The following is a 57671-nucleotide window of genomic DNA, read 5'->3' on the forward strand; positions in this document are numbered from 1 at the left end:
CATTTAGTCTATCTAAACTCCCTCATTAAAAACATTTTTTGCCTCGACCTTGAGATTTTTCGCAAGTCCTGACCTTATCAAACCTTTCAGAATTACTCATATTCCATTGCCCCCACGTTCCTTGATATCCCTTTAAACGCTGTTGCGCAAACTGATAAAAATGGGCAAGGAACAAAATTCTCTGCTCATAATAAGGAGTTAGGTAAGGCTCTGCTCGATTGACTTCAAACAAATTATAATAGGGAGGTATTGATGCGTGTCGTGCAATAATTTCTTCAAAACTCACTTTATCTGCATTTTTTAACATGTCGTACATCACAAAAAAACTCGTTGTCCGCCCTTTTCCTCCTCTACAATGTATGTGAAACCAAGTATCTTTAGGCGCATTTTTTATTATGGCTAAAAAGGCATCGACTTCTGAATCAGACGGTGCACAATGATCGGTAACGTATAATCGATGATATTCAAAACCTAATCTTGAAACTATGTCCGCTTCATTTTTTATCTTTTTTACCGGGATGCTTTTGCCGCTGGAAAACTCCTTGGCAGCGAACTGTTGCGAAGATAGAATTCCGCTTATTTTTTTCTGAGTTTTTAATGAACCGAGCCAATTTTCCTGATCTGCAAGACTTTGGGCATTTGTTTTTCCGCGATTTATCCAATCATATTCACTTACTAATGTAATCGCTCTGCCATTAAGATAGCCATGGCTTTCCTGGCGTAAATCCAACACCAGTACTGGCTTATCACGTAAATATCCATGCATGGCAATATAATCAGAAATATCTTTCCATCCCTTTTCACTCGGCTCTTCACTGCCAGACATGGTCAATTCGTTAATGCCCAATGTATTCCCTTCATACGCATTGGCAATCATAGAGGCATCACGTAACCATTTTAATGGAGAAGATGAACGCTCACTGTCTTGCACAATACAGGGATTATGGATACTGGCATCGCATATCCTTGTTTCTGTATTTGTTTTTGCGAAACTTAATCCCTGAACTAACAAGAGAGCATTAGAAATAACGGTAATGTGCTTCAAATAGGTCATCCATAACCCCTTAACAAGAAACATAAACCATTCTATGTTAATATTTTTTTCTACTGCAAGACCATTGGTTCAAAATTTATCAGATTTATTATCAATTAATCTGCAGATGTACCTTTTCGGCTCGGCAGGCTAAATGAGGATTATTTATCAAATAGTTGCTTGGAGTGAGTGCCACAATATACATTAATAAAATCAATAACTGCTTGCGCAAAATGAGCATTCCATAAGTTCTGATGCCCTTTATCAGAAAACTCAATCCATTCCTTAGGCTGGTTGGCTTGATTAAACAGAACCAAACCTTGATTGTAAGGAACAACATCATCCAGTTTCCCATGCAACATCAAGATGGGAACATGAATTTTTTGAATGCGTGATAAAGAATCATACTTATCAATCATGGGCATTGGTAACCAGGAATAATGAAAACGTGCCAGAGCCGTTAATGAGGTATATGGCGATTGCAGCACTAAAGCGCACACAGGAAATTCTGTCGCCATTTGTGTTGCAACTCCAGTTCCTAATGATTCTCCATAGAGCACGATATGATTTTCTTCAACCCCCTGTTGTTGTAAAAATTGTATTGCCGCTCGCGCATCCTGATATAATCCTGATTCAGTTGGCCTTCCCGGATTTCCTCCATACCCACGATATTCCAGTAATAACACACCAAACCCTTCTGAGAGAAGTTGACGAACAAGAGGCATACGATAGCCAATATGCCCTGCATTTCCATGCAAATAGAGAATTACTGGTTTCTTATCCACGGAGGGTTTATACCAAGAACTTAAAGTCAATCCATTCGCAACAGGGATTTTAATAATTTGCATGTCTTCAGCCTGAAAATCTTGCAAATTAGGTTGTTCAGAAGATGGGAAATAAATGAAATAACGTTGCCAAAAATACGCCACGGTAGCAAATAAAATAAAAAGAAAGAGAACCAGTAACCATTGCTTTTGCATCATTTTATTTCATCTACATCCATTGTTTTGATTGTAAAAATGGGTAATCTGTATATCCTTTTGCACTGCCCCCGTATAAAGTTGCACGATCTAATTCATTCAATGGCGCGTTTTTTCTAAACCGCATGACCAGATCGGGGTTGGAAATAAAATATCGTCCAAAAGCCACGAGATCGGCATAACCACTGGTGACTGCTTCGTCGGCCATTTCCAATGTATAACCGTTATTTACCATCCAGGGGCCATTAAATTCTTTGCGTAATGCGTTGAAATCAAAACCATAATATTCGCGTGCCCCTTGAGTTTCTCCTTCAATAACATGAACATAAGCCAACTCAAATCGACTCAGTTCTCGTACAAGTGGAAAAAAAACAGCAGCAGGTGCAGTATCTGTGACTCCATTGGCATGACTTACTGGAGCGAGACGGATTCCTGTTCGATGTGCGCCAATTTCATCAACAATGGTAGCAGTCACTTCCAGTGCAAAACGTAATCGGTTTGCAATTGAACCGCCATATTGATCCGTTCGATGATTTGTCCCATCACACAAAAATTGATGAATGAGATATCCATTGGCTGCATGAATTTCAACGCCATCAAACCCCGCTAAAATAGCATTTCTTGCAGCAATTCGATAATCTTCAATAAGGCGGGGAATTTCACTGAGCTTTAATGCACGTGGCACTCCAACTTCGACAAAAGTACCATTTTCAATAAATGTGCGCTGTCCTGATGCCGCAATGGCTGAGGGAGCAACAGGAGCAATGCCTCCTGGTTGCAGAGAAGGATGTGAAATTCGCCCTACATGCCAAAGTTGCAAATATATAGCCCCTCCTTTTGCGTGAACAGCATCCGTTACCAATTTCCATCCAGCAATTTGTTCTGAGGAATAGATTCCGGGGGTCCAAGCATATCCTTTTCCGGTCGGCGAAATTTGCGTTGCTTCGGCGATAATTAAGCCTGCATCCGCGCGTTGCGCATAATATTCTGCGTTAAGTTCTGAAGGAGTATCAATTCCATGGATTGAACGATTTCGCGTTAATGGAGCCATGACAATGCGATTTTTTAGCGTGAGCTCTCTTAAATTAAAAGGACTAAATAAAATTTCATGGTTCGTAGTCATAGTTGCCTCATGCAGTTATTCATACTCAAAATTAATTCATTTATTTCTTCTAAAATTAATTAAAACATTCTATCTATGTTTCATTCTAGATTATAGGGTAAGATATTGCTGAACAGTGGAACCCATTACTTTCATAAGGAAATAGAAATGTATCAGAATATTTTAGTTGCGATTGATGATAGCGATACATCAATGCAAGCCTTCCAGGAAGCGATTAAGCTCAGTAAAGTGCATCAGGCAAAATTACGAATTGTGCACATTACAAATGAGTTTTATGCTCCTTATCTTGGAACCGGGGTTGATTATGAGAAGCTTGAGGCTTCATTCAAAGAATATGGTCAACAATTTTTGAATAAGATGCAAACCATAGCACTTCAACAGCATGCCGACTGTGAAGCACAACTTCTTGAAATGAATCCCTCTACCGAAAAAGTTGCTGAAAAAATCATTGAAGCAGCAAAAAATTGGCCTGCTGATTTGATTGTCCTAGGAACTCATGGTCGTCGTGGCTATCAGCATTTATTGCTTGGTAGTGTCGCAGAAGGTGTTATTCGCAACGCGTCGATGCCGATTCTTCTAATTCGAGGCAAAAAGTCCTAAAGAAGCTGGTTGCAGTGATTTGGTTTTATCATTACTAGAAACCTAAGTAATTGCCCTAATCTATTTATAACAATAAATGATATGGTCTTTCAATTCAAAGGATGTCTGAAAATCTTGTGAAGATTTCGCAAGATTTTTCACCATCCATTGACAGGCATCGTTACTTGGATACTGCAATTTGAAATTTTTTCTTAGCATTGGAACCAACTCCAATTGTGACAACTGTAAATGGGCATCAAAAGAGAGAAAATACATCACCGACAAATCACTTTTGAACTCTTCCCAGCCACTTATGCCCTCATAATCATTAATCAAATCGCCACAACCATAAAAAATTAAACCTTGATGGTACCATTCAATACCAATGGGATGATGTGATGAGTGACCATGAAAGATCGGAAGAGTTGCTTGATGGAATCTTCTTGCAGATCAGGTAGCAACCATACTCCTGGCTGTTCCTGGGTAGCACCCCATTCTTTGAAAATACCACTGGAACTAAGCCCCATAGAGAACACGAGAACTCTACCCTTGAAACCCGGAATAAAATGAATTGCTGGTGCAGTTGCTTCCTGAATGTTTTTTCCAGCACCAGTATAACCTATTCGTGCCTTATCCAGAGTCAATAGTGTTTCTAAAAAACCTTCTCTACCCCAATCCAATACATGATTATTTGCCAAAGCACAAACATCAATATGTGCTGAAGTAATAGCATCTATATTCTCAGGATGCATGCGATAATTGATCCCCTTCGATGGCCATGGAGTATTGCTGCTGGTAATGCTTGTTTCCAAATTAATTAAACGAAAATCTGGTTTCCTTAGCTTTAATTCATTTAAGCCATCCCCCCACACATATGCTCCTTTGTTGCCAAGAGGAATCGTACCATTAGCTCTTTCGGCAAGGGAAACATAAATACGGGCATCTGTAACATAAGATTCATAGAGTTGTGGTTCACAAGGATGCGTTAAAATTTGATCAATTCCTCTCCCAGTCATGACATCGCCGCATAAAAAAATATGGAATGGAAGTAAGGCTGAGGACATGATGATTTATCCTATAACATGGAGTGATAAAATCAGCTCATTTTTTCTACTAAAAAAATAATAGTCTTAAATTGAAAGTGTAGTAGAAACCAACAGCAGTTTGCTGGTATTTTGATGATTTTTTATATTCGTTCCCTATATTAATTCAAAGATGATTTTTTGGCGGTATATTGCGCCCCCCTCAAATAATTCAGATTCAGATATCTCACTTTTTCTTTTCTTATTATCTTCTGGAATAGTTAGCACACCCAAATTTATCGATTTGCGACTTAAAAAATGAGCGCTAGTATTGCTCAATTAGGCATCATGGCATGACATCTACACGTAAAAAATATCAAATTTGGCTAATACTGATGACATGATCATTCATCGTTTGGTATATACTGTATAAAACCAGTTCGTTTTCTCTACTAAGTAAGATAAAAATCTTAAATCAGGGGGAGTGGTGGAAAATAAACAATGGCAGTTTTCGCTCTGGTATATTTTGATGATTTTCTGGATTATCCTCTTATTCCAGAACTATTTTTTCGCATCACATCCTGTAGATATTGCTTATAGCGATTTTATAAAACTTTTGAAAGCAGATAAGTTAGATAACGTCTTACTTACTCAAGACTATATTACCGCAAACTTAAAACCTGAAGGTTTAACAGAATTACTCCCAGAAGATAAACTCAAAGAAATAAAAGAATACGGTGGCAAAGAACCCCAGATTACTACAGTCCGTATTAATGATCCCTCTCTTGTATCCACTCTGGAAGCAGCAAAAGTACAATTTAATGGACAAGCTGAAAACAAATGGCTAACCATGATACTGTCTTGGATTATTCCTGCATTACTTTTTTTTGCTTTGTGGAGTTTTTTGATAAGGCGCATGGGTTCAGCTGCTGGCGGAGTTTTGGATGTTGGGAAAAGTAAAGCTAAAATCTACATGGAAAAAGAAACACATGTATCATTTCAAGATGTTGCAGGAGTAGATGAAGCAAAAGCTGAGCTTATGGAAGTCGTCGAGTTCCTCAAGAATCCGCAGCATTATACTCGTATCGGAGCCCATATACCTAAAGGAGTACTTTTAGTTGGTCCTCCTGGAACAGGTAAAACATTACTCGCACGAGCGGTGGCAGGAGAGGCAGGAGTACCATTTTTTTCAATTAATGGTTCAGAATTCGTAGAAATGTTTGTTGGTGTTGGGGCTGCACGCGTACGAGATCTCTTTATCCATGCACGGGAAACAGCTCCGGCAATTATTTTTATTGATGAGCTTGATGCTTTGGGGAGAGCACGTGGTGCATATCCTCTTGGCGGTGGACATGATGAGAAGGAACAGACTTTAAATCAGTTACTTTCTGAAATGGATGGCTTTGACCCCAGTGAGGGATTAATCTTACTCGCCGCGACGAATCGACCAGAAATTCTTGATCCGGCATTATTGCGTGCTGGACGTTTTGATCGCCATGTACTCGTCGATCGACCTGATAAAAAAGGCCGAGTAGAAATTCTAAATGTTCATCTGAAAAAAATAAAAAAAGCCTCCGATATTGATCCTGAAACAATTGCAGCCTTAACGCCGGGTTTTTCTGGTGCAGATTTGGCAAATCTCGTCAACGAGGCAGCTTTGCTTGCCACGCGTCATGATGCTGAATCTGTAAGCATGGATGACTTTACCAACGCTGTTGAACGAATTGTAGCGGGTTTGGAGAAAAAGAATCGCTTACTCAATCCTGAAGAGCGAAAAGCAGTGGCATATCACGAAATGGGGCACACTTTGATCGCGCTTTCTTTACCTAATGTAGATCAGGTGCACAAAGTTTCTATTATTCCACGCGGCATAGGGAGTTTGGGGTATACCATTCAACGCCCCACTGAAGACCGCTATCTGATGACTGAGGAAGAATTAAAAAATAAAATGATGGTATTGCTCGGAGGAAGAGCAGCAGAATTTGTTGTATTTGGTCGATTTTCAACGGGAGCAGCCGATGATCTTGCCAAGGCAACAGATATTGCACGAAGTATGGTCATGCGTTACGGCATGGACAAAGAACTCGGACCTGTAACCTACCAGAAAGAACACTCACCATTCCTGGAGTCTCCTATGACGCCTCACGATCGTGAGTTTAGTGAAGAAACTGCTTGTGAGATTGATGCAGCAGTCCGCAAAATTATCCAAACCGCATTTGATGATGCCGTAAATATTATAAAAAAGCATATTAAAATTTTAGAAAAAGGCGCGACTTTATTATTGAAAAAAGAAACTCTGAATGAAGAAGATTTAGCCACATTACATATCAAATAATAATCGTAGCCTGGGGACTCACAGCAAAACCCGGGTAATTGAAGTATTCCAGAATCGCGAGTTCCACTCTGCTACATCCAGTTTACATACATCAAAAGGTATCCTTTTTTGTTATCATTGATTGGTCATAAGCTGTTTTTGACTTAATGGCTTTAAAGCGCTCGTTTTATCAAAATGAATTAACCCATCGAATTGATAAGGAAGTCGCGTAAAAAAATAATGGCTGAAGCGTTCGCTTTCTGGAAGATAGACCACTCCTATAGCCCGCTGCAAGCGAGGAATATTTAAATAGTATTCCAATTTCTCATTATTGAGTAAATTTAAGAAAAAATTCTTGTATTTTAGCTGATGAAAGAGTTCTTCATAGCTTCCTGGCAAACCAGGTCTTATGTGCTTTTTCTCTCCTGCTCTTCCCCAATCAGATGCAGCCATAACAGTGCCCTCATAAGTTGAGAAACCAAGAGAATAAGAATTTATGCCATATTGCTCGCGTACCAACTGCCCCAGATTAAATTCATCACGTTCACCCATTTCAGTCGCACGCGAATCCCCAACATGTGAATTATGCGCCCAAATAATGATTTTAGCCGGCTTATTGAAGCGTGTTTCCAAATGATCAGCCAAGACATTAAGTGTTTCTGCCATATGAGTATCTCGGATATTCCATGTTGAAACCCTGCCTTCCAGCATGGAGCGATAATAATTTTCTGCATTTTTTACCAATCGAGCATTTTGAGTTGCAAAGAAATATTCATCTTCAACAGCAATTCCATCACGATGCAGGTATTCAAAAGCACGGTGTTGCAATTCAACTAATTGAGCCACTGCTTCATTAATACAGGATTTTTTAATTCCGGCACTAATTAGATAGCCGTACATTTGAGGATCTTGATTAAGATGATCAAAACACGCATATCGCTGTTTGGCACGTAGTGCCGCTTCAGGATCGATTTTATTTAGAAAATCAATTACTGCTTGCATCGATGAATTTAAGCTATATAAATCAAGACCATAAAATCCAATTTTTTTTGCTGCAGGCAAACTGTCATTATATAGACGTAACCAATTAAGAAATGGAGGAAGCGTCGTATTACGCCACATCCAAGTTGGAAATCGCTCAAAAGCATCCAAAGATTGCTCACTATGAGCTATAGTTCCTTCTCCCTGTAAATAACGATGGACACGATAAGCATCAGGCCAATCTCCTTCAATTGCAATTGCCATAAATCCGCACTCTTTAATAAGACGTTGGGATATTTGAATACGAGCCTGATAGAACTCATGGGTTCCATGGGACGCTTCACCAATCATTACAAAACGAGCATCGCCTATTTGCTCAAGCACTGCATCATAATCTTCATCTTGGGCGCCCAAAGGGACAATTGTATCATTCAGTTCATCGACCAGCTTTTGCAAAGCATCCTTATTCATAAAAGCCTCCTCGGACACAAACTTTATCCAATACAATATTGGTCAAACCATTTTTTGGCTAAGTTTGAAACCTCCTCCAATTTTCCAGGCTCCTCAAACAAATGAGTTGCTCCGGGAACCAGTTCCAATTGTGTGATGCAGCTCATTTGAGACATCGCCTGCTGATTAAGCCCAATAACTACCTCATCATCTCCACCAACAATAAGTAACGTAGGGCTCTTGACTTGAGGTAAATAGTTTCGGGCTAAATCTGGTCTACCACCACGTGATACAATCGCTTTGACTAAATCAGGGCCCTGTGCTGCTGCTACAAGTGCCGCACCACCTCCTGTGCTAGCCCCAAACAAACCAATTGGAAAATGATATGCTGCAAATTCTTTGGTACACCAATGAATTACATCAAGAAGTCGAGAGGCCAATAAATGAATATCAAAACGAAATTCACGAGTGACATTATCAATGACATCTTCTTGTGAGGTAAGTAGATCAAAAAGCAACGTTGCATATTTTCCTTCATTCAAGGTGCTTGCTACATATTGGTTGCGATTGCTGAATCGACTGCTTCCACTTCCATGTACAAAAATCACCATACCCTTCGCCTCCTCAGGGATGAATAAAAACCCGTTGAGATAAACATTTTTACTGGGAATGGTTACTGGATGTTGGATATCTACAGTATAAGCGTTCATAGGCATTCCTTTTCCTGAACCGATTATATTCCAAGTATAGACCTATTCTTGAGGTACGACGTTAAGCCTTAACTTATTCTAACAATTGAAGCAAGATGAATTTAGGATCAGGATTATTGCATAGTAAAAAAAGAGCCTATATGATTAAGTTGCCTTAGAATCATATCAATTTGATGTAATAAATAGAGATCTTGCATAACTGTAGGTTTTGCCTCAGTACAAGGCATTTTTGTTTCGAGGAGCCGATTTTACATGAAGTAAATGAGCAGTGCAGAAACAGAGATAACGCAGCAATAAATGAAAAAATGCACATGCAGAAGCTCTAATGAATAACTTAGGGATAAGGAATTATAATGGGCAAAAAGAATAAGCAGTCAACTTCATTTGCAGGAAAAAACAATTTTGATATTCCTCCAGGATTAGTTGCTCAAAGAAGGGCGCAATTAATTGCCGCCAGAGAACAATCTAGATTAACATCAGTGACATTCATTGATCCGGATACAAATAATACTCATACGAAACCACTTAGTCATCTTACCAAATCAAGACCCCAAATAAAGCATAAAAATCCTTCACGGACACGGCGCAAACTCAATGCATCATCGCACGATTTTTTAAAAAAAAATGAGCAAATAACAGGTTGTGCAACAGATATAAACTTAACTGTAGACTGGCTTAAAGAGTTGAAAAATACCATATCGGGTGCATGGATTGCTTATAGTAATTACTATAAACTGGGTATCAACACCCGCCAACCTAATGGATGGTTTAGTTGGTGGCGCCATACCGAGGATGGACAAATAAGAGCGGAAAAGATCAACAATGAAGCAGAAGCTAGCGATAATACTGATATAATTATGAAGCAGATGGAGCAATTTTTTGAGGACCCTTCTACCCGCTATGAAAACCACTCTTTTGCCACTTATTTATTTGAACAATTCAATCGTCTGTTAGAACGCCATGAATATAAACCACGGCAAGGAATAATTTATGATAAAAACTATTGGCACACAATTGCCGAACAATTGCACCGGTTAATGGCCAAAGAGGCGTATAACCATAGCTCAGAAACACCAGTTCTGTGAATCTCAATTTAAAAATAGGGGCAATTACATGCATCATCAGAATCCCTGGGCTATAAATACCCCCATTAATACTTTTTTCTTTGATTGTGATGGTACCCTATCCCTTATTGAGGGCATTAATGAATTAGCAACGATAAACGGGGTCGCAGAGCAAGTACATCAGATTACTGCACGCTGTATGGGCAAAACGGGTATGACTACCAGTGATTATCGCCAGCGCTTGGATTATGTCCAACCCACTCGAAAACAAATAGAAGAGTTATCGGAATGCTACAGACAACATATTGCTCCCGGAGCACAAGAACTCATTCAGCTATTACACAGTTTGAATAAAAAAATCTATATTATTTCTGCTGGGATTAAACTGGCAGTGGTTCAGTTTGCCCAAACTTTAGGAATTCCTGCAACTAATGTGCTCGCAGTAGATGTGTATTTTGATGAGCAAGGTAATTATCAAGGATTTGATGAACAAAGCAATATGACCCAAGGCAATGGTAAAACGATAGAAATTGCCTCAGTACTCAAACCCGATGAACGCTCTTTATTGATAGGTGATGGCGTAAGTGACTGGGAAGCTCGAGAAATAGTAACACGATTTATTGGTTTTGCAGGCCTAAATCCTAAGGAATGGGTGAAAAATCACTCTGATTTTTATATCAGCAATTCAAGTTTTTACCCGATAATCCCTTTAGGGCTAACTCAGAATGAGTTGAAAAAATTGCCTTCACAATATTATGCTTATTATGAACAGGGGCTTGCTGAAATTTATAACTCTGTTGTTCTGATCAAGGGAGATGACCATGTTTATCATTCAAGTTCTTGATAATATATCGCCACAGGGCTTGAGTTTGTTTCATCCTGACATTTATCAACTAGGCCTTAACCCAGTTGAGCCTGATGCCATTCTTGTGCGCTCCCATAAATTACATAATCATCAATTTTCAAAAAGATTAAAGGCGGTAGCACGAGCCGGAACCGGTATTGATAATATCCCTGTTGATGTACTTACGAATATGGGTATTCCGGTATTTTATGCTCCCGGAGCAAATGCCAATGCAGTAAAAGAATTGGTGATGGCTGCCATGATAATGGGTTATAGACATTTAGATGAAACCCGCTCCTTTATTACTGAACTGTCAAAAGAGGAGGAGCATTTATTCAATCAAGAAATCGAAACTAAAAAAAAGAAATTTATTGGCCATGAAATTTCAGGTAAAACTTTGGGGGTCATAGGCTTAGGTAATATAGGCGTCAAAGTAGCTAATGCTGGGCTGGCTTTAGGAATGAAGGTATTGGGTTTTGATACGAATATGACTTTGACTAATGCTCTGGCTTTGATGCCTGGAGTTGAAAAAGTTATGGAAATGAATGTATTACTTGCTCATGCAGATATTATTACCCTACATATCCCTTTAAATTCAGCTACAACTCATTTAATTAATGAAGAAAATATTACCTTGGTTAAACCCCATATGCTGTTACTCAATTTTTCGCGCGAACAAATAGTCAGTGAAGCTGCGATTTTGCAACAATTAAATAACCAGCAAATCATGGGATATATTACAGATTTCCCAACAGTTAATTTGGCCGGTCATCCCAATGTTTTGTCCTTCCCCCATTTGGGAGCAAGTACTCAGGAAGCAGAACAAAGCGCTGCAGAAATGGTCATTCGCAATATTTGTAATTATTTAGAACATGGCATCATCGAATATTCTGTTAATTTTCCTAATATATCCCTCTCAGCAACTCAAGTACCGAATTGTTACCGTATATTAATTATCAACAAAAATGCCCCAGGAGCGATGGGGAAAATCACCCAAAATATATCAAAACTAAACTACAACATTGAACAAATGGAAAATAAATCACGTGGGGCAATTGCTGTGAACCTGATTGATATATCGGGACCTAAAGAATCATTAACCCAACTTTGTGAACAATTAAGACACATTTCAAGTATAATAGATGTACGACTGGTTTCTAACGCCCATAAACAATAAAAAAAGCGTTTTTTTGAAAAATCCAGATTTCTTTACTACACTTCTATATGTTCTTCCCTTATTTATATTGTTTTTTTTATTTTAATCAGGATTGCTGTGCATAATATCGAGTTACTCGCCATTCGTGATCATAAAACAAATGGCATGGCGGTTTGTTTAAAGCCCAAAATTCCTTATATTATTACCCCATCTCTCGTTCATGAGATTCGTAAGTTGCAAAATAAAATAGCAGAGCAGTATTACGCACAACCATGGGATGGAGTTTACTACCTTCTTTGGTATTTACATTTCGATACAACACCATGGAAAGGACTCGACTTTCAATTTATTCACGAAGCATTAATAAATCATCATGAACATAAAATAGAAATCTACATTGAACGAGTATTTGAATTGCTTTTTATCAATTATGTAGGCCTGGGCCTCCCCTTAATTAACTGCTCTTTTATAAACAGAAAACTAAGCGGCATTTCGCAAGATTTTTTCTATTTAAATCGAATAAACTTCATAAAACGATATAAAGATCTGAATTGCTCCAACTATAATAAACTACCTTTTAGTAAATTGAATTTTAATCCTGAAATAAAGAAGGCATCATTTCCCCTTGAAATTTATACTCGCAATAATTTTTATGCTTTTGATGCTATTGATTTGAATTCAATGAAAAAAATTCTTCACTCGCATGAATATTTACCAATACCACAGTCCCAACAAAATGAAATAAGACTCACTTTCAATCAAATAAGCCAGCAAACAATTGAAAGAATTTATCAATTGGCCTCAGAAAACATCAATTTAATCAAACGATTTTCCTTGATCCAATCAGTAGCTAGCCAAAAGTAACCACGCAATACAACTATAAAATAAAAATAAATAGCAAGTGCTAACATTTTAAATGCAATGGAGTATAATATGTAAAAATTTTATACACGCCAGGGTAAATCAATGTTCGGCCTGAACGAAAAAGTAGGAAAATCCTTTTTTAAAACAGCAAATCCAGGTGAACTTTTTGTTACCAGTCGTTTTTTTACCATACAGGGAGAAGGGCCTTTTCGTGGTCATCCTGCCTATTTTATTCGTCTAGCCAAATGTAATTTAGCATGTTCTTTTTGTGATACTTACTTTGACGTTGGTGAATGGAGAAGTTTTTCCTCTTTATTGGAGGAAGCAGATAACCTAATTGATGCTTTTTTTCAGAATCGGAGTCTCTCTACCCCCTCCTGGGCCCAGGGTCTGGCAAAAAAAATAATTTTAGTCATTACTGGTGGGGAACCCTCATTACAACAAAATTTATCTGCCTTTTTAGAGGAAGCCCAACCGTATTTCCAATATACTCAAATTGAATCGAACGGTATTTCTATTTTATCTGACCTTCCAAAAAGCACGATATTAGTAGTTAGTCCCAAATGCCTGGAAAAAAATGGGCGAACGATTCGATACTTGGAACCCAATGCAAAAATGTTGGAACGAGCTGATTATTTGAAGTTTGTCATGTCAGCCCCCGAAGAAGATCAATACAAACCCTATAGCGAAGTACCGGCATGGGCACATGAATGGGCTGAAAAAACGAATAAACAGGTGTTTGTGAGTCCCATGAATAGATACCAAAAAGAACCGCAACGTGTTCGCGCCATTCGAGATAAAGGACAGGATTTGACTTTGGCAGAACGTTCTGAAATCAATGAAGTGGTCAGCTTTTGGGAGCCAGGTCTTTTAGATCTGGAAAAAAATCAACGTAATCACGAATATGCAGCAGAATATTGTATGAAATATGGATTTATTCTTAATTTACAAATCCATCTATTTGCAAGCTTGCCGTAAATAAGTTAATGAACATGTGTCTTGCTACATCCCATACCTTCTTGCTTGTGTTATCACTGAGATAACACAACTACAGGACTTACGAAAACCCCAAGGTCGAGGCAAAAAATGTTTTTAACGAAGAGATTGGGTTTTTCGTAAGTCCTGAACTATAAAAGGCAGCTTATTATTTAATAATAGATGTTCTACGTATTGCGCTTTAGGTCTGAGAGATGGTCACCAAAAGCGCCTCCCTCTCAGGGTCAGAACACGGGGCGTAGGCTAAGATTAATAACTTAATAGAAGGTAGCAGAACTCAGAAATTTTCTATATAAGTATGAATAAACCCGGTTTTTGCTACGCCCCACCCAGCCACAATTCATAGCCAATAATTAATCAGAACATACCATATCGTGACCACAACATGTTGGTGATTTAATTTGCCCACATCTATTAGGACATTTCGCTACTTGAACCATACCATCGTTCGTCTTGACAACATCGTTAACCAATGGTGAATTACATTTGCTGCACGTTAAGTTTTTCACGCCCATTCCACATTTATGACATTTGTATTCCATTACAACTCCTCCTTGAAAATAAATTTCTTTCAATATAGACACAAATTATGAACTTGTATTCCTGAGGTTTACCCTAATGCAGTTGCGACACGAAATGCCTCATCAATATGATTTTCATCAAATACCTGAACACCGTGTTCCATTAATAGCGCGGCAGTAACACCTGCACCTTTTATTAATGTGCGAGTAAAAGTTCCATCATAAATCTCACTTAACCCACAAGAAGGGCTTCTCGCCTTTAAAATAGCAACACGTATGTGATATTTTTTTACAAGCTCAAGTGCTTTTTGCGCCCCTTGAAGAAAAAAATCAGTCACATCCTGATTGCTATTTGTTTTGACTAAAGCATTTTTCTTTAATACATCAGCACCCGATTTTTTACCCTGAATCTCAGCAGGAGGTCTTGGTGTAGGTAGCCCACCAGCCATTTCCGGACAAATGGTAATTATGTTTCCTTCCTTAAACCATTGCTGCAAAAGTGGATGGCTTTGCAAGCAATCTCCCCCATCATAACGAACTTTTTGACCAAGAAGACAAGCGCTCATGAGTACTTTAGGCATAAAAATTTTTGTATCAATTAAATCACATCAATAACCAGACTATAGTTTATAGAATGTATTGAAACAAGGCTATTTTAAAGCATGGCTCTTCGTAATCTGAGGGCATTAATAATCACCGAAACAGAGCTTAATGCCATTGCAGTTGCAGCGATAATAGGATTGAGCAGCAATCCGGTTACTGGATACAATACTCCTGCAGCCAGCGGAACTCCTAATCCGTTATAAATAAAGGCAAAGAATAAATTCTGGCGTATGTTACTCATTGTTGCCCGAGACAGGTGGTAGGCTTTAACGATTCCATTCAAATCACCATGGAGTAGAGTAATACCCGCACTCTCAATTGCTACATCAGTACCTGTACCCATTGCAATACCAATATCCGCTATTGCCAAAGCTGGAGCATCATTCACCCCATCCCCTGCCATTGCCACAATAAAGCCTTTCTCTTTGAGCTCACTAACTACGCGACGCTTATCCTCGGGCATAATTTCAGCAATCACATTATTGATACCCAACCGACTCGCCACTGACTCTGCGGTTTTTTGACTGTCTCCAGTGAGCATATAGACCTCAATCCCATTTTTTTGCAACTCAAGTATGGCTTCAGGTGTGCTCGATTTAATAGGATCCTCAACTGACAGAAGCGCCACCGTTTCACCTGCGATAGCCAGAAACATCACGGTTGCTCCTTCGGCACGTAACTCATCTGCACGCTCAATAAGTGAGGGATTATTTGTCCCATATTCTCGCATCAATTGCAGATTCCCAAGCGCAATTTTTAAACCATCGATCTTGCCAATAACTCCTTTTCCCGAAACTGCTTCAAAATCTGATACTGCTGCAAGTGATAATTGTTTCTCTTTTGCTGCAGTCATAATTGCATTGGCAAGAGGATGTTCACTTTGCTGTTCTAGTGCAGCCGCTAGAGCGAGTATTTCATCAGCTTCAAACTCTTTTTCTGTGATAATTTGGGTTAATTTAGGGTGACCAAGGGTCAGAGTACCCGTTTTATCAACAACAAGAATTTTCACTTGCTCCATTTGTTCCAATGCCACTGCATTTTTAACTAATACACCATTCTGCGCACCTTTGCCGACAGCAACCATAATGGACATGGGGGTGGCTAATCCTAGAGCACAAGGACAGGCAATAATCAGCACTGAAACCGCTGCAAGTAAACCATAGCTGAACGCAGGTTGCGGGCCCAGGAAGAACCAAGCGATGAAAGCAACTACAGCAATCAAAATTACCGCAGGCACAAACCAACCAGAAACTGTATCGGCCAGTCGTTGAATAGGAGCTCGGCTGCGTTGCGCTTCACTGACCATATGTACAATGTGTGCTAGCATGGTATCGCTGCCAACATGCTCTGCCTTCATTATAAAACTGCCATTCTGGTTTATTGTGGCTCCAATCACTTTTGAGCCCACATTTTTACTGATTGGCATCGATTCCCCAGTAACCATAGACTCATCGACAGTGCTGCGTCCTTCAAACACCTCACCATCTACGGGTATTTTTTCTCCAGGTCGAACACGGAGCTTATCCCCAACCTGGACTTGATCCAAGGTTACTTCCTCCTCATTACCTTTTGGATCAATTCGACGCGCACTTTCAGGAACCAGGTTCAATAAAGCGCGAATAGCACCTCCTGTTTGTTCTCGTGCTTTTAATTCCAGCACTTGACCTAGCAGAACCAAAGTGGTGATGACTGCAGCTGCTTCAAAATAAACGTTGATCATACCTTGATTCTGTAAGGCAGCAGGAAATAAACCGGGTAATACTAAGGCGATGGTACTGTAAACCCATGCAACACCTATCCCCATAGCAATAAGGGTGAACATGTTCAGTTGACGTGTTTTCAGTGAAATGAACGCGCGTTGGATAAAAGGAAAACCACACCATAAAACTACGGGGGTTGCGAATACAAATTGAATCCAGGCAGAACTATTTGCCAAGATAAAATCATGAAACACATGTCCACCCATTTCTAATACAAATACAGGTATACTCAGAATAAGTGCTAACCAAAACCGATGCTTCATGCTCTTGTATTCTGGATTTTCTTGTTCTGCGGAAACGCTTTCCGGTTCTAGGGCCATGCCACAAATGGGACAATTTCCGGGCGCGGATTGACGAATTTCTGGATGCATAGGACAAGTGTAAATTCCGGTCACAGTCCGATAACTATCCGGATAATCTGGCTGTCTTTGCATCTGATGATGTCGGTGACAGCCCTGATGTGCATTCATTGGTTCTGATGTTTTTTTTTGATGATGTGTGTGATCACAATGTCCATGTTGCATCATTGACTTATCCCTATTTTTGTTAGGTGAAACTCAATACATCACTTCAATCAATCATGTTTTTTTAGCCAATTTTTCTTCCGTTTGCTGAACAATCTCCTCTAAAAAAAGATCAATAGAGGTTTTCTTGGTGTTGGCTAATTTTTCATACTTTACTGAACCCTCGACAAACTGAAATATTCTATCAAAATTCCCTTTCTTCGCTTGAAAAGCGAAAGGTCCTATAATTTTATCAGCATCTTCTTTGATAGATACCCCATAAATATTAACAAGATTATCTAAAAGTTCCTTGTAAGTAATTTTATAGAATTGGCATGGGCCAGTTAATGGAGCTGGAACATTAGGGTCCATCAAATAGACATAATCCGTTTCTTTTCCGCGCTCTGCCCCAACAATTAAAAGCGAATGGCTGCCTTCAATTGTTTTTTGAGGGCCTTGTTTCTTAGTATGAATTTGATATTTATCAGTACTGCTCTCAATGGTACATATTCCAGGAATAAATACGACACTAGGGGCTGTATAAATTACCATAGGACCGTACTCTTGAAGTATCTCCATGAGTCCATCAATCGGTTTTGAAGGATCCCACTCTGAACCCTCTAATTGATAGCATGATGCAGCCAGACGAACCACTGCCTGATGGTAGAAAGGAGCCATGAGCTCAGGGTTATCTTTATTTAATTGTATATTATCACAATAATTTTCATGAGATTTTACCACTGATTTAATACATAACTCTAAATGATTTTGTATTGCAATTTCGGCATCAAAACCCGTTATATGTTTTAAACGGTCAAGCGTTTTTTCTGCTAATGCGACACAATCAACGTATTCCCGTTTATTGAGGTATTCTTCAAAATCATCATATTGATTATACTTTTTGATATAATCATTACAAAATTCAATATAGGTTTCTATCTGTTGTTTTATTTTAGAAGTATCCATAGATAGGAACTTAAGGTCCTCCATATCCGCTTCCAACTTTTTAATGAAGTTTTTTATCACCTCTTGGGTAATATTCTTATCTTTTTGTTCTGCAATAAAGTCATCAAATTCTTCTGATAACAATTTGGCAGTGTTTTTATCGAATTCAATTTTATTTAATCCCCGACGATATTCTGAGAAAACTAACTCAATAAATCGTTCTTTTCCATGCTCTGGATCCCTATCATTTTTCCCAAAACGAAAGCGCAACGGATTTAGTGCATAGAGCGCACAAGTACCTCCTTTTTGAGCAGGTTGAGCTCTAAGTATATCAGGCTCACCTACATAACGTTTACCTCGAGGAACATCAAGTAATAAAGTATCGGCTGTTTTGATAAGAAAATTAGGCATAATAATTAACTCAAACAAAGATCTTATGTATAATTATTATACAGATTGATTGCATTGGTTTCAACTACTGTATCATCGAATTAAATCGTCAACTGTATACCCATCACTTTCTACTACCTTAGCAATCACCTGATTAAATTCATGGGCAATTAACTCTTTACATTGAGTAGTTATGGGCCCATTAAGTGAAATTAAGTACTCACCTTCCTGATTTTTTGAGAATAAAACCCACAAAGACCGATTAGTTACAGGGCGATCCTCACTTCCAAAATGGTTCGCATATTGATATTTAAGAATTGTATGACTCGATTCTGGAGCTGCTTTGCTAAAAAACGAAGGAGTAATATTCACCAGGATCCTTAATCGCTCTGGTTTTTGCAGGGTTATATTTAATTTAAATAATTTATTAACTTTTCTTTTAAGTGATGCATTAAAACCAATTACTTCGGCCCAACTTAAATACTTAAGATAAAAATCAACAATCATCGAATGAAGTTTACTGTTCTTAAATTGCTTGGTTAACCAGAGTTTGTTCCATCTATAAAATAAATAATGGCTTATTGTTAACCCAGAATCTTTAAATTCACTGTTTTTAATCACATGCGAGCATTTTTGAAAAGAAGCAGTTTTTAATTGTTGATCCTCAATCGACTTAATAAAATCAATGAACGTATATTGATCGTGTACCGCGATATTTAATCGTTTATATTCTGAAAACAAACCGACAACAGAATTATATTGACTGCCTTCCCTGCCGCTATGAATCTGGATAAATGGAATTTTCTTTTGCCGACTTAACTTGTAAAAAACAAGATGGCATGCAGCAATTAATCCCGTGCTGACATTCATATTTTTAGTTCGGTGCCACTCTATAAATTGTTCTGCCTGATGCGAATCAATAGGATAATGGAATAAATACTTTTTCTGGCTGCTTATAGGCATAAAGTATTTATGTCCAAGATACAGCATTTTGAACCCTTTATTATAATTCTGCCAAAAATTAATTTTATGTTTTAAATTCGTCTCATAAAGATGATTATTTTTTTTGACGAAATTAAGAAACGACTCCTTTTCTGGTTCCAGAATCAACGTCTGTCCTTGTACCAACATTTCATAGTATTTTTTAAATTGACCCAATACAAGATCACATGAAGGACCATCAACGATGATATGAGGGATCACCATGTGTAATTCATGCAGATCACTATTTATCTTATAAAGAAATACTCGAATCAGCGGTTGATGGGTTAGCGGAATATCACTCCTCATATTATTTTGGAATTCTTGATCGAGTAACGTCTCCTCATTGTCTAGAGAGATGTCTTTGTAGATTAATTCAAATTGTCCTTTCTTATTTAACACCTGGATTGGCACTTCAGTATTGAAATTCAGCCAAAAACTACTATTTTGTTTCACAACAGCATCAAATGCTTGAGCGACATAATCCTTATTCAGCCTGCCTTGAATCTGTAATTGCGTTCCAACATTATAAGAATAGCCTTGCCTGTTAAGTACCCAAAAAACGTATTGAAAATCACATAACGGTACTTCTTCGCCAATGATGTTTATAGCGGTATGGTCTGCCGCTCTATTATCAAAGTTAAATAAACTTTGTAATTCATTCGCAATATTTTTAGCAATCTTGCTAATACTTGGCTCATTAATAAAGTATTCAATAGATAAGTTCAGGGTTGGACTTTGCAATTTGTCATGAATACGATTGCGAATTTCTATAGCCATTAGCGAGTCTAAACCTAATGAGAACAAACCATCATCTACTTCAATTTGTTCGATATTGTCTAACCCTAACACATCCACCGTAATTTCGCGCAAAACTTGACTCAGTATGGCAATCGACTCTTCCTTGGTATGTTGGCGAAGAGAATTTAAGAAATTTCGATCGGCTGGATGAGTATGTTTCATAAGCTCAGCCAACCATGCTTGTTTCGGTGAATATTTAAAATAAATATCCCAGTTGATAGGACATACAGCAATTTGCGCCAATTGAGCACTTAATAAAACATCAAGAACATCGATACTGTCCTTATCCATAAGGGTAAAGCCACGTTGTTGGATAGCCTGGCTCAGGTTTGCAGTCATTCCGGTTGCGTGAAAAGGCCCCCAATTAATCGAGAGTGCAGGTAATCCTTGTTGTTGCCGTAAATAAGCCAATCCATCGAGAAATCCATTAGCCGCTACATAATTTGCTTGTCCTCTGGCACCTAATACAGAGGCTAAGGAGGAAAACAAAACAAATAGATCCAATGGAATATCTTTGGTTAACTGATGCAATATCAACGCACTATCCATTTTCGCACTTAATACATTTTGCATCTCATCGTCACTTAAATTAACCAATAAGCCATCTTGCACAATGCCGGCGAGATGAAATACGCCTTGCAGGGGTTTGGAACTTTGTTCAATATCAGTAATGATCTGTTCCATTTGCTGATAATTACTGGCATCTGCCTGATAATGCTTAATAAATACTTGCTTTTTGCGCGCACGCTCGATCAGCGTTTTGGTATCCTCAGAACACTCCGATCTACTGGTAATGACAATATAATGCGCCCCTCTGCGAATAAGGTACTCAATTAATGTTTTTGCCAAGCCTCCAGTCCCACCCGTAATCAGATAGGTTGCATCACTTTTAAACTCTTGTTGGACAAGATTTGCTGAGATCTGCGCTTTCTTTAATCTGGGAATATAAAATGTATCTCGGATTGCAAACTGATTTTCAACGCTGTTGGTAGCTAATAGATACTTTAATATCTCTGGCAAGGTACTCTTGGTATCCAAGTCGATTGAATAATTTTTAACAAGCTCAAGTTCGTTACTAAAGGTTTTCCAAAAAGCACATGCCATAGTATGGTAGGGATTTACCTTATCTGTATCATGAATCGCATATGCATTTTCTGTGACCAATATGAAGCGATGAGGCCGCAACTTAAACATTTTTTGACAACAATGAAATAGATCATTGAATTGGCTTTGATTATATAAGAACACTATATCTTTATTCTCAATAGGCCCCAATTCATTTAGACCATGTATTAATTGATAATCCAGATCACCCAATAGCTTTTTTGCCTTCTCCGGCTCATTTGATATCACAAACAACCTGGAAGTCTGCTTTTGGGTCGGCAAATTGAACTTGAAGGGACTCCATCGAGTTTGATACAGATTCTGAAGATAAGAATCATAAGGAATAAAATGACTTTGCGTCACTCTTCTTAGTTTAAACTTCTCAATTTCACCAATCAGAAAACCTGAATTATCATAAAATTTGACATCAAAACAAAGCTCATTATCATGCTCAGCAGCTCTTTGCGTTAATCGGGTCCACACACTTCGAGGTACTTCCTGAGTTGTAGTCATTCGCGCAAACGTATAAGGCACATAAGTGGAATGCTCAAATTCATTCATTCTGAGTAATAAAATACTTTGCATCACCCCATCAAGCAAAATAGGTGGATAATAATAGTTAAAGCCTTGGCTGCTTTTGGTCAGGAGTATTTTGGAAAAAATGCTGTCATGATGCAGGTAACTCTCGTGCAGAACCTGGAATTCATCTCGATAAGACAAAGCATGTTTTTTAAAATTCTCATAAATTTGCGATAAATCTAAGCGACGCTCAAAAGATGATTTTAACTCATTGATATCAACCGATTCAGAAAGCGACGGCGCTCGCGAATTGATTTCCATTTCAGAAAACAGTTGCCAATTATCATCTTGCTTCGCAAAAATATTGATTTTGTATTGTTCGTCGCTTTTTGGCTTGACTTGCAACTGAAACTCTTGAGCCTGCTTTGGGTATAATGGACGTTCAATATGAAATTGTTCAATAGAAAAAGCATTGCGTTGCAATACTAGTTTGGCGGCTGCCAAACCTGACTCAATAAAAGCGGTTGCGGGAAAAACAACTTTATCAAAAATAAAATTCTGATTGATGTATGTCAAATGTTCTAAGTCCAGCTTATTACTAAATAAAAACTCATTACCAGGCAGCGAAAACATTTGACCTAAAAGAGGATGCACAACATCCGCGGGGGATTGAGTCGAGATTTTTTTATCAACCCAAAATTCAGTCGCATCAAATACATAATGAGGTAAATTAACTTTGTTAAACTCATGACCACTGTTTTTATAGTATAGATTCCAGTCGAGTTGTTTCCCTTGCATGTAACTGGTCACAACAGAATTGAGTGCAGCCTCATTTTGCACATCAAGAACATTACTTGTTTCATGAGACATAACATACTGACCTAATTCCAACAATTGGCTCGCCTCTTGAGTTGTATGAGCAACTAAAGCCAATCGATAAGTATAATGCTCACGACAGGTCGCAGCTGTAAAACAAATATCGCTAAAATCATCTGATGTTTTTGCTAAATACCGTTGATAACTTCGGGCTAAATGCTTTAGAGCAGTTTGCGAATTCGCCGAGAAGACCAGTAATTGGGCTTTAGCGGTTTTAACAGATTGAGGTACTCCCTGCTCTGCAGTTTTAGGAAACTCTTGTAAAATAAGATGAGCATTAGTTCCACTAAAACCAAATGCACTGACCCCTGCGCTTCTTAACTTTGAGTCCGCCTCCCATTCGATGTGTTGCAAAGGGAGACGAATATCCCCAAGATGAATATGTGGATTTAATTTTTTAAAATGAAGCAACTTATAAATTTTCTTCTTTTGCAAACTGATCACTGTTTTAATAACACTCGCCACGCCAGCAGCACTTTCAAGGTGACCAATATTCGTTTTAACTGCACCAAGGTATAAGGGATTATTCTGAGTATGTCCTTTTCCATAAACCTGGTTGATTGCATGTACTTCTATGGGATCTCCTAATGGGGTGCCCGTCCCATGTGCTTCAATATAACTGATGTCACCACTGGATAAATCCGTTTGACTTAAAGCTTTTATCATGACTTCTTCCTGGCTTTTGCCATTAGGAACAGTCAATCCGGCAGAGCGTCCGTCACTATTTACTGCTGAAGCTTTAATAACCGCTAAAATGGTATCTTTATCGCGTAACGCATCAGGTAACCTTTTCAATAACAGTACGCCACAGCCTTCTGCTCTTGCATATCCATCTGCACGTTCATCAAAAGTTTTACATTGACCATCAGGAGCTAAAGCTTTGGCTTTGCATAAAGTAATGTTTGCTTCAGGCAATAGCAACACATTGACACCACCAGCAAGCGCATAATCAATTTCCCTGTTTTTTAAACTTTGACATGCATAATGAATCGCTACTAATGATGAAGAACAGGCCGTATCCACACTGATTGATGGGCCTTTCAAATCAAACGTATATGCTACGCGTCCTGGAATCAGATTCGATACATTGCCCGTTATCGAATAAACACTAAGTTCCTCGTTAGAAAAACCCGACTTCTCCAGTTGCGCATAGTATTCATTTGGACCGACACCTGCAAAAACCCCCGTTAAACTGCCACGTAATGCCCCAGGCAAATAATTTGCATTTTCTATAGCCTTATAGGAGCACTCTAAAAAGATTCGTTGTTGAGGCTCCATCAATTTTGCCTCACGAGGACTAATACCAAAGAAATTTGCGTCAAAACATTTAATGTTTTCAATTAACCCTAGTTTATTGACATAAGATTTCCCTGGTGCATCCATATCAGGATCATAATATTTTCGGTTATCCCAACGCTCCATGGGTATATCATTTATCCCACTTTTACCTTCTTCAAGTAACGTTTCAAAGGCATCAAGATCAGGAGCACTAGGAAAGGTACAACTCATGCCTATAATAGCAATTGCATCATCGGTTTTTTCTACCACTGGTTGGGGAGCTTGTTTAATAACTAATTGTTTCCCCAATTCCGACTCTATAAACTGAGCCAGCTTATTAATTGATGGATAATCAAAACCTATTGTCGCAGTTATTTTAAGGGTAGGAGCTAGCTTTTCTTTAAGCTTGGTTGCCAGTTCAGTAATCATCAATGAGTCAAAACCAAGTTCAAAATATCCCTCATCTTCATCCAACTCGTCCACTTCGGTTAGCTCAAGGATTTCTTTACAAATAGAACACACCAAATCTTTACAGGTCTTGAATCGATTCTCTGCATTAATTTTCAAATAATCATTAAGCCATAAAGATAAATTCTTATTGGCAAATTGCTCTGCCGCATGCAGAGTATCAGCTAAATGTTTGTGGAAAACAGGCGCAGGCTTAGGAACAAACTCAAGCATAAATTTGAGATAATCAGGGGATATAATTACTGCATGGCTTAACTGATCATTAATCAAAGTTTTAATAAAGGTATGTCCTTGCTCATTACTTATCAAAGACTGTTTTAACCCTTGGTCTTGAGATCGTTTTTGGGCCATACCGACCTCGCCCCAAGGCCCCCAATCAATTGCAGTTCCTACCAATCCCAAACGCCGACGTTCTGCAATCAAAGCATCTACGAAACTATTAGTACCACTGTAAACTGACTCTTTATTGCTGCCAAATACTGAGGAAATCGAAGAATAGACAACAAAGAAATCCAGATCGAAGTTTTTAGTTAACTCATGCAAATACCATCCGCCTTGCACCTTGGCAGAAAATAAATAATCTACATCCTCACTATTATGTTCCAATAAGGGAGCTTTAACCGCTACGCCTGCTGCATGAATAATACCTTTTAACAATCCATCTGCATTCAACTCAAGAAGTAAATGACGTACTTGTTCTTTGTCACTAACATCCAAACTTACAGGACGAATAATTCGACTGGTATAATTATATTGAATTTTTTTAATTGCTTCTTTTACTGCAGGTTTATCGACATTTCGCGAAGTAAGGATAACCTCTCTTGCACCTGCTGAAAGCAAAGCTTGCGCTGTGACCAGACCTAAACCGCCACAACCTCCGGTAATTAGATAACGCCCCTTTCCATAGAGCGATCTTTTCTTATCCAACAATTTGGCTTTTTGCAATCGCGCTATAAAACGTTTCCCTTCGCGATAAGCGACAATATGTTCATAGCATTCTTCAAAATTATGCTTGATTTCATCTACAATTTGCCCAGCGTAATTTTCATCTTCTGTTTTTTCCGTATCAATCAAAACAGTATTTAATTGTGGCAGCTCTAACACCAGTGTTCGGCAAAATCCAATCAGTGGGCTATCCCCCAGATTCAGCGGGCCTGCTGCGAGTTCGGTAATTGCATTCGTAGTAAGCACAATTAATTGCAATTTAAGGGCTTTTTTATCAAGCTCTTTAACGAGCGCCAAGAGCTTTTTGATGGTATTTTTTTGAAAATCGATACTGGACTCGATATCTGCTGTTGAAGGAGCGTCCAGACCTACGGCAAAAATAATCCCATCCAATTGTTCCAATGGAGGATTCTCCTCCTCCAGCAGAATATCTAAACCCTGAGCAATGAGACGTGGAGCCAGCTGTTGTGCGCCAATTAGAAGCCAATTATTCCCCTGCATTTTACGATTAGTCCGAGCACAGGGTTGAGGCTGCCATTGCAGTTGAAAACACCAGTCTTGAGGCAAAAGCGTATCTTTTAGTTTATCTTTTGTTTCAAACCAATGTTCTTCTCGAGCAAATTCGTATAAAGGGAGTTTAACTTTTATAAACTGCATATTTAGTGACCGATAAAAATCGGCCCAATGAATAATATAACCTGCTTGATAAGCAGCCTGTAATTGCGCCAATGAGATTGGATGTTGCAAGGATACTGGATTGCTTTTTTCTTTTTTTATTTGAGAGAGTGTGTATTCATTCTTTCCAATAATTGCAGCCGCTTCTTTCGCCGTGCGTGCTTTAATAGCGACTCGAAATAAGAAATGACTTCGACACATTGCTGCGGTAAAGCATATATCCGCAAACTCTTCTTGCGTATTTGCCAAATACTTTTGATAGCTTGCTAAAAGTAATTCAAGCGCGGTTTTACTTTTAGCAGAAATCACTAATAAGGACTCTTGCGGCAGTGTACGTGCCTCTATTATTTTTACAGGCGGTTCTTGCAGTACGATATGTGCGTTCGCACCGCTAAATCCAAATGAACTCACGCCGGCACATCGCAACCCATCTTCCTTAACCCAATCCATTGTATTCAATGGAATGACAGTATTTTTTAACTCAATTTCAGGATTTAATTTTTTAAAGTTGAGGTGTTTGAATATTTTATGAGCGTGTAGACTTAAAACAGCCTTAATCACTCCAGCTACTCCAGAAGCGCTTTCAGAATGGCCTATATTCGTTTTTACCGAGCTGATATAAAGGGGATTTTCTGTGCTATGGAATTCACTAAAAATTTTAGTCAGGGTATTCACTTCGATTGGATCGGCCAATGGCGTACCCGTACCATGTGCTTCAATGTAATCAATATCTTTTGGTGATAATTGTGATTTCGCAAGGGCGCTGCGAATTACCTCTTCTTGAGCAATACCATTAGGAACAGTAAATCCCCCGCTCTTACCATCACTATTAATGGAAGTTCCTTTGATTACCGCAAGAATATTATCATTGTCTTTAAGAGCGTTGCTTAACCGTTTTAAAACGATGACACCGCATCCCTCACTACGCGCATAACCATCCGCATCCTCACTGAATGTCTTGCAGCGGCTTTCGGGGGATAACATTCTGGCCTTTGAAAGGGTAATATTGGAATCGGGAGCCAGTAAGATATTCACTCCACCTGCAAGCGCCATATCACAATCACCATTTTGCAAACTCAAACATGCATCATGAATGGCGGTCATCGATGAAGAACAGGCGGTATCAATTGCCTGTATTGGTCCATGGAAATCAAATGCATAAGCCACCCGGCCAGGTATCGCATTTAAAACATTTCCAGTTGCAAAATAAATGTTTAGATCGTCCAAACCTACACCAAGACCGGCTAATAATCGTGGATACTCATTCGTACCACAACCAACAAAAACTCCGGTTTTACTGTCTTTAATCGCAGCTAGAGATAAGTTTGCATCTTCCAAAGCATGATAGCTCGTCTCCAGAAACACCCGTAATTGTGGTGACATGAGCTTGGCTTCACGTGGGCTGATATTAAAGAAATCCGCATCAAAATTTTTTATATTTTCAATTAAGCCCAGTTGTTTGATATAGAGTCGACCTAAAGCATTAACATCCGGATCATAATATTTCTCATTATCCCATCGCTCTAAAGGAATATCAGCCATACCACTTTCGCCGCGCTCTAATAAGGTTAAAAATGCATCGATAGTTTCTGCTTTGGGAAAACGGCAACTCATTCCAATGATCGCAATAGGTTCATTACTGAGTACATTGACAGTGGGTTGTCGATAAACTGGCTCTGGCATCCGGATTTGTTGTATGTGTCTGGCCAACTTATCCAAAGTTAGAAAAGCGGGAATTGACATTTTATAGGAGAAAAGCTCATAAACACTCTGCTCGAGTTCGGTTAATGACTCCTGGTTGAACCCTAAAAAGCCGAAATCCTGATGTTCCTCAATGTGTTCTTTTTTTAAAAGAGATTGTATTTGAGCGGCAAGTTTCTCTTTAATCGTTTCTATTTGTAGTTCTTTGGGTTGCAGGCATAAAGTATTTAACCCATTCTTGTTTCTGGGCTCATGCCAATAGGGCTTTCTATCAAAATAATAAAGCGGTAAATCTGCTTTATTAAATGGAACATTATCTGGATCGATTTTTATATTAAATCCTGCAAGAAACGCCTCATGAATCTGAAATGCATCAGAAGCTATTTTTTGTATCTCTTTTTTTACAGTGATCTTGTGTAATTCATAATTGTCAGACTCAATCTTTTGGATCAAGGTTTCTTTATCTCGAGTAACAATGGCACAACGATATTTAAAATGATCGCGACAGTTGATGAGTGTAAAACAAATATCGTGCAAACTCGTCGGCGTCTCTCGAAGATATAATGCATAACGTGCCAACATTTGCCTTAATGAATACTCACTCTTTGCTGACACAACAAAACATTTTGCTTGCCCATCATCTAATGATGCGGATGGCAAGGAATCATGAGTTGCTTCTTCAATGATGGCACTGACATTGGTTCCACTAAATCCGAAGTTAGAGATCTGCACATGCCTCTTTTTATTTTTTTGCTTCTTAAAAGCAATTGGTTCTACGGGTAAAAGTGCAGGTATACCCTCAGGATCTATGGTTTTGTTCGGTTTCGTGTAATGTAAATTGGCTGGAATTGTTTCATGGTTTAATGCGCCAATTGCCTTAATCAGTGATGCAACCCCTGATGATGCAATACTGTGACCTATATTACTTTTTACTGCACCAACAATCAGAGGATTATCTTGAGTATGATGCCCTTTATGGATCTGTTGGATTGCATTAAACTCAACTGAATCACCAACGATTGTACCGGTTCCATGCGCTTCAATATAATCAATATCACTTGGAGTTAAATGAGCTTGTGCCATCACTTCGTGGTGAAGGGCAATTTGTGACTTAATATTTGGAGCAACCAGAATCGTCCCATCATCACCATCCTGATTCATGACAATACTTTTGAGTACCGCATGGATTGTATCTTGATCTTTGCGCGCATCACTTAAGCGTTTTACAATAACAACGCCACACCCTTCGCTTCGGACAAACCCATCCGCATTCTTATCAAAACTGCGGCATTGATCCTGCGCAGATAACATATTTGCTTTAGTCAAACCTATAAAATTTTCAGGGCAAAGATTAAGATGAACTCCACCGACAATTGCTATAGAACATTGCTTCATTCTCAATGAGTTTGCCGCGAGGTAAAGAGCAGAAAATGAAGAAGAACAGGCTGTATCCACTGCGATGCTGGGTCCTTTCAAATTGAGAAAGTGCGAAAGTCTTCCTGCTGCAGCACTGCTGGCTGCACCAATCTGGGTATACGCATTAAATTCAATATTGTCTTTATAATTGAGTTGGCTGTAATCCTGAGTTGAACAACCACAGAATACAGCTGCATTTGAATTATTTAATGAATCCAGTGGAATGTTGGCATGATTTAAAGCACGAATCGCTACTTCTAAAAAAAGTCGATGTTGGGGATCCATTTGTTTGGCTTCGATTGCAGATATTTTAAAAAAAGATGCATCGAATAACTGAGGATTATTAAGAAAACCTCCTTTACGACCAATTATTTTATCGGCTTTCTCACGATCAGGATCATAATACTCATCAACATCCCAACGATCTCTTGGCATTTCTTTAATAGGCGAAAGCCCCTTGAGCAGCATCGCATAAAATGCCTCAACATCTTCTACATCCGAATCAACACCAGGAAATTGGCAATTCATTCCAATGATTGCAAGAGGTTCATTAAGAATGTCTATTAGATTATGTTCCTGGTTATTTTTCACCACTTTAAAATACTCCCATACCACCAGAGACAATACCATTAAGTTTAATGGCAATGACCACCAGGGGCAGTACACAAAATAAAAATAAAAAATAGCAATAATAAGGACTTATAACAAGACACTGAATTTTTGCATGATAGGATAAACACACTTTGATTTTGTTTATTAATGAATATCAGTTTCTTTTATATGCTGATTCAACATATCCCCACTATCTTTATTTCATCTGAAAACAATAACGTCCTGGCTCAAAAATTTATTCACAGAGTGCCTTTAAAATGAGCATCATAACGCTCACAGGACTTCTAAATAACTTCAACCTAACCCATTGATTTTTGGTAGTTGAAGTTATTTAGAAGTCCTGATTCATACTTATTTAATAGCACAAAAGTTTCAATAGAACAAAAAAACAGAACAAGTATACTTCTTTGTCGCAATATTGACGGAAGTTGTATTTGATTAGGGCGTGTTTACAATTCATTCCCACCGCCTACTATTTTCTTACCAATTGACAAAATACATTCATCATCGCAATTTGCTCGATGTTCGTTGGAATCGCATCAAGCAAGAAAGGCGAATAGACAACAATTGCCAAACACTGAGCCCGCGAGATGGCAACGTTTATTCTGTTTTTATCAAAAAGAAAATTAAGTCCTCGAGGAGATTCATCCGCATTACTCGCACACATGCTCAAAAAAACAATTGGTGCTTCCTGCCCTTGAAATTTATCAACGCTTCCTACTTTAGCCTGTTCACCGAGTGCTATCTTCAATTTATTCACCTGATGATTGTATGGAGCAACAAACAGGATATCCTCCCAACTGATTACTTTTTGCGAACCATTTTTTTCCTTAAATGTTCTGCCCAAAAGTTCCTTGGTCAATAATACAATCTGCTGGACCTCCTCATCACTGGCTTGGGTATTTCCCTCATGAATGACAGGTACAGGAATAATTCCCGCCTCCTTATTTAGCACGCCCTGATATCCTTGGGGAATGCTTATTAATCGATGCTCATTTTCAGAGGCAGTTTCCAATTTTCCCTCATAAATAGCTTCACTGATAAATTGATTTACCGCAGGATGCATTCTATAGGTAGTACCCAGAAAAACTCCCATAGAATCTGGAATTGTTGGGGTTGTGTGTAACAAGTACTCTAATATGGATAAACCACTTTCTTCAGGATGGCTTCCCTGGGAAGGTTGTCCCAACTGCATTTGATCGCCCATTAATATAATATTGTGAGTTGCATGACTCATGGCAATTAAATTTGCAACACTAACCTGTCCTGCCTCATCAATAAAAAGATAATCAAAAGCATCGGCTAATTCTTCTCTGCTAAACCCCCAAGCCGTAGTACCGACAACACACCCAGGTTGAATAAAATCAACAATTTCTTTATTCTCCAGAACCGCAATATTTAAAGTGTCAACTTCCTCATCTGTATTACGTGTGCAAGCAAAATGCCCTTTTATTCCTTTTTCAAGGCAGTAATCCGCAGTACTCAATAACAAGTTATTGATTGCTTTATGACTATTTGATGAGATGCCTATTTTTTTTCCTCTTTGAATGAGCTCGGCGATCAGATGTTTCCCAGTGTAGGTTTTTCCAGCACCAGGAGGACCTTGAAGTGTTAGATAACTATTATTTAAATTGATAACAGCACGAATAATTTCAGTTAATCGCTCTTGGGGATTATGACTTGGTGCTATAGCTAATCCTTGAGGATGATCTTTAATTCGCGGATAAGACTTGTTTAGAAAATCCAATATCGCAGTATGTTCTAGTAAGCCTTGCTCAAATAAAGCAGCTTGCTTGGCAATTGCATCAGGAATCGAATGAGGATCGACATATTCATTAGGAATCAAAGTAATAGGCTCATCGGGTTCATTTTTCATTTGCAAGACAATAATCCCATGTTCCAGATTACTGTCTTTTTCATAATAATTGGCGGTGAGCGTCTTACCCTCTTCTGTTTCCTGACCTAAAATGAAATATTGCTTGGCTCCTCCTTTAAATTCCTGCTCCGGATCAAAAAAATACTCATAAGCCATATTACGTGACTTGGGTGAAAGCTTATATGGTGGCTTAGGGGTTCGTCGGCAATAGGCCAAACAATCAATATCATCAAGTAGTTCTTCTCCAGTTAAACCCAGACGTTCAAACATACGCCAAAACACCGGTTTGGCTTCACGTCTATGGAACTCAATTGACCATGCCAAAATCAAATTTATTTTGGCTAATTGTAAGTTACCTTCTGCTTTTAAACATTCGGCGTTTGCCAGTAATCGATCTCGTAATTGAATACGCTCACTTAATTCTTCCTTTACCTCAAGTTCAACAGGTTCCTTTTTACCTAAATAACTAATACCTTGTTCTTTTTGCCGCACTCTCAACCAATCAACCAGTTCCTGAGTGGAATTACAATCATCAATATTATAAGCGCGAATATCATTTAATATTTTTGACATTTGCCAATTTTCTCCGTCTGGATTTTCTCGCCAATGTTCGTAAACGACGACTGAATCACCTCCAGATCCTACTTCAGTATCACGTTTAGCTCTATATAAATGCTCTATATTTTTAATGGAGTAACGCGGCTCGCCAATAATTAAAGAGGCTTTAACGATTTTATATAAATCAACAAATACTTCATTACGTAAAAGCTGATCCACCTCATCTTCGCACACGCCGTATCGCCCCATGAGTCGTCGACATGCAGAAACTTCATAGTTGGCATAATGATAAATATGCATTTTCGGATCTTCTTGCCAACGCTGATAAACCCACTTTATAAAAGCTTGAAAACTTTCTTTCTCTTGCGCCGAATTATGAGCCCAAAAATCTTTATACTGGCGTTGACCTTTTTCATCAAAATAAGCAATCCCCCAAAGATACTCCAACCCCCCTTCTTCAAGGGGAAAACCTTCAATATCAAAAAATACATCCTGTGATGATCCGGCAGGTAAAAGCGCCAAACCGTGCTTTTGTCCTGGGACGTGAGCTGTCATTTGATATAAAGGAATATCCTTGCCGCTACTTTTTTTTTGAATTTTAGCTTGTGCTTGCAAACGCGCAAAACGCTCCGGTTTAATTCCTTTGACCCAGGAACAATCTGCATGAGCTAATGCAGTCATTGTCTTAATACCTGCCTGATACAGCTTTTTGATTTGTCCTGTCGTAATGGTTGCAACCTGAATCAAATGATCTGCATTGACTAATAACTCCTCAGCATAAGTACTCCATCTTCCCCAGCTTTTAGATGCCGCAGGATCAGGGCATGCAGCAGGATCAAAATTCTGTTGCGCCAATAAAAACTGTTGTTTCAAATTCTGATAAAAATAAAAATAATCTGCAGTGCGAAAACGTCTTTGCTCCTTATTTCCTAAAACGACGGTGATGTATTCTGTTCTACAGCCCTGCATGTCTTCGAGCATTTCCGCGTAGCAACATAATTGCAGCAGAAAACCAGGTTTCACAGAACGAGCAAGTTTGGTATCCCAAACCTCATAAATGTATTCACCAAATCGACTTTGGCCTGCTGTTTTTATTAAAAAATCGGCATACCCCTGAAATGGAGGCGATTGCAAATGAGCCTGATAAATCACATCGACGCCATTATTCATAGCCGTTAACGTTGCCTCGTATGAATTGGCTTGTTGATGCAAATTTGCAACGGATAATCCTTGTTTTTCAAAAAATTCTAAAAGTTCTAATTCATGTTGATGGCCCAAATGCTGCAATACATCATTTAATTCATCTTTTTTATCAGATGGGGGTAATAAATCAGGGCGAACCACTGCAAGATGTTCTATCCAGGATACAAAAGGACTTTCCATAAACTGAGTGAGATCCGATGGCGAAAAAACTAATTGACTGGATTTAATGTACATTTTGAAACAATTTAATATGGGGTTAATTAAAAAGTATACCAAAACATTAGACCTGTGAAATATTTAAACTAACCTATTGATTTTTTTTGTTTTTTTAAAATTTTGAGCAAGGGCGTCGAAAATAGTATAAAATCAAGCCAATAATGTCTCTGCAACTGGAGCACAATATACGAAATGATGAATAAAAATGAAAAAATACCCCCGGAAAATCAAAAGACAATAAATAAAACGGTGGGATTTGTAACCAGTTCTTTAGCACTTTATGCTTTGCTTCGCAAAGGCAATTACAGAGCTGCTTTTCTTTTGTATCAGAAAAGCGGTGGCGTTGGTTTCAATATTTATAAGGAACAGGAAAATGGCAAATTAAAACGCTGTTTTGCCATTGACTATCATCCTTTTTGGGATAAAAAAACCAATCAATCTGTTTGGAAATTGCATTATCATCGTGGTGAAAATGAAAGCCAAATGAAGAAACATAGACCTTATCAAGGTGGATGGTAATCTCCTTTTATAGTTTGGTATGTACTATTATGTACACTCCTTCGCCTCATTCGCTTGCGCTTTGTCTAAAACATAATGGGCTATGCTATAGCTTTAAATTATGATGCTAATAATATGATTAAATTGAAATTTTTATAGTTATTACCCATAATGTTGCTCTTTACTTTAACAAGAGTACCAATAATGAAATTTGAAAAAATTGAATATTTTCTTAAAAAAGCAGGGTTTCAGCTTACTCATGAAGGAGTAGGATTTGGAGAAGTGGAAGGGTGTCCTTCATATCTCTATCAAAAAAATATTTTAGGCAGTACCCCACAAATGATTCAATTAGCTGTATCAGGAGAAAATAAAGAGGACATACATCCGGTCTATAGTGACAATGTTCCTAAGCTGGTTCGTGATTCAGTTAATAATATAATCAATAATAACATGATTGAGTCCGCAAATATTATAAGATTTTAGCTTTAGGATGCAGCGCAGCGGAAGCTAGAATTGTGATATTGGCTTATAACTCACGAATCCACTGTATAGCCTAGTCTTAATAAATTGATTCCAGTAAAATCCATGGTTAGTACATGCACACCCACTAAAGGTTTTTCCTGTCTTTTTGTACCGGGGAGTCTTGATATTTAAGTCACTAAGTAGTTTGCTTAAAGTATTGAACTCAGGGCTCCCAACATCCTTAATATTGAATCAACAAAGCCTATTACCTATACAAGTTGAAGCGCATCGTTTTGCTCGTCTTGTGTATTAATGTCTATGCCATAAGTATCTTGCCCAAATTTTCTGAGTGTTTCCCAGGAATTTGGAAATTTATAAGAATCAAAATAGTGGAAGAAGCGATACATTTCTGAGCCATAAATCTCTTCTCCTATGGAGTTGGTTGTTACATAAAAATGAAGTTGTAACGTTTTTTTTAATTGCTTTACTCGTGCTAGAAAGTCTGACAATGATTCACTTTCTTTGACATAGTTCACCAGGGACTTTTGAAGTGCTTGCCACTCTTTTTGATTGTTGCTACCTCGTTCCTTGAGTAATTTATCTTCAAATTCCTGTGGATTAAAGTTATCTATTACTATGTCTGACTTCAGTTCTGCATTGTTAGGGTCTAATGATTCTTCCAGCTCAAATTGTTTCAGCTTGATTAAATTCGTTTTTATCTTTTTGGCGATCTCTTCACAGGACAACAGAGTAATCCGCGGATCTAAATCCAAACAAATGCCCAATTTATTCTTCAAGAGCAGCTGATTAAGAATACCTAAAGTAAAGGTTCTCCCATTACCATCGGGAAAGGGATGTAATAAAATCATTGACTTGATAAAACGTGCAATATCGACTAATGAGGGGGACTTTATTTGATTAAATTCAGCCACCAAGTGTTCGAATTTTGGCTGAATAGCATCAAAATCTTCATATCTAGCAAGGATGTATTGTATTCTAATAAGTTCCGAAAGTTCATTTTCAGTAAGCTTTACTGCATCAATAAATGGATTAATACTATCAAAAGGTGGAATATATCTAAGTCTATATCTTGCATTTTTTAATTCATTAAACAGTCTCCTGGCCATATCACTATTTGATTGACATTTAAAACTATCTCTCATTTCCTGAACTGTTTTGAAATGTCTAGGAGGGGTATTAACATCAACCAATTCAAATCGAGGTCCATAACCCGAATGGTTTTTTTCAGCCCATTCAAGCAGCTCAAGTATTCCCTGCTCACTAATATTACTATCATCTGTAAGAAATGCGACTGAACCTTTTCGAGTAGGGAATTTCATATTGGCGCGTTTTGCTGGATTCATCGCATTGAAAACATCAATAATTTGGGCTGTTGTTAGTACCTTTTCAGCATTTTGCAAAGCAATTAGGATTCCAGCAAAGAGCTCTTCTTTCGCAGCATCAGTGTAACTTTGTGAGACATATGGAATTTTTAAACGATTATCGAGATTATTCTTTATATACTGAAATATTTTTGCAATGTTCATTTTAACAACCGCTTAATAAAATTGAAATCAATTATAAATAATCAACCTTAATATTTTATTAAATAAGTGATTTTGTAATTTTCATTACTTTGTGCCGGACAAAAAACGAATGCAAACAAGAATAATTAGAGATAACTCACTGATTTACAATATATTTTATATGATCTGCTTCGACTAAAAAGGAGCCTATATGATATAGCTAAGATCAACGTGTTTATGTTGTCTATTTGTTATGAAGGAATTGCAATTCCTTTATTTAGTCGCTGGCGCGAAATAGCCATTTCCAAGTACAATTAATGCCCACTTCGATTCTTTTGTGATATGCTATGCCACCTTTAATAGTCACGCAAGGTGAAATGATGCATTCAAAAGAAGAGCAAATAGTAAAAAACGATTCGAACAAGGATTATGTCGATGATATTGAAAGCATTAATGAGCTTTCTGTAGCAGAACAAGTATTTGCTCGCTTGCAAATCTATTCAGAAGGATTTAAACCCGCCTTTTTTACGGAAAAAGATTTATCAACTCTTTCATTAACTTCAAAAACACTCAACGAAGTAGCATCAGCTGAGCTGACTCAGCGAGCAGCAAAACAACTCTTAACTTATGTGCTTATGGGTGAGCAAAATAAAGCAGAAGTCATGATAAAAGCGAATCCATCATTGCTCTTGATTCAATCAAAAGCCGTAGATTACTCCGGAAGAACCATTATAGGAACAGCATTTCGAGCGGCACTTGGTGCCGGAGACAAACCCATGTGGGAGATGATACTTCCTTATTGTGAGAACTTAAAACAAGGAGAAGCCTTAAGACAGTTTAATGAGCAGTTTCCCAAGGGAATTGAGGATGAAGTTTCTGCAGAAGAGCTACAAGCCTATTACAATGCCATTGCATTAGCCATTATCAATGATGAAGACCATGGTGTCTCCGTGATTGAAGGATTTAGAAAAGAAATAACCTGCCAAAAGGAAATTACGCAAGGCAAGCATTTTAATCTGCAGCACTTAATCGCAGCGTATCAGGCCTACATCGATAACTTTGATACTTTGGATAATTGGGACAACCGTGACTTATTTTGGCAAAAAGTGATTGGTTATGTGCAGCGGCAGATGACCGGTTATGACGCCCAAATTCATTGTTCGGGTGTAGAGAGCGTATTAGATAACGAGAGTTCATTCAGCAGGACGTTTGAGTTGTTAAATGAAAAGAAATTGTTCCCCTTACAAATTGATTCTGGTCTTGGTTTCGATTTTGCTTGTTATAGTTATTATGGCGTGGGCGGGGAAGCGCGCCCAGCGAGGGCGATCGCGCGGGGGTACCCGGTGGTGGGCTGCTTGCCGGACCGTCTTGAAAAATTATGTGGAGAAAAAACAAATGCCCTTGCTGGACTTAGAGAGTCACTTGAGCAAGGAGTGTATTACCAGCTCATTTAATACTTGATATCAAGACGCATCACAAAAGGATATTGTTCGCACATCAAAATCATGAGTCATTTGATGTGCCTGAACTATTTCAAGAAACTCGTGCAAAGGATAAGTTGAATGACCAATTGTAAAAACTCAGGCATCCCCCTAAATTAAATTACTCCTTAAATATCACGAACAGGCTGTTGTTCTAAATTCTTCGCGCCAGCCCAACGTGGAAAAAAAGGACCTAGTTTTTTAATAAAATCATAGGCCATAAATAATGCACCTAGAGCAAATATTACATCTCCAGGTAATCGTAACCATTGCCAGAGTACTGTTGTATTATAAAATTCAAGGCTTCTTGAATGAGCAAAACCATGCTCATACACATCCATCAACTGCGCCCAACCAACAGGAAAGAAATTCAACACGATCCATAAGACAAGCCCCAGGTTATATAACCAAAAGGCCCAAATTCCTAAACGATCACTCCATGGGTGACGATCTCCGGCGGCATAGCGTAGGCAAAAATAAATCAAACCAAGGCCAAGCAAACCAAATGCACCAAATAATGCCGTATGTGCATGGTTTAAAGTAAGAAATGTCCCATGCTCATAATAATTTACAAGTGGCGCATTGAGTGTGCCTCCACCGAAAACTCCTGCACCAACAAAATTCCAAAAGGAGGCGCCCAAGATATAGAGATAAGCCAGATTATAAGTAAACGCCCGTTGTCGCTTAATCAATTGATGATGTTCAATAGCATCAATAATGAGGAGCACTAAAGGCAATACTTCAATAAATGAAAACATAGATCCTAAGGGCACCCATAAATCCGGAGTGCCTGTCCAATACCAGTGATGACCTGTACCGATGATACCTCCCAAAAATACCAGAATTGTTTCAAAATACATGGTTCGTTCTGCCAAAGAACGCGAAATTAATCCTGTTCCCATTAAGAGATAAGCAGTGGCGCATGCAGCAAAAAACTCAAATGACTGCTCTACCCAAAGATGAACTACCCACCACCGCCAAAAATCTGTGATTGTGAACGATTTTTCAATCCCGGTTAATGGGATCATTCCAAAGCAATACAGTACAGCAACGTTTATTGTACTTGCCCAAAAAAGATGCTCTAAACGAATACGTCCAGTCCAAAACTCAATGGTTGCCGTTTTTAAGCCACTCCAGGTAGGCCACATACCACGAAAAACAATAAAGCTCCAAAGGAAAAGGCCTACACAAAATCCAATTTGCCATAATCGGCCAAGCTGTAGGTAAGACAAACCTTGATTGCCAATCCAAAACCAGGATTCATTCACATACCCCATAATCCCCAAATAATTACCGACAATGGCTCCACCAACAATAAATAAAGTGACCCAAAACAGCAGATCGACAAAAAAACCTTGTCGTTTCGCTTCTTTTTTACTAATAAGCGGTGCCATAAAAACAGCAGCACTCACCCATGAAAGAGCGATCCAGACTATAGGTGTTTGGATGTGTACATCACGTAAGAAATTAAAGGGTAAATAATCATTAATATTTATTCCATAAAAACCAGTACGCTCTGTGTAATAATGCGCCATAATGGCACCTACAGCGATTTGAATTAGCAAAACCAGTGCAACGACAACAAAATATTGCCCTACCTTGCGCTGACTTGGTGTCAGTGGCTCAAACCCCAAAAACACTGGTGTTTTAAATGAATCATCAGGAGTACTCAAATATCGATGATAAATATAAAGTACCGCGCCAAAACCCAAAAATACAAAACAAAACGATACCCAAGTCCAATAAAAAGTATGCGCTGTAGGCGTATTACCCATAGTAGGTTCATAGGGCCAATTATTGGTATATGAACTATTTTGTCCTGGTCTATGAGCAATCGTAGTGAGCGAAGAATAAATAAGAAAGTCAGCGGTTTGTAAGGCAGTTTGCTCATTCAAACTGTACGCTTTGGTCCAACCTGCTTCGGCATCATGATTAAGCAGGGTTTGTGAAATTTGATTCCGCAGTTGCAATATTGCATCAGCAACTGGTTGCGACAACATACTGGTTTGTTGACTCAGATCCGTTTGTTGTAGATCTCGCTGCATTGCCTGGCGCACAACGTATTGCTCTCCTTCTGCCAGATTCAGGAAAGTTTTGCCGAAACGTTGTTGTGCTATTTTATCCTCTATAATTCGACCAAGGCTTACTAAATATTTTGCCGTATAATCCTCTCCAAAATAAGAACCCATACCATAAAGACTTCCATAATCCATGAGGTCTGCACGTTGAAACCCTGCTTTGCCTGCGACTATATCATCGGCGGTCATCACGATCTGTCCCGAAGCAGATTGAAATTGCTGCGGTAAAGGAGGAACAAGCTGATAGGTTTTATAGGTCCCCCAAATTAAGATCATAAAACAGATGATTGCAGTAATTAACAGAATCCATTTTAATACATTAGAGACTTTATCCGAGGCTATAGGTTCAGCACTTGAATTTGAGGATAGATGATCCATTCGACACATTCCTTATGTGAAAGGTTTCACAAACTAAGCTCATAATTTTATACAAGAATTATCACAAAACAAAGCCTTTTATCGAATTGATTTTTGAGCTTGAACAATTATTTTAGTGCTCTTTTTTCATGTAACTTTTTTAATAATAAATGGAAATAAACTAGTCCTGCATAGGGGTGCCATTTTGCAGTAATTTCCCCTATTTTTTTATAATCGGGTTTCTTATCAAGATGGAGTAATTGATGTAAATTGTTCTGTGCGCCAATATCATCGCCTGGAAAAATATCGATTCGCCCCAAGCCGCGTAATAAAACATACTCCGCAGTCCAACGCCCTATTCCTTTAAAGCGACATAAAAAGCTAATTACCTCCTCATTTGATTTATTTTCCAAAGAACTAAAACTTGATTTATCATCAACGATCGCTGCCGCAAGTCGGATCAGCGTTTCACTTTTATGGGTGCTATAGCCTATTTTTTTCAATTCAGAAACAGTGCAATTGGCAACTGCATCCGCTTGCGGAAATGCATAGAACACTTGCTCTTTTTCCTTTAGTCTTATGCTTAGAAATTCAGTCAAGCGATTTTGAATTTGCAATCCAGCATCCAGCGATATTTGCTGACAGGAAATCGCATTAACCAGTGCTTCAAAAATAGAGGGAAATCGTGGTGGTTTAAGGCCCATAAATTGGCAAACAAGGGGATTTAGTTGAGGGTCTTGTTGTGTGATTTGATAAAAATCATGCAGATTGCGCTTTAATCCCAGGAGCATCTCCAGTTCATCAATGATTCGGGTTGCAGATAACTCATGAGGCTCGCTTTCTATAGAGAGCAAAAGTTCGGGCTCATCAATTCCTTTTTTTTGTTCAAGAACCACTTTGACAGGCACATTGTCTATAACCAATAGTCTTGTGTAATGTTGCCCATCCCAAAGATCAACATTATTTTTACTTCTCCTGCGCAAAGCAAAAACAGTATAATCCAACTTAAATGGCGCAACCGGATGTAAGATAACAGAGGTGCTCATGTCACATTAACCTGCTCTTTCATTGAAAATAGTACTTAATCCTTTTAATACACGATGCAAATTGCCATGGGATAGCTAGATTATCCTTTGACACATACAATGGGCTTAAGCTTTGCGACTTTTTGGGTTAACCCGGATGCTTGCGCCGAGTCAACAACGAAATCAACATTCTTATAGGCCTCGGGAGCTTCTTCTGCAACACCACGATAGGAGCTACTGCGAATTAAAATGCCTTGTTGTGCTAATCGCTCAACGATTTCGCTACCTCGCCATAGTTTAGTTGCTTGATGTCGACTCATCGCACGTCCTGCACCATGACAAGCAGAACCAAAAGATTTATCTTCAGCACTTGCTGCTCCTACAAGAACATAAGACGCTGTTCCCATGCTGCCGCCAATAATGACCGGTTGACCTACATGGCTAAAAGCTTTTGTTAATTGAGGGTGCCCCGGGCCAAAAGCTCGAGTTGCTCCTTTGCGATGAACATATAAACGCATCGTCTTGCCCTCTACCTGATGTGTTTCTTCCTTGCAGGTATTATGGGATACATCATAGATGAGTTTTATTTGGGTTCCTGGCATCTCATTTTGAAAAACGTCACGCATAAAATGAGTAATGATTTCTCGATTTGCCAGAGCACAATTAATTCCTGAACGCATCGCACCTAAATAACGCTCCCCCATTGGTGAGCGAATTGGCGCACATGCTAATTCGCGATCAATAAGTTGAATACCATGCTGCTGTGCATAAATTAACATCGAACGCAGGAAATCAGTTCCTATTTGATGGCCTAAACCCCGAGAACCACAATGGATACTTACAACCACATCCCCCTGAGCCAAACCAAATGCGGCAGCGGTTTTTTCACAATATACTGTATGTACTTCTTGAATTTCCAAATAATGATTGCCAGAGCCTAAAGTACCCATTTCATTTTTTTGTCGCTTTTTGGCATGTTCAGAAACATGCTCAGGTAATGCGCCTTCTACTCGACCATTATCTTCAATTCGCTCCAAATCGTCCCATTCACCATATCCTTGCTTGACAGCCCAAACAGCACCGCCATGCAACATATCATCCATTTGTTTCATCGTTAGATTAATGCGACTTTTACTTCCTACACCCGCAGGAATATGCGCAAAAAGCGCGTCTGCCAGTTGTTCCTTATAAGGTTCAAATTCTTCACGTTTAAGCCCAGTAGATAATAGTCTTACTCCACAAGAAATATCAAAACCAACACCACCAGCAGAGACAACACCTTCATTGTCTGGATCAAATGCCGCAACACCACCGATAGGGAATCCATATCCCCAATGTGCATCAGGCATCGCATAGGATCCCTGAACAATACCTGGCAAAGTTGCTACATTAGTGACTTGTTCATAGACTTTCATATCCATATTGAGGATCAATTCTTCTGAGGCAAAAATAATCCCAGGCACACGCATTTTCCCATGTTTGGGAATTCGCCATTCAAAGTCACTTATTTTTTCCAACAGGTTCAAGTCCATTGATTTTCTACCTTAAGTCCCAAGAGCATATTGAATGAATTTACGCCTTACACGTCTACAACACATTGTGCCACCCAAATGTTATTGCTGTGATACACCTTTAATTCTGTGAACGTAGCACCTTTGACTTCTACGGCGGGTTGATGCCGCTTTATATCTACTTGCTCTCCTGCAATTATAGCAGTTAACCGCAAATCTTTAATGGAAACATCGAACTGACTAAAGAGCATGTTGTGAACTGCCATGTTATAAATAATGGCATTTAACCAATCGACAAATAAAATCTCCTGATTCGGTGCCTCACACCTTACATGCAATGTCTTGGAAGGTTGGACTGATTGTGAATTAGTAATAACATTGGTCAGAGCTAAAGCCCCCATGGCAAAGGCTTCAGATAAAGTAGAGCCATACCCCCTCACCCCTATATCTGATTCATGAGAGAAATGCTCCCATTTTTTTTGCGCAATCATTAGAATCCCGCTCTTATCATTTGAGAATAGCCTGAATTAGAAATCCAGTTCAGGAAAACAATACTTTAGCCTTTAAAATAATGATTATCCAAATCTAAAACTTCTACAGATAACATGATATTTAATTCATTTTGGCCTGTTCTGAAAAAATTATCCAATAAATCAAAAAGCTCCTTACCTATGCTTTTTTTCTTCGCATCATCTCTTCCAGGAAGCATTTTCAGAGTTAAATGTACAAAAGCATTTGCTGGACTCTGATCCCCGATATAAAACAAGGGATGAACGACACATCTGCTCCTGCAATTTGATAATTGAGTAGGAAGTTTTTCTGCAAGCATCTGGTGTAACTTATCAAATAACTGATTTAAATGCTGAGAATCAATATTATTGCTTAATTCCAAAATCAAATGAGGCATAGTAATCAAAACTAAAAAATTTAGGGCATTGTAAATCATAACGTGGCTTGAGGAGATGTTGCAAAATAAAATCGACTTACTCTTGCCTAAAAGCCACTCTTTGCACCATTAGAGCGCTATTATCTGCCTTAGCGTTTTGCATATACAGCAATAGACAGAATAACCATTCCCATTCCTATAGACTGTCCAAAAGTCAAACGTTCACCAAGCAGCATCCAGGCAATAAGTACTGTAGCTAATGGCATCACCGCAGTAGATAATGAAGCCATTACTCCATCTACTTTCTGACACCCAAAATTCCAAAAAACATAAAAAAGACCTGAGCTTAAACCTAAAATGATCAAAATAAGCCAATCTAATGGATGAATAGTTAAATCGCCCCAAGAACTAAAACTCAAGCAAAGCAATAATAAAATAGCATTGATTGCATTGAGTAACGAAGAAATTAGAAATACTGGCAGCGAATTAGCATGCATTTTACTTAAAATATAATAGGTTGCTTCGGGCAAGAGAGAAATTAAAACAAGTGCATCCCCCAAAAAAGAATGGTTCACTTGGATTCCAGCAAGCTTATCACATGCAATAACAATTAATCCAAGTGTGGCAAACCCTACACAAATGGCGTTCTTACCTGAAATTTTTTCACCAAGAATGATCCAAGACATAATCGCAATGATTGCAGGCAAGACGCTGGTAATAATACCGGCCACATTAGCATCCGTGTAATTTAATCCCGATAAAATAAGGAAATTAAACAACACTCCTGCAGAGACGGCCTGAGCGCCAATAAAAAACCAGTCTCTGTGCTTCAAACGTGAAAAATAATAACTAATCGGTTTATTTTTAGCCGCTGTAAACCAGTGCAAAGGCAATAAAATGATGGCCGCCAAAGTAAAACGAAGTGTTAATATAACCAAGACTGGAATCGAAGAGAGCACGTATTTGGAAAATACAATATTTATGCCTACCATAATTTGAGCCAAGATAAGAAAAAGCATACCCTGGAAAAAAGAAGCATTGGATTTGTTCATAATAATTAGATGATTGAATAAAGCATGAAAACGAATTCATAGCTTATCAATTTTAAACTTAGTTTGAATTATCCATTTCACGCGTTTTATTTGCTGATAACGCCTTTATTCTCCATTGAGAAGGAGATTCACCGAATACTTTACTGAATCGTCGACTAAACGCAGACAAATTTTCATAACCTACTGCAAATGCTATGGCTTCAATAGAACAACATTTAGAAGATAGTAATTTCTGAGCATGGTGCAATTTTTTAAATCGCCAATACTCTGCCATACTACAACCTAGAGCGAGTTTGAATCGGCGTTGCAATTGGCTTACGCTCAGATGACAGTGCTGCGCCACTTTACTTACATCAACTGGCTCTACGAAATGAAAATCAATCCAGTTTTTTGCCTTGATCGCCATTTGGTCCAACTCAGGTGAAAAAGATTTGGCAGCAAAATGAATGAGTAATTGATTAATCAGAGAGTCAGCAAAAAAATCTCCTTCATGAGCGGCCAAATAATGATGTGTAAAATAGAGAAGTTTTTTAATGCTCGCTGTTAAATTAAACGCATGCGACCTGCGCTCCTCAAAAAGCTGATGGTGAGAAGTCACATCAATCACTAAAAAAAGATTTTCCTGACTCCCAGCAAAACAATGTCGTTCATTAGGCGCAATAAATACACCAACATGATTATCTACAACCCCCGAATAATAACCTGCTTCTAACTCCATAGAGCCAGAAAGAGGTAGAACCCATTGAGCAAAATCATGGGAATGACTACAACTTTCAGTATGATAGGAACGAAGCTCCATACGATTGGTAATCAATTTAATTACTCGCTATGAAAAACAGGTCAAAATAAAGATACATATTATAGCGCATTTAGACTTTAAAAAAATTCTTTGCAGATGCGCAAAATACACCACATAATGTGCAATTATTTGTTTTCCCATTATTATTTCAACCGAACAATCCATTTATCTTAATCCTATTTTTTGGAGTCTACTGTGCAAGGAAAAACTGAAGCAAATCAATCCATATTCTCGTTAGAAAAACTTTTTGAGGTAACTGCAGAAACTGTAGATATACACCTGGTTGGTTCTAAAGCAATTTCTTCCATGAAGATATTAATGTTACGCAACCAACAAGGTTATCTCAATGAGATCAATGAATTAGCAAATATATGTGCTCAGTTACTAAAACAAGGTTCTACTGTTGTATCTTTAGTACAAACGATTAAATCCAGTATGACTGCTTCATATCAAGATGCATTGAATAAGATAACCAGTGAAATTGGTCTAGGACAATTTCAATTGAATCATACCAACCCGCAGACAATTGCTGGACAAAATTTGGAAAAACGCCTTAAATCCATGAGACGCTATAAAGAAACACCGCTTACAGACATTATTGAAGCAGTGATTACAGATACTCTGGTTCAAGCAAGTGCAAAATTTGGCGCTGCCCTCGGTGATTTTGACTTTTTGAACTGTCAATCACAACTTGTTAAATGATAATTTTTAATCATTCTAACCTGGGTTAAGCGCAACGTAGGCTCTGAGAGAATAAGCTTAACTTAGTGTCATTGGTTTATGCTGGAGCTATAATCTTATAAAATCAGGACTTTCGAAATGCTTTTAATGAGGGATTTTAGATATACTAAATGAGCGAATTAAAAACATTTTTTAACGGTGAGATTGTTTTTTTTCGTAAGTCCTGAAAATAAGATTTAATCAAGAATTGGAGCTACTTTGTAATGTCTTTATGGAAAAAATTTAAAGAGTTTTATAATGCCTCAGCGGAAAATAGAATAGGATTTTATAATTTCCTTGCCTTTCTCGTTATCCCTATTCTAGGCATGACGATCTTGTACGTTTTAGTTCGTATTTTTTGGATAAAAGCCTGAGGATCTTAATAATTAAGGTATCGCCCTATAGCTAAGCCATAGGGCATTATTAAACTATTCGGCTTGTTCAATCTTTATATCTCGAGAACCTGTTTTAGATTCTAATTTTTTAGGTAAATCAACCCAAAGCATTCCCTTTTTAAAGGTTGCTTTCGCTTTAGCTACATCAATGCTTGAAGGTAAAGAGATAGAGCGCTCATATCTTCCATAGCTAATTTCTCGGGAAATATATTTTTTACCCTCATTTTTTTTCGAACTGGATTTTTCGCCACTAATAGTGAGTAGATTATCAGATATAGCTACTTTAATATCTTTTTCATCCATACCAGGCATTTCTAATTGAACACAAAAATGCTCTTTATCTTCAACAATGTCCATTGAAGGAGCGAGATCCATTTTTTCAAATTGGCCCCAATTAAATCTAGATGGGGAAAAAAAATCGTTAAAATCGCTAAATAATCGATCTACTTCATTTTGAAGACTTAAAAATGGATTTTGTGAACGATTAATTTGAATGGAGGATCCTTTGCTGGATGAACCTTTGCTTGGGGTCCCTTTTTTAAATTGTGTTACCTTGCTCATGACACACCTCCATATTATCTATGACATTTATAAAATTCTGGTACATATATCAGTTTTGTCAAATGCACCTAATACACTAAAAATAGAGCATATGCAGAGAAGAATTAGTTTTTCAGCAATGTGAAGAAGATTCAGGCTCGAGGCTCCGCTTATCGAATAAGCGGATTTCGATATTGCAGCCCGAGTAATAGAAAAGCGAGAGCTGGCATTATAATATCAGTCCAAAATACAGTACCCGCATTACCTGGTTCGAAATTATGGGCAGTAAACATTTGAAAAAGATGCACACCAGCAGCTCCCCATAAGAATACGGCAGGAACTATAATTGTTGCAGCACGAAACGCAACTTTACTTCTAAAGCTGATTATCCCATTTACACCAATTCCCAAACTAACAAATCCCAATTCCATTTGAAACGGGCTTTGTGGCCAGCCAATAAACTGTGCGGTAAAATCGCCAAAGAAGACATGCATTATAAAGTTGAATACAAAAGCCAGACCAATATTAAACAGCAAAAACCAGGAAAATATAATTTCAATAATTTTGGCTTTTTCCATAAGTTTGAATTGGATCAACCATTCTGCAAGAGAAAATAACAAACCTAAAATAAAAAAAGTCAATGTAGGATTGCGTGCTGCCAAAATAATCATATTGGCCATAGTACCTTCCATGGGTAATATTTTGTATATAAATATAAATTACCTTAAAGGAACTGCAAACACAATTCACGCTAAAAAGAATGCGATTGACTTTTAATAGCGAAATTCATTTATTCTTTTTATGGCGTTGATGAAACACATAATATAAACCAGGCAAAACCAGTAGTGTTAAAAAGGTAGAAGAAATAATTCCGCCAATAACCACGGTCGCTAAAGGCCTTTGTACTTCTGAACCGGTACCTGTTGCTAATGCCATGGGTACAAATCCCAAAGAAGCAACCAGTGCTGTCATCAGTACTGGCCTAAGCCTTGCCAATGAACCCTGCAATACCGCATCTTTTAAATAGAATTTGTTCTGCTCACGCAACTTGTTAATAAAAGTAATCATCACAAGACCATTTAAAACAGCCACCCCAGATAAGGCAATAAACCCTACCCCTGCAGAAATGGACAAAGGAATACCTCGTAAACACAAAGCAAATACTCCACCAGTTAGAGCAAGGGGAATACCAGAAAAAACTAATAGTGCATTCCGGACATTACCGAAACTCATAAACAGTAATAAAAAAATACCTAATAATGTAACGGGTACCACAAGCTTTAAACGTTGAGACGCGGATTGCAATTGTTCAAACTGCCCTCCCCAATTAATCCAATAGCCACTAGGTAATTGGACATTACGTTCAATACGTTGTTTGGCTTCATTTACAAACGAACTTAAATCGCGATTTCTGACATTCGCCGTAACCACCACTCGCCGCTTACCACTCTCCCGGCTAATTTGATTAGGGCTTTCACTACGTACTGTTTTAGCTAATTCACTCAAAGGTATAAAATGAAGCTCGCCATCTTTTGCTGGTGGCAATGGAACAAAAATTTGCCTTAATACCTCAGAACTTGTACGCAAGGGTTCTGGTAAGCGTACGATTAAATCAAAACGTTTATCTCCTTCAAAAAGCTCGCCCCCTTTCTTACCACCTGTTGCAATGACAATAGCATCTTGAACTGTACCTGCCTGCAATCCATAACGAGCCAGTATATCTCGATTTATTTCAATAGTGAGAAGCGGTAAACCACTTACCTGCTCTACTTTCACATCAGCAGCGCCGGGTATTTTCTTAAGCTGCGAACTAATTGATTCAGCAATTTCGCGTAAAGTACTCATATCATCTCCAAATACTTTCACCGCTACATCACTTCGCACACCTGAAATTAGTTCGTTAAAGCGCATTTGAATCGGCTGGGTAAATTCATAATTATTCCCTGGAATTCGTTGCAGAGCCTCTTCAATTTCTTGCACTAAATCTTGTTTTGCTTTTTTTGGATCAGGCCATTCTTTACGAGGTTTTAGCATAATAAACGTATCAGCCACGTTAGGCGGCATTGGATCTGTAGCGACTTCGGCTGTACCCAATTTGGAAAAAACAATCTGTACTTCGGGAAACTGCTTGATCCTTTGTTCGACTAAATCTTGCATCGCAATAGCTTGGGTTAAACTCGTACCTGGAATACGCATCGCATGCATGGCAATATCCCCTTCATCAAGGCTTGGAATAAATTCACCACCTAAGCGAAAAGCAATCAGAAGACTAATGGCAACCAAAACGACAGCCGCGCTAATTAGCCAATATCGTGCATGAAAACAATATCGCAAAACTCGTGCATACCCTAATGAAATGCGGTGTACCAACCAATTTTCTTTCTCTTGAATGCGTCCCTTTAGAAATACAGCCACCGCGGCTGGCACAAAGGTTAAGGCGAATAACATCGACGCCATTAATGCGATAATCACTGTTTCCGCCATAGGCAAAAACATTTTTCCCTCAACGCCCGTTAGGGTTAAGATAGGAAGATAAACTACAGTAATAATAAATACACCAAAAATACTGGGCCTGATGACTTCAGTAGTCGCATAGGCGATCACTTTTAGGCGCTCTTCAAGGTTTAAAGTACGCTGAAGTCGATGCTGTTGTTCCCCCAAATGTTTCATGCAATTTTCAACAATAATTACGGCACCATCAACGATTAGTCCAAAATCAAGGGCTCCTAAACTCATCAGATTGGCACTAATTTGATTGCTTACCATCCCCGTAATCGTCAGTAGCATCGATAAGGGAATAACCATAGCAGTGATCAATGCGGCGCGAATATTTCCCAAAAATAAAAATAAAATGACACAAACCAGCAAAGCGCCTTCAAGTAAATTTTTCTTGACCGTGTTAATTGTCGCGTTAACCAGTGAGGTTCGGTTATAAACAGTAACTGCCTCAACTCCATCGGGAAGTGATTTATTAATTTCCTTCATCTTGGCAGCCACGCGTTCCGACACTGTGCGGCTGTTTTCACCCATCAACATAAATACCGTGCCTAACACCACTTCCTTGCTGTTTTCGGTTGCAGCACCTGTGCGTAGCTCTTTCCCTAAAATGACATTTGCCACATCGCGGATGCGGACAGGAGTTCCCTCAAAACTGGCGATTACAATATTTTCAATATCAGCTATATTTTTCACCTGCCCTGGAATTCGAATGAGATTCTGCTCACCGTTGCGCTCAAAATATCCTGCCCCTACATTCGCATTATTACGCTGTAACGCATCAACCACACTATTTAAACTCAAACCATAACGAACCAGTTTGCTCGGTTCAGGTGTAATGTGAAATTGCTTTTCATAACCTCCAATTGTATTAACCTCTGCAACGCCTTCCACATTACGTAACTGCGGTTTAATGAGCCAATCTTGAATCGTACGAAGCTCTGTAGAATTATAACGTTGGGCTTCAGGCACATTAGACTTATTCCTCACAATGTACATAAATATCTCACCCAAACCTGTAGAGATAGGACCTAATGTCGTTTCTGCTTCTGCGGGAAGTTTATCTTTAACCTCTTGCAAACGTTCATTGATCAACTGACGTGCAAAATAAATATTCGTCCCATCTTTAAATACCACAGTAACTTGGGATAACCCATAACGCGATAAAGAACGCGTGTAATCTAAATTAGGCAGACCACTCATCGCCAATTCAATAGGAAATGTGATGCGTTGCTCTACTTCAAACGGGGAATAACCCGAGGCTTGGGTATTAATTTGTACTTGGACGTTAGTAATATCAGGTACGGCATCAATTGGAAGGCGTTGGAAATTATAGACACCAAGAATCGCAATAATTATTGTAAATAAAAGGACGAACCAACGATGTCTTAGTGAGAAGTGTATAATTTTTTCAAGCATCTTGTATCCTTAATCTTCATGACTGGCACCTTCCTTGCCTAATTCCGCTTTAATATAGAAACTGTTTTTACTGACATAGCGTTGACCAGCATCAAGACCTGAAAGAACCTCTGCCCATTGCCCATCTTCCTCTCCTAAAAGAACAGGAGTTGCCTCAAAATAATCTCCTTGCTGAACAAAAACCACATCTTTTTCATTCATTTTCTGGATTGCAGAGAGAGGAACAGCCACTGGAACTGTTTTTTTATTGATGATAATCGCACCATTAATGTACATTCCTGGCAACCAGACACGCTCCTCATTGGGAAGAATAGCACGCGCTAAATTCGTTTGACTGTCTTCAATTCCTAAAGGTGAGATATAGGAAATTGTGCTCAAGGCTTTAGGTTTTCCTTCATCTCCAGTGACAATAACATCCATTCCTTGCTTCACAAGAGGAGCATCTTTACGATATAAAGTGAAATCAGCCCATACATTCGCTAAATTCGCTACCTCATAAATCGGTTTGGTATTTTGAGTTAACTCCCCATTTGTAGCATTTTTTTGCACAACAGTACCGGTAATTGGTGCTGTAATAGTGTAGTTTTGTAAACTTTCATTACTTTCAACAGTGGCTAATACGTCCCCTTTTGTGACCTCCTCACCAAGATTTTTAGCCATTGATTTAATAATCCCTGGATAGCGCGCATATATCGGTGCCAATGTATCACGATTGGGGAGAATTTTTCCTACTACATTCAATTGAGTTTTGATTTCATGACTTTGCGCTACCGCAGTCTGGATCTCGGCTGCCTTAAGAACTACGGCTCCTATCGCTACACGTCCTTCATAAGATGCATAACTCCAATTCATCTTAGTTCCTAAATACTCTAATTGAACCGTGACATCAAAAGAGTGGGGTTCGCGAATCACTTCGTTACTTTCTAAAAAATGATTTGCCTGAATAAAGGAAACCTTCCCTTTTTTACCATTAAATCGGGTTAATAAAAGAGTTAAATGCACTTTATCCGGGGCAATAACTTTCCCATTCTTATAAATGTATGCTCGAAAATGGGGCGGCATCCCGCGTTCAAATATTAAAAGCTCCAACGCCAAATCACCTGCTTTAAATAAGCGACCGCCCTGTGGCCCCCTTTCCCAGGTTTCTTGTTGACTTCCTTCATCCGTTGCATGAGTATTCTTACCTCCCCACAAAATCAAACTTAACCCTAGTAAAAGAACAAGCAATAACAGATAAGAACCTCCTGATTTTGGAAATTTCATTTACTCTCCTTAGTCGGATTGAGCCCTAAAAGTCCCGTAAGCTGAATTAATGTTTTATGATAATCGGCATGGGCTTGTTGATAATGTCGTTCCTCTTCGTATAACGTATTTAATGCAGTAGATAATTCGATATAGGTATATCGTCCCATTTGATACCCATCTCTGGCCAGTTTGATCGATTTATGAGCTAATGGCAATAGAGATTCAGTGACCAAATTCACTTCGTACTGACTCTGCTGCGCTTGCAAAAAAACATTATAAATATTTTGTCGCACATCAAGTCGTGTTCCTTGATAGGCATGTGCAGTTTGCGTATATTGCGCTTCTGCCGTCAGAATTTTTCCTTGATTTCGATCAAAAACGGGCACTTCTGCAAACGCGGAAATTACTGCGGCATTACTCCCATCATCAGAAAAATGACGACCTCCTAATTGTATATTTAAATTAGGCCAAACTGATTTTTTAACTGCGGTAATGGTTGCGCGTTTAGCGCGAAGTTGCAGTTGCATTTGGATTAATTGCGGACTTTGAGGCAATTTTTTTAAGAGAGCTGCCCAATCTAATACTACGTCAGGCAAGCCTTTATCCACCAAGGGTTTGTCAATTTTTAATCCATCCCCTAATAAACGAGCAAGCTTTGCTCGTTGAGAAAGTGCATCACGCATCGCTTTTTTTTCCTGGATGCGGGCCTCACCTAAACGTCTTTGCGCTAATCGCAAATCCAATTCGGTACCTACTCCAGCTTGAACGCGTCGCTCAATTGCAGCCACAATCCGCTCATTCAAGTGAATTAGCTTTTTAGTTACTTGATGCCATTGTCCTGCATACAAAGCGTCAACATAGGTCACGCCGACAAGGATATAAAGTGCCGCTTTCTGAACCTTAATCTGAGCCAAAGATGCGAGATAATCTGCATAAGTTGCTTTTTTAAGATAATCAAGGCGATGCCCCAAAGGAATGGGCTGGGTCACAGATGCCGTAGTTTCTGCTGCTTCATAACCCGAATAGCTGCCTGAACCACCAAAATTTTCTGCAGTTAACGTCAGTTGAGGATTGGGATAAAGGCCGCTTTGGATAAAATAACCTCGCATCGCCTGTGCTTTATCCATTTCTGCTTGCAATTCAGGATTATTACGATAGGCAATCTCTAAAGCTTCTTTGAATGTAAGGGGAGCCACCGCTAACGCTTCAAAACATGTGAAGCTCATCACTAAAATAACGGTAAAACCAATGTAGCGCATTCCTTACCTTTAATTATTTATTCCCTAATACTATTTCAGTGTAACCTGATTTACTTAAGTTTTATACCATTTAATTACCATAACTGACTCAATAAACCCAAACTCGATTCAAGGCATGCAATCTATAATATTATTTGGCACCACAGCACCTGTAGCAAAATTTTTATTAGACAAAATTCATCCCTTATTGTTCCATTTTCTTGAGGGCTTTAGCGGCTTGTTTGATTTTTTTCAAGTGCACAAACAAGTCGCATAAAGTTTTATAGAGTAATTGATAACGAGGTAAAGGCTAAGTATAAATCTGAAAAAAACTGTCAATTCAGTACATTATTGATAACTGCAACTGCTTTTTTCAAATTAAACTGTATGAGTTCTTTTAAAATGAAACCATTATGAAATACATTCGGTGACTTAAGGGTTTACCCTAGCTTTCAATTACAAAATCCCCTAAATACTAAATAGTCGCATAGGAATCAATTTTTGCCAAAGCCTTAAGGGCTCGGATAATAGAGCATCTATTTTTGAAAGAAAATGATACACTAAGAGGTTTTAGAATCATTCATAATATTGTTTACAGGATTTCAAATATGACTACAGCATTTTCAAGAATAATTATTTTAGCTGGTTTCTTTTCAGGAATTTCTATTAATTCATCATTTGCCCATTCTCACCATGAAACAAGCTCAATTGGAAGTCCCGCGCATGCAACAAAAACTACCAAAATAATAAAAGTGACCGCATCGGATGATATGCGCTTTACTTTTTCACAAAAACCCGAATTTCATGATGGCGAAATTATCACATTTGAAGTTACAAATATGGGAAAGGTAGCACATGAGTTTTCTATAGGTGATGAAGACGAACAAAAAGCACACCAAAAAATGATGCGTGCTATGCCAGGAATGGTTCATGAAGATGGCAATACAATTACTGTTAACCCTGGCGAAACCAAAAGATTGACCTGGAAATTTAAAGCCAATTCGAAACATGACGTTGTCATCGCCTGTAATATCCCGGGTCATTTTGAAGCCGGTATGTATATGAAAACGAACGTCACAAAAGCTTAAGATAAATTATTCTGCCGTTGTAGCGTTGAACTTAATCGTAACCAAGTCAACGCTGCCTTCCAGAGGAATGCAATGCATACCTGTTTCCCTTAATTTTATAAGCACGATCCACGATTGTTAAAAAAAGTATATGGAAATTAAAATAGCAGCAATTGCTGATTAAGAAGTTCACAAACACTTTATTCCAGAAAACGAATAGACTAGAATGATTTTCAATCGAATTTTATTTGGCGATTCAAGCATCAAACAGGCTTACTGATTTGCCAGTATTAATATCAATGTTTCATATGTAAAAGCTTAGTTGCGCTGTAGCTCGATTAATACATTAGAGTAACCTAAAGAATGGAGTCATTATGGACAATAAAAACATAGAGACGTTTGAAGAAATAGACAATCAAATCGATGGAATCGTGGTTTATCTTTTGAAAAAATATGCAATGAAAAATGAATTCTCATCAAAGATTGATGCTGATTTGCCAGAAGAAATTGAGGCGTAAGCACCAATTCATGTGATAATACATTGTTCTGTTTCAATGTATTAATATCGAAACAGAATTAATATGGATTTTACTGGAAGGATTGCGGGCCAGGGCCCGCGAAATTCAATATTGGGTTTCATTAACTTATTTAAATCTACAACGTCCTAACAATTATCAATTGGCTCGCCAATATTTAGATGGCCATAAAAAAACTAAACTACTTGCACTTCCTCCGCTAAAAGACCTTTCTGTCCTTTGCCTTGTTTAAAAAAAACCGCATCACCTTCCCGAAGTGTTTTAAAACCATTCCCTAGAATGGAGCTAAAATGTACAAAATACTCCTGGCCATTGCTTTGAATAAATCCAAAACCTTTGCGTTCATTGAACCATTTCACTGTTCCTTTTATTTTTTCTGACATTGTCATATTCCTTTATTATTAACAATTCAAAGCAAAGCTTTTTTGTTGAAAAATAGCACATTCCAACGACTATAAATCAAGGGTAATTTTAATTTTCAGATGTTATTTATACAATTGCGGGTTTTACTTATAAAAATTAAGGTAAATGGGCAGATGCTACCATCAACTATTTGCCCTCATTTTTTTATACCCCATAATGATTAACAACATTAATAAAGTAACAGGTGTAATAAAGAGCATCATCAATGGCCACAAATTAGATCCTGCAAACAATGCGAAAACAGTATAAACCAGTAAAGGAAGACTAATTAATAAAGGAATGCAAGCAAGCTTCCGCCAGCTACCCGACCATTTCCATAACAATCTAAGCTGTAAAATCCAGTATATGGGGATAGAAAAATAAAGTAATTGCACGAATAGAATATCCCAAGTTGAAAGAGGTTCTTGAGGTATTTTCACACTAGCTTGCTGCTGTTGATTCAACTCATTGACCCAAGAAGCCTTGGGATTCGATATTGTATCCTTATCCTCCTCCCATTTAGCCGAAATCGAGATGGACTGAGTTTCCAGAGGCTGCCAATTGGCATTATAAACAGTGACCATTATTGAATCGATCTTTGTTTCCCTGAAATAAGACACCCAAGCAATAGCTTGACCGTCACCTACAGGGTAGGCTTGGGAGGGATTCATACGGATATTAGTCTTGATTTCCTGTCCAAGATATTTTCCTATTGCCTGGAAACGTAATGGCTCCTCGCTTTGATAATGAATAAGAACATATAGCGATTCGTCTTGATGCAATACTGCAGGTGATGCAGGGCTTGTCTCGCTCAGTTCTACATTCAGGGCACTCGCCATGGTGGTATAAGTTAACAAGAGTCCGATAAGAACAATTAGAACACATTTATTTCGAGAAACTCCAGAGCTAAAGAATGATTCATTGCTAGAGTAACACGCTCTGCTAAAGAAACGATTCCATGCCATGGTATCCCTTGAATAAAATAGATAATTACAGATTAGTATGACAAAACATATCGGTCAAACAGGAACTGCCCAGAGGCTCACTTAGACAGCCAATTTTAATAAAAATATTGAGAAAGAAATAACTCCCGTATTAGTTTTGTTAACACGGGAGTTCTGGGATTAGTGTCGTGTTTTTTCCATTGCTTGACCTAATAGCCAATCAAAACTCACCTCAAGCTCATCAGCAATTTTCTGCATAGAAGGAGCATCCAGAGCAACACCATATAATAGTGCCTCTATTTTAAATTTAGGTAATTCAAATAGTTTAGAACATACTTGAACACGTTCGGTCATTAAGGCTGGAACACCTAGCTCATCAAGCTCATAGTTCAAACGTTCAGTGAGTTTTTTGTTTGACATGTTAATCTCCTCTTGACTTTTTATCAGTGTAAAACACTTAAGCTTAAGGCTTGATTAACAAATAAATTTTTTACAAAAAAAAATTTGTGCTTGGAAAAATCAATAAATGAGCATATTAATAATTTCTTAAGCATTCTCAGATAAAATCCCGTGATTTTTCATTTGAATGAGAGAAGTTAATGCGATATCAATTTAACCCCCATCGCCATGTCAAAATTTGGCTTAGTCAAGATAGAAATAGTTTTTTAAACTTAGAAAATCAAAAACGCCTCATTAAAATGCGTTATTTAAATCCTGATGATGAAATTCATTTTGTATATGACTCCCGTTTGCTAAATCCCAAGGCTCAGGAAGACCTAAAGCAGTTTTGTAATAAACATCATATTACTCCTATGGATGTTGCCACTTTAAAGGGGAACAATGAAACTGAGCACCAATTGTTGGAGCATTATTCAAACGAAATTAAGTGCTTGGGGCGGGGGGGAAATTTGGCAGTTGCAAGTGATA

General features: G+C 38.3%; 43 protein-coding genes and 1 pseudogene (1 of these 44 running past the window's edge). 15 read left to right on the top strand and 29 right to left on the bottom strand.

Features of this window, described 5'->3' with window-relative positions; translation table 11 throughout:
* Positions 1–25: 25 nt before the first annotated feature.
* The 3 genes from DGG96_RS13850 to DGG96_RS13860 form a co-directional block, all read right to left on the bottom strand.
* On the bottom strand, positions 26–1054 hold the full coding sequence (locus DGG96_RS13850; protein ID WP_110143246.1) for a phosphatase domain-containing protein: 1029 nt from the start codon (positions 1052–1054) through the stop codon (positions 26–28).
* A gap of 140 nt (positions 1055–1194) precedes the next feature.
* Positions 1195–2013, bottom strand: coding sequence for an alpha/beta hydrolase (locus DGG96_RS13855; RefSeq protein WP_110143299.1), 819 nt, complete (start codon positions 2011–2013; stop codon positions 1195–1197).
* Between the two features lie 13 nt (positions 2014–2026).
* Complete coding sequence (locus tag DGG96_RS13860) at positions 2027–3136, bottom strand: alkene reductase (RefSeq protein ID WP_110143247.1); 1110 nt, start codon at positions 3134–3136, stop codon at positions 2027–2029.
* 147 nt (positions 3137–3283) lie between these two features.
* Between DGG96_RS13860 and DGG96_RS13865 the strand changes: the two genes are divergently transcribed.
* Entirely contained in the window at positions 3284–3736 is a 453-nt protein-coding gene (locus DGG96_RS13865; protein ID WP_110143248.1) for a universal stress protein, read from the top strand.
* 60 nt (positions 3737–3796) lie between these two features.
* Here DGG96_RS13865 and DGG96_RS21205 read toward each other — a convergent pair whose 3' ends face one another.
* The 3 genes and pseudogenes from DGG96_RS21205 to DGG96_RS20880 form a co-directional block, all read right to left on the bottom strand.
* On the bottom strand, positions 3797–4051 hold the full coding sequence (locus DGG96_RS21205; RefSeq protein WP_338066722.1) for a hypothetical protein: 255 nt from the start codon (positions 4049–4051) through the stop codon (positions 3797–3799).
* A gap of 45 nt (positions 4052–4096) precedes the next feature.
* Positions 4097–4779, bottom strand: a pseudogene (locus tag DGG96_RS13870) (CapA family protein); the annotation flags it as partial.
* Positions 4780–4914: 135 nt separating this feature from the next.
* Positions 4915–5076 carry a hypothetical protein gene (locus DGG96_RS20880; RefSeq protein ID WP_165831618.1) on the bottom strand — a complete coding sequence of 54 codons (162 nt, stop codon included), beginning with the start codon at positions 5074–5076 and terminating at the stop codon, positions 4915–4917.
* Between the two features lie 148 nt (positions 5077–5224).
* Between DGG96_RS20880 and ftsH the strand changes: the two genes are divergently transcribed.
* On the top strand, positions 5225–7072 hold the full coding sequence (ftsH, locus tag DGG96_RS13875; RefSeq protein ID WP_110143249.1) for an ATP-dependent zinc metalloprotease FtsH: 1848 nt from the start codon (positions 5225–5227) through the stop codon (positions 7070–7072).
* A 114-nt stretch (positions 7073–7186) separates the two neighbouring features.
* Here ftsH and DGG96_RS13880 read toward each other — a convergent pair whose 3' ends face one another.
* Positions 7187–8503 carry an erythromycin esterase family protein gene (locus DGG96_RS13880; protein ID WP_110143250.1) on the bottom strand — a complete coding sequence of 439 codons (1317 nt, stop codon included), beginning with the start codon at positions 8501–8503 and terminating at the stop codon, positions 7187–7189.
* A gap of 23 nt (positions 8504–8526) precedes the next feature.
* On the bottom strand, positions 8527–9192 hold the full coding sequence (locus DGG96_RS13885; RefSeq protein WP_110143300.1) for a dienelactone hydrolase family protein: 666 nt from the start codon (positions 9190–9192) through the stop codon (positions 8527–8529).
* Between the two features lie 353 nt (positions 9193–9545).
* On the opposite strand from DGG96_RS13885, the gene DGG96_RS13890 reads away from it, so the two are divergent.
* The 5 genes from DGG96_RS13890 to DGG96_RS13910 all read left to right on the top strand — a co-directional run bounded on the left by DGG96_RS13890 (position 9546) and on the right by DGG96_RS13910 (position 14098).
* Positions 9546–10277: a hypothetical protein gene (locus DGG96_RS13890; protein ID WP_110143251.1), complete on the top strand. Its 732-nt coding sequence runs from the start codon at positions 9546–9548 to the stop codon at positions 10275–10277.
* Between the two features lie 28 nt (positions 10278–10305).
* Positions 10306–11100 carry an HAD-IB family phosphatase gene (locus DGG96_RS13895; protein ID WP_110143252.1) on the top strand — a complete coding sequence of 265 codons (795 nt, stop codon included), beginning with the start codon at positions 10306–10308 and terminating at the stop codon, positions 11098–11100.
* On the top strand, positions 11078–12277 hold the full coding sequence (locus tag DGG96_RS13900; protein WP_110143253.1) for a 3-phosphoglycerate dehydrogenase family protein: 1200 nt from the start codon (positions 11078–11080) through the stop codon (positions 12275–12277). The genes DGG96_RS13895 and DGG96_RS13900 overlap by 23 nt, the downstream gene beginning before the upstream one ends.
* 96 nt (positions 12278–12373) lie before the next feature.
* A complete protein-coding gene (locus tag DGG96_RS13905; RefSeq protein ID WP_110143254.1) occupies positions 12374–13120 on the top strand; it encodes a hypothetical protein in 747 nt (248 codons plus the stop codon).
* A gap of 102 nt (positions 13121–13222) precedes the next feature.
* A complete protein-coding gene (locus DGG96_RS13910) occupies positions 13223–14098 on the top strand; it encodes a 7-carboxy-7-deazaguanine synthase QueE (RefSeq protein WP_110143255.1) in 876 nt (291 codons plus the stop codon).
* 628 nt (positions 14099–14726) lie between these two features.
* On the opposite strand, the gene DGG96_RS13920 is transcribed toward DGG96_RS13910, so the two are convergent.
* The 5 genes from DGG96_RS13920 to DGG96_RS13940 all read right to left on the bottom strand — a co-directional run bounded on the left by DGG96_RS13920 (position 14727) and on the right by DGG96_RS13940 (position 34085).
* A complete protein-coding gene (locus tag DGG96_RS13920; RefSeq protein ID WP_110143257.1) occupies positions 14727–15218 on the bottom strand; it encodes a 2-thiouracil desulfurase family protein in 492 nt (163 codons plus the stop codon).
* A gap of 74 nt (positions 15219–15292) precedes the next feature.
* Positions 15293–17524 (bottom strand): copper-transporting P-type ATPase, encoded by a 2232-nt coding sequence (locus DGG96_RS13925; protein ID WP_110143301.1) that lies wholly within the window; start codon positions 17522–17524, stop codon positions 15293–15295.
* A gap of 54 nt (positions 17525–17578) precedes the next feature.
* Positions 17579–18859 (bottom strand): hypothetical protein, encoded by a 1281-nt coding sequence (locus tag DGG96_RS13930; protein WP_110143258.1) that lies wholly within the window; start codon positions 18857–18859, stop codon positions 17579–17581.
* Positions 18860–18931: 72 nt separating this feature from the next.
* Complete coding sequence (locus DGG96_RS13935; protein ID WP_110143259.1) at positions 18932–30232, bottom strand: SDR family NAD(P)-dependent oxidoreductase; 11301 nt, start codon at positions 30230–30232, stop codon at positions 18932–18934.
* Positions 30233–30686: 454 nt separating this feature from the next.
* Positions 30687–34085 carry a TM0106 family RecB-like putative nuclease gene (locus tag DGG96_RS13940; protein WP_110143260.1) on the bottom strand — a complete coding sequence of 1133 codons (3399 nt, stop codon included), beginning with the start codon at positions 34083–34085 and terminating at the stop codon, positions 30687–30689.
* A 174-nt stretch (positions 34086–34259) separates the two neighbouring features.
* Here DGG96_RS13940 and DGG96_RS13945 point away from each other — a divergent pair, with 174 nt between their 5' ends.
* Both DGG96_RS13945 and DGG96_RS13950 read left to right on the top strand, forming a co-directional pair.
* Complete coding sequence (locus DGG96_RS13945) at positions 34260–34586, top strand: hypothetical protein (protein WP_126955401.1); 327 nt, start codon at positions 34260–34262, stop codon at positions 34584–34586.
* A gap of 183 nt (positions 34587–34769) precedes the next feature.
* Positions 34770–35048: a hypothetical protein gene (locus DGG96_RS13950; RefSeq protein WP_110143262.1), complete on the top strand. Its 279-nt coding sequence runs from the start codon at positions 34770–34772 to the stop codon at positions 35046–35048.
* A gap of 248 nt (positions 35049–35296) precedes the next feature.
* On the opposite strand, the gene DGG96_RS13955 is transcribed toward DGG96_RS13950, so the two are convergent.
* Positions 35297–36574, bottom strand: coding sequence for a Fic family protein (locus DGG96_RS13955; RefSeq protein ID WP_110143263.1), 1278 nt, complete (start codon positions 36572–36574; stop codon positions 35297–35299).
* 356 nt (positions 36575–36930) lie between these two features.
* Here DGG96_RS13955 and DGG96_RS13960 point away from each other — a divergent pair, with 356 nt between their 5' ends.
* The gene (locus DGG96_RS13960) at positions 36931–38007 is read left to right on the top strand and encodes a hypothetical protein (protein WP_233590450.1); all 1077 of its coding nucleotides are present in this window, start codon (positions 36931–36933) and stop codon (positions 38005–38007) included.
* A 155-nt stretch (positions 38008–38162) separates the two neighbouring features.
* Here DGG96_RS13960 and DGG96_RS13965 read toward each other — a convergent pair whose 3' ends face one another.
* From DGG96_RS13965 to DGG96_RS13995, 7 genes are all read right to left on the bottom strand, one after another.
* Positions 38163–40490 carry a nitric-oxide reductase large subunit gene (locus DGG96_RS13965; RefSeq protein WP_110143264.1) on the bottom strand — a complete coding sequence of 776 codons (2328 nt, stop codon included), beginning with the start codon at positions 40488–40490 and terminating at the stop codon, positions 38163–38165.
* Between the two features lie 107 nt (positions 40491–40597).
* Complete coding sequence (locus DGG96_RS13970) at positions 40598–41515, bottom strand: DNA-3-methyladenine glycosylase family protein (RefSeq protein ID WP_110143265.1); 918 nt, start codon at positions 41513–41515, stop codon at positions 40598–40600.
* A gap of 80 nt (positions 41516–41595) precedes the next feature.
* Entirely contained in the window at positions 41596–43026 is a 1431-nt protein-coding gene (locus DGG96_RS13975; protein ID WP_110143266.1) for an RtcB family protein, read from the bottom strand.
* Positions 43027–43073: 47 nt separating this feature from the next.
* Positions 43074–43496: an archease gene (locus tag DGG96_RS13980; protein ID WP_110143267.1), complete on the bottom strand. Its 423-nt coding sequence runs from the start codon at positions 43494–43496 to the stop codon at positions 43074–43076.
* A gap of 65 nt (positions 43497–43561) precedes the next feature.
* Positions 43562–43912, bottom strand: coding sequence for a 5-carboxymethyl-2-hydroxymuconate Delta-isomerase (locus tag DGG96_RS13985; protein WP_110143303.1), 351 nt, complete (start codon positions 43910–43912; stop codon positions 43562–43564).
* Positions 43913–44040: 128 nt separating this feature from the next.
* On the bottom strand, positions 44041–44943 hold the full coding sequence (locus DGG96_RS13990; protein ID WP_110143268.1) for a DMT family transporter: 903 nt from the start codon (positions 44941–44943) through the stop codon (positions 44041–44043).
* A 58-nt stretch (positions 44944–45001) separates the two neighbouring features.
* On the bottom strand, positions 45002–45742 hold the full coding sequence (locus DGG96_RS13995) for an AraC family transcriptional regulator (protein WP_110143269.1): 741 nt from the start codon (positions 45740–45742) through the stop codon (positions 45002–45004).
* A 195-nt stretch (positions 45743–45937) separates the two neighbouring features.
* On the opposite strand from DGG96_RS13995, the gene DGG96_RS14000 reads away from it, so the two are divergent.
* Positions 45938–46444, top strand: a complete 507-nt coding sequence (locus DGG96_RS14000) for a hypothetical protein (protein WP_110143270.1) — start codon at positions 45938–45940, stop codon at positions 46442–46444.
* A gap of 446 nt (positions 46445–46890) precedes the next feature.
* Here DGG96_RS14000 and DGG96_RS14005 read toward each other — a convergent pair whose 3' ends face one another.
* The 5 genes from DGG96_RS14005 to DGG96_RS14025 all read right to left on the bottom strand — a co-directional run bounded on the left by DGG96_RS14005 (position 46891) and on the right by DGG96_RS14025 (position 53816).
* Entirely contained in the window at positions 46891–47418 is a 528-nt protein-coding gene (locus DGG96_RS14005) for an Hsp20/alpha crystallin family protein (protein WP_110143271.1), read from the bottom strand.
* 149 nt (positions 47419–47567) lie between these two features.
* Positions 47568–48077, bottom strand: a complete 510-nt coding sequence (locus DGG96_RS14010) for a DUF6790 family protein (protein ID WP_110143272.1) — start codon at positions 48075–48077, stop codon at positions 47568–47570.
* Positions 48078–48183: 106 nt separating this feature from the next.
* Positions 48184–51312, bottom strand: coding sequence for a CusA/CzcA family heavy metal efflux RND transporter (locus tag DGG96_RS14015; protein ID WP_110143273.1), 3129 nt, complete (start codon positions 51310–51312; stop codon positions 48184–48186).
* Between the two features lie 9 nt (positions 51313–51321).
* Positions 51322–52575 (bottom strand): efflux RND transporter periplasmic adaptor subunit, encoded by a 1254-nt coding sequence (locus DGG96_RS14020; RefSeq protein ID WP_110143274.1) that lies wholly within the window; start codon positions 52573–52575, stop codon positions 51322–51324.
* Positions 52572–53816, bottom strand: a complete 1245-nt coding sequence (locus DGG96_RS14025) for a TolC family protein (protein WP_110143275.1) — start codon at positions 53814–53816, stop codon at positions 52572–52574. The genes DGG96_RS14020 and DGG96_RS14025 overlap by 4 nt, the downstream gene beginning before the upstream one ends.
* A gap of 115 nt (positions 53817–53931) precedes the next feature.
* Here DGG96_RS14025 and DGG96_RS20885 point away from each other — a divergent pair, with 115 nt between their 5' ends.
* From DGG96_RS20885 to DGG96_RS20890, 3 genes are all read left to right on the top strand, one after another.
* Positions 53932–54072 (top strand): hypothetical protein, encoded by a 141-nt coding sequence (locus DGG96_RS20885; protein ID WP_165831620.1) that lies wholly within the window; start codon positions 53932–53934, stop codon positions 54070–54072.
* Positions 54073–54403: 331 nt separating this feature from the next.
* Complete coding sequence (locus DGG96_RS14030; RefSeq protein ID WP_110143276.1) at positions 54404–54883, top strand: cupredoxin domain-containing protein; 480 nt, start codon at positions 54404–54406, stop codon at positions 54881–54883.
* 353 nt (positions 54884–55236) lie between these two features.
* Positions 55237–55380: a hypothetical protein gene (locus DGG96_RS20890; protein WP_165831621.1), complete on the top strand. Its 144-nt coding sequence runs from the start codon at positions 55237–55239 to the stop codon at positions 55378–55380.
* A 194-nt stretch (positions 55381–55574) separates the two neighbouring features.
* Here DGG96_RS20890 and DGG96_RS14035 read toward each other — a convergent pair whose 3' ends face one another.
* The 3 genes from DGG96_RS14035 to DGG96_RS14045 form a co-directional block, all read right to left on the bottom strand.
* A complete protein-coding gene (locus DGG96_RS14035; RefSeq protein ID WP_110143277.1) occupies positions 55575–55781 on the bottom strand; it encodes a cold-shock protein in 207 nt (68 codons plus the stop codon).
* Positions 55782–55943: 162 nt separating this feature from the next.
* Positions 55944–56765, bottom strand: coding sequence for a hypothetical protein (locus DGG96_RS14040; RefSeq protein ID WP_233590448.1), 822 nt, complete (start codon positions 56763–56765; stop codon positions 55944–55946).
* Between the two features lie 159 nt (positions 56766–56924).
* Complete coding sequence (locus DGG96_RS14045) at positions 56925–57164, bottom strand: hypothetical protein (RefSeq protein WP_110143278.1); 240 nt, start codon at positions 57162–57164, stop codon at positions 56925–56927.
* Positions 57165–57343: 179 nt separating this feature from the next.
* Between DGG96_RS14045 and DGG96_RS14050 the strand changes: the two genes are divergently transcribed.
* A protein-coding gene (locus DGG96_RS14050) for a glycosyltransferase family 88 protein (protein ID WP_110143279.1) crosses the window boundary here: on the top strand, positions 57344–57671 show its 5' portion. It continues 1289 nt past the right edge of the window; 328 of the gene's 1617 nt are visible here — the first part of the coding sequence; it begins with the start codon at positions 57344–57346; its stop codon lies beyond the right edge, outside the window.

The organism is Legionella qingyii (assembly GCF_003184185.1).

Bases quoted from the DNA above. Each gene is read 5' to 3' on its own strand.
- DGG96_RS14040 (WP_233590448.1), bottom strand. From the start codon at position 56,765: ATGGCATGGAATCGTTTCTTTAGCAGAGCGTGTTACTCTAGCAATGAA.
- DGG96_RS13880 (WP_110143250.1), bottom strand. From the start codon at position 8,503: ATGAATAAGGATGCTTTGCAAAAGCTGGTCGATGAACTGAATGATACA.
- DGG96_RS13955 (WP_110143263.1), bottom strand. From the start codon at position 36,574: ATGAACATTGCAAAAATATTTCAGTATATAAAGAATAATCTCGATAAT.
- DGG96_RS14010 (WP_110143272.1), bottom strand. From the start codon at position 48,077: ATGGCCAATATGATTATTTTGGCAGCACGCAATCCTACATTGACTTTT.
- DGG96_RS14035 (WP_110143277.1), bottom strand. From the start codon at position 55,781: ATGTCAGAAAAAATAAAAGGAACAGTGAAATGGTTCAATGAACGCAAA.
- DGG96_RS14045 (WP_110143278.1), bottom strand. From the start codon at position 57,164: ATGTCAAACAAAAAACTCACTGAACGTTTGAACTATGAGCTTGATGAG.
- DGG96_RS13910 (WP_110143255.1), top strand. From the start codon at position 13,223: ATGTTCGGCCTGAACGAAAAAGTAGGAAAATCCTTTTTTAAAACAGCA.
- DGG96_RS13940 (WP_110143260.1), bottom strand. From the start codon at position 34,085: ATGTACATTAAATCCAGTCAATTAGTTTTTTCGCCATCGGATCTCACT.
- DGG96_RS14030 (WP_110143276.1), top strand. From the start codon at position 54,404: ATGACTACAGCATTTTCAAGAATAATTATTTTAGCTGGTTTCTTTTCA.
- DGG96_RS14020 (WP_110143274.1), bottom strand. From the start codon at position 52,575: ATGAAATTTCCAAAATCAGGAGGTTCTTATCTGTTATTGCTTGTTCTT.
- DGG96_RS13860 (WP_110143247.1), bottom strand. From the start codon at position 3,136: ATGACTACGAACCATGAAATTTTATTTAGTCCTTTTAATTTAAGAGAG.
- DGG96_RS13995 (WP_110143269.1), bottom strand. From the start codon at position 45,742: ATGGAGCTTCGTTCCTATCATACTGAAAGTTGTAGTCATTCCCATGAT.
- DGG96_RS20890 (WP_165831621.1), top strand. From the start codon at position 55,237: ATGGACAATAAAAACATAGAGACGTTTGAAGAAATAGACAATCAAATC.
- DGG96_RS13935 (WP_110143259.1), bottom strand. From the start codon at position 30,232: ATGGTATTGTCTCTGGTGGTATGGGAGTATTTTAAAGTGGTGAAAAAT.
- DGG96_RS14025 (WP_110143275.1), bottom strand. From the start codon at position 53,816: ATGCGCTACATTGGTTTTACCGTTATTTTAGTGATGAGCTTCACATGT.
- DGG96_RS13900 (WP_110143253.1), top strand. From the start codon at position 11,078: ATGTTTATCATTCAAGTTCTTGATAATATATCGCCACAGGGCTTGAGT.
- DGG96_RS13850 (WP_110143246.1), bottom strand. From the start codon at position 1,054: ATGACCTATTTGAAGCACATTACCGTTATTTCTAATGCTCTCTTGTTA.
- DGG96_RS13925 (WP_110143301.1), bottom strand. From the start codon at position 17,524: ATGCAACATGGACATTGTGATCACACACATCATCAAAAAAAAACATCA.
- DGG96_RS13980 (WP_110143267.1), bottom strand. From the start codon at position 43,496: ATGATTGCGCAAAAAAAATGGGAGCATTTCTCTCATGAATCAGATATA.
- DGG96_RS13960 (WP_233590450.1), top strand. From the start codon at position 36,931: ATGATGCATTCAAAAGAAGAGCAAATAGTAAAAAACGATTCGAACAAG.
- DGG96_RS13920 (WP_110143257.1), bottom strand. From the start codon at position 15,218: ATGCCTAAAGTACTCATGAGCGCTTGTCTTCTTGGTCAAAAAGTTCGT.
- DGG96_RS13965 (WP_110143264.1), bottom strand. From the start codon at position 40,490: ATGGATCATCTATCCTCAAATTCAAGTGCTGAACCTATAGCCTCGGAT.
- DGG96_RS13890 (WP_110143251.1), top strand. From the start codon at position 9,546: ATGGGCAAAAAGAATAAGCAGTCAACTTCATTTGCAGGAAAAAACAAT.
- DGG96_RS20885 (WP_165831620.1), top strand. From the start codon at position 53,932: ATGCAATCTATAATATTATTTGGCACCACAGCACCTGTAGCAAAATTT.
- DGG96_RS13895 (WP_110143252.1), top strand. From the start codon at position 10,306: ATGCATCATCAGAATCCCTGGGCTATAAATACCCCCATTAATACTTTT.
- DGG96_RS13985 (WP_110143303.1), bottom strand. From the start codon at position 43,912: ATGCCTCATTTGATTTTGGAATTAAGCAATAATATTGATTCTCAGCAT.
- DGG96_RS13990 (WP_110143268.1), bottom strand. From the start codon at position 44,943: ATGAACAAATCCAATGCTTCTTTTTTCCAGGGTATGCTTTTTCTTATC.
- DGG96_RS13885 (WP_110143300.1), bottom strand. From the start codon at position 9,192: ATGAACGCTTATACTGTAGATATCCAACATCCAGTAACCATTCCCAGT.
- DGG96_RS14005 (WP_110143271.1), bottom strand. From the start codon at position 47,418: ATGAGCAAGGTAACACAATTTAAAAAAGGGACCCCAAGCAAAGGTTCA.
- DGG96_RS14015 (WP_110143273.1), bottom strand. From the start codon at position 51,312: ATGCTTGAAAAAATTATACACTTCTCACTAAGACATCGTTGGTTCGTC.
- DGG96_RS13855 (WP_110143299.1), bottom strand. From the start codon at position 2,013: ATGCAAAAGCAATGGTTACTGGTTCTCTTTCTTTTTATTTTATTTGCT.
- DGG96_RS13930 (WP_110143258.1), bottom strand. From the start codon at position 18,859: ATGCCTAATTTTCTTATCAAAACAGCCGATACTTTATTACTTGATGTT.
- DGG96_RS13975 (WP_110143266.1), bottom strand. From the start codon at position 43,026: ATGGACTTGAACCTGTTGGAAAAAATAAGTGACTTTGAATGGCGAATT.
- DGG96_RS13950 (WP_110143262.1), top strand. From the start codon at position 34,770: ATGAAATTTGAAAAAATTGAATATTTTCTTAAAAAAGCAGGGTTTCAG.
- DGG96_RS13945 (WP_126955401.1), top strand. From the start codon at position 34,260: ATGATGAATAAAAATGAAAAAATACCCCCGGAAAATCAAAAGACAATA.
- DGG96_RS13970 (WP_110143265.1), bottom strand. From the start codon at position 41,515: ATGAGCACCTCTGTTATCTTACATCCGGTTGCGCCATTTAAGTTGGAT.
- DGG96_RS13865 (WP_110143248.1), top strand. From the start codon at position 3,284: ATGTATCAGAATATTTTAGTTGCGATTGATGATAGCGATACATCAATG.